Here is a 57,671-nt window from a genome sequence, read left to right on the forward strand (position 1 = left end):
AAAGTTGTCCCTGACGCGCCTCACGAAGTATTGCTGGTTTTGGACGGTTCTACTGGTCAAAATGCATTTGAACAAGCCAAACAGTTTACTTTGGCTACAGAAGTTACCGCTATGGCTATTACCAAACTGGACGGAACAGCCAAGGGAGGTGTTGTAATTGGCATTTCGGATCAGTTCAAGATTCCTGTAAAATATATTGGACTGGGCGAAGGCATCGAAGATATGCAGGTATTCCGTAAAAAAGAATTTGTAGACTCACTATTTGGAGAGACTGAATAATAAATGAAACGTAACACAATAGATATCATCACCTTAGGGTGTTCCAAGAACTTAGTGGATTCAGAAAAGCTGATGCGTCAGCTGGAAGCAAACGGTTATAAAGTAACTCATGATTCCGATAAACCGCAAGGAGAGATTGCGGTTATCAATACGTGTGGTTTTATCGGTGATGCCAAAGAGGAATCGATCAATATGATATTGGAATTTTGTCAGGCCAAAGAGGAAGGAAAGCTCAAGAAACTATATGTGATGGGCTGTCTTTCAGAGAGATATCTAAAAGAATTGGCTTTAGAAATTCCTCAAGTAGATAAATTCTACGGCAAATTTAACTGGAACGAGTTACTAACAGATTTAGGCAAGGCATACAAGTCGGAATTTGCCATTGAACGGACATTAACCACTCCTCATCACTATGCTTATCTGAAAATATCAGAAGGCTGTGACCGTAAATGCTCTTATTGTGCTATTCCTATTATTACAGGACGCCACATCTCACGTCCGATGGAGGAGATTATTGACGAAGTGAAACTGCTTGTGTCCGAAGGGGTAAAGGAATTCCAAATTATTGCTCAGGAATTGACTTATTACGGTGTGGATATATATAAAAGTCAAAAATTGCCCGAACTCATCGAAAGAATCGCTAATGTTCCCGGAGTAGAATGGATACGTTTGCACTATGCATATCCGGCTCATTTTCCGGAAGATTTATTCCGTGTGATGCGCGAGCACGATAATGTATGCAAATATATGGATATCGCCCTGCAACACATCAGCGACAATATGCTGGATAAGATGCGCCGATACGTAAGTAAGGCGGAAACTTACGGATTAATCGAAAGATTCCGTCGGGAAGTACCTGGTATCCATTTACGTACAACATTAATGGTAGGACATCCCGGTGAAACAGAAGAAGATTTTGAAGAATTAAAAGAATTCGTCAAAAAAGTACGATTTGATCGGATGGGAGCCTTTGCCTACTCGGAAGAAGAAGGTACATTTGCAGCAAAAGAATACGAAGATTCCATTCCTCATGAGGTGAAACAACAACGTCTGGATGAATTAATGGCGCTTCAGCAAGAAATAGCAGGTGAATTGAACCAAACGAAAATAGGCAAAGAATTCAAAGTTATTATAGACCGAAAGGAAGGAGACTACTACATAGGCAGAACTCAGTTTGACTCTCCTGAGGTAGATCCTGAAGTCTTGATAAAAGCTGATGACGAGTTCTTAAAAATAGGTGAATTCTATAAAGTGAAAATTACAAATGCTGATGATTTCGATCTATACGCCAGCATTTTATAAGCTTTTTTCCATATAAAGTTTGGATAATGTTTGTTTTTTTACTAATATAGCACCTCAATTAACATTTTAAGCCTTGAATAACAAAGAATTTATATCTGAATTAGCACGTAAACTGGGATATACGAATAAAGATACATCACAATTAGTATCCTCAATCATTGGCGTTATGGCCCAGGAATTGCAAGATGGCAACAACATTGCAATCCAAGGGTTTGGCACGTTTGAGGTTAAGAAAAAGTTGGAAAGAATTTCTATTAATCCGGCTACCCAGCAACGTATGCTGATCCCCCCAAAATTGGTGCTGACTTACAAACCTAGTGTAACCTTAAAAGAAAAATTTAAATAATAGTCTTTGATATATTATCATGAGCGAGAAAGTAACCATACAAGATATCATCGAACTTTTGGCCGAGAAACACAGCATGACTAAAAAAGATGCTGAAATCTTTGTCAAAGGTATGTTTGAGTTAATAGAGGAAGCTCTAGCTACTGAAAAGTATGTAAAGGTAAAAGGACTAGGTACGTTTAAACTCACAGAGGTAGAGAGCCGTGAAAGCGTAAACGTAAATACGGGAGAACGGATTGAGATACAGGGACATACTAAAATCTCTTTTACCCCGGATTCCAGCATGAAAGATTTAATAAATAAACCATTCGCTCATTTTGAAACGGTTATATTGAATGAATGCACTAAATTGGAAGACACCGAGACTGAAATAGAAGGAGAGGAGGGAGATATATTTGATGAAAACATGTCTGAACAAACTGTTGTAACAGAAGAGGTTGAATCCGTAGAAATTGAAAAGGCAGAAGATTCACCAAATAAGAACCTCATCACCACTGCAGATGCTATTCCAGCTATTAAAGAAACAGTTATTGAAGAACCCGCATCTTCTGTTGAAATAGCAGAGGAGGAGGTACGAATCTTGAAACCGGAGATAGTTTCGGAAAAGATTGTTACTGAAGCAGAAAAGGAAGTTGTTGTTGAAACGACTGTCCCCCAAACGGTTTCTCCTTTGGTGGAAACAACAGAAAAAAACGAAATAACAGACACTCCTCAAGAAAAAATTATGACTATTGCCGATGTAGCCATACTGGCTGCTCGTGAAACTTGTGAAGCCGAAGCCTCAGAAGCAATAGTGTCAAAAAAGGTGCCCCCATCAGAAAATACAGTAATAACTCCTGTTCCTTCTGATCTTGAAGAAGAAAAGAAAATAGAGAAGACTACAGAAGTACAAGAAACTTCAGGAGAGAAAAAGAACAAAACTCCTTGGAGAATTATTCTTGTTATCATTTTGGTTGTTTGCACTGCGGGTGGCATATATTGGTATTTGCAATCAGACAAGAATCCAGATTTACAATCACCGGCTGCAATAAAAAATACTCCAAAGCAATTGGAAGAGGATATTCCTGCAATTCCGGTTAATGACTCATTGATGCAAGGCAAAGATACCACAAACACATTGACGAATATCTCTGGAAAAGAAACCATAAGTCAGTCACAACAGGATGTTCCTGTAACAACGATAAAGAGTTCCGATAACACAACAATTAAAAATGTTGCAAAAGAAACTTTAGCTGACACCGTAGAATATGATATAACAGGAACTAAAACCAATTACACATTGCAAGAAGGGGAGAGCTTGGTAAAATTGGCAGTGAAATTCTATGGTACAAAAAAACTATGGCCTTATATCGTGAAACATAATAAAGACATCATTAAAGATGCCGACAAAGTACCCATAGGGACTACTCTGCGTATTCCGGAATTAACTCCTAAAAAATAAAATTTCATATTTTGTCTGCTTTTCAACACAAAGAAAGCGGACAAAATACTAAAAGCAATAAAAAGCGCGTTCAGCTGATATTCGCACGCTGCCAACCTCATCTTTATATTTTAAAATTCTTTAGCCCAATAACCTTTAAAAAGTAGAGATGTACTTTACTTTTTTAATAAAAATTAGTTGCCGCTGTTAATTAATTACCGTAATTTTGGCTGCGTTAAATGAACAAGGCTATTTATAAGCTCGTTATTAGATCAATAAAGAAACAACTAAATAAACAAAATTATGGCTGAAGCAATTGACATTCGCGAACTAAACGAACGAATTGAAAGACAAAGTGCGTTCGTAACCAACTTAATGACTGGTATGGACCAGGTTATTGTAGGTCAGAAACATTTGGTAGAATCATTACTTATCGGTTTACTGTCCGATGGTCATATCCTGTTGGAAGGTGTCCCAGGTCTGGCAAAGACTCTGGCAATCAAAACGCTTGCATCTTTGATTGATGCCAAGTACAGCCGAATTCAGTTTACTCCTGACCTGCTGCCCGCCGACGTTATCGGTACCATGATTTATAGTCAGAAAGACGAACAATTCATAGCAAAGAAAGGCCCGATTTTTGCAAACTTCGTATTGGCCGATGAAATAAACCGTGCTCCGGCTAAAGTACAGAGTGCTTTGCTGGAAGCCATGCAGGAACGTCAGGTCACACTGAGCAAAGAAACCTTTATGTTGCCCGAACCTTTTCTGGTAATGGCTACCCAGAACCCGATTGAACAGGAAGGCACTTATCCGCTGCCCGAAGCCCAGGTAGACCGTTTTATGCTGAAAGTTATTATCGACTACCCGAAATTGGAAGAGGAAAAGAAAATCATCCGCCAGAATATCACCGGAGAAAAAATCGAAGTCCGCCCCATCTTGAAAGCAACAGATATTATGGAGGCCCGCAAAGTGGTACGCCAGGTTTATCTGGATGAAAAGATAGAGCAGTACATCGCTGATATCGTATTTGCCACCCGTTTCCCTGAAAAATATGATTTGAAGGAACTGAAAGACATGATTGGTTTCGGTGGCTCACCGCGTGCATCTATTAATCTGGCATTAGCCGCACGCAGTTATGCGTTCATTAAGCGTCGTGGCTACGTAATTCCCGAAGACGTTCGTGCGGTTGCTCACGATGTGCTTCGCCACCGTATCGGCTTGACTTACGAAGCAGAGGCCATGAATATGTCTTCTGATGAAATTGTAAGCAAAATTTTGAATAAAGTGGAAGTGCCTTGATCAAAAGCGGAAACTGCAATCATTCCCTCGTTCTCTCTATAAGAACATATTGAATTCTGCCAATATATTGAAGGCGGAAGTTTAAGCAAATATAGTAAGTGAGAGTATAAACAGGCTAAGAAGCTGGGGGACAATGATAGAAATTGGGGCTCCCGCGATTATGGGGAACACAGCTTATAGTTGTGAAGAATACTCTTATAATCGTGCGGAGTATCGCTATAGTCGGGGGGGAACCAAACATATTGGTACAAGATATTTTTCTCATCATATAAGAAACAGGAAACCTGTACCTATGAAAGAATAAACAACATAGTACGAACAGTATAGTATGGAAACAAGTGATTTATTAAAACGGGTTCGCCAGATTGAAATCAAGACACGCGGACTTTCGAACAATATCTTTGCCGGACAGTATCACTCTGCATTCAAAGGCAAAGGTATGTCATTCTCGGAAGTACGTGAATATCAGTATGGTGACGATGTCCGTGATATCGACTGGAACGTAACCGCCCGCTACAACAAACCCTTTGTCAAGGTGTTTGAAGAAGAGCGTGAGTTGACGGTTATGCTCTTGATTGATGTTTCGAACAGCTTGGATTTCGGTACGGTGAGGCAGTTGAAGAAGGATATGGTGACCGAGATTGCCGCTACATTGGCATTCTCGGCCATTCAGAACAACGATAAAATCGGAGTTATTTTCTTTTCAGACCGGATTGAGAAATTCATCCCGCCCAAGAAAGGACGTAAACATATTCTTTATATCATCCGCGAACTGCTTGATTTCAAGCCCGAAAGCAAGCGTACGGACATAAAGATGGCTGTGGAATATCTGACCAACGTAATCAAAAAACGCTGCACCACCTTTATGATGAGCGACTTTATAGACGAAAACGACTTCCGTAACGCATTGACCATTGCCAACCGGAAACATGATATCGTTGCCATTCAGGTATATGACCGCCGTATGGCCGACTTGCCCGATGTGGGATTGATGAAAGTGCGCGATGCTGAAACCGGCCACGAACAATGGATTGACACCTCGTCACGAGCCTTGCGCCGCGCACACAATGACTGGTGGAAACAACGCCAGGGAGTGCTGAATGAAACATTTACCAAAAGTAATGTGGACTCTGTATCCATCCGCACCGACCAGGATTACGTGAAATCGTTGCTTAACTTATTTGCTAAACGAAATTAAAGGACATGAATATACTGAATACTAGCAAAAAGTTCTTGAAAGTAGGAGTTTGTGCAGCCATGCTGATGTCAGCCGGACAAGCACAGGCACAGCAGGTTACGGTAGATGCCAGTATCGACTCGCTGCAACTTCTCATTGGGGAACAGGCCAAGGTGAAACTGGAAATCAGCATGGATGCCAAGCAGAAACTGCAACTCCCATTCCTGCGTGATACGCTGGTAAAGGGAGTGGAGATATTGGATATAGCCAAGCCCGATACCCAAATGCTGAACGATGGAAAACGCATGCTGATAAAACAGGAATATACGATAACTTCTTTTGACTCTGCACTTTACTATCTTCCTCCATTCGAGATAATGGTAAACGGAGAGCCTTACCGGTCCAAAGCGCTGGCCGTAAAAGTATATTCCATTCCGGTGGACACGCTGCATCCCGAACAGTTCTTCGGACCGAAAACCGTTCGCGAAGTACCTATCACCTGGGATGATGTATCGGCCATCGTATGGCTTACCTTGCTGATGCTTGCTTTGGGCGGACTGGCTTACTATCTGTTTGTACGCTACAAGGATAACAAGCCTATCATCAAGAAGATCAAGATTGAACCGAAGTTGCCGCCACACCAGCAGGCGCTGAAGGAAATAGAGCGTATCAAAGGAGACAAAACCTTGCGTACAGCCGATCCGAAGGCCTATTATACTGAGTTGACGGATGTACTCCGCACCTATATGGAAGAACGATTCGGTTTTAATGCCATGGAGATGACTTCATCCGAAATTATTGATAAACTACAGGAAATCAACGACAAAGAATCTATCAAGGATTTGATGTATTTGTTCCAGACTGCCGACCTGGTGAAATTCGCCAAGCATTCTCCTTTGATGAATGAAAACGATATGAACCTGGTAAACGCAGTAGATTTTATCAACCATACGAAAGTGGAACCGGACCCGAATGCAAAGCCCGAACCTACGGAAATCACTGTAGAGGAAAAGCGCAGCAAACAGGGAAGAGTGATTCTGCTGGGCAGCATCGGCGTCATTGTTATTGCCATTGTGGTAATTCTGTACAAGGTGCTGAGTGGTATATACAACCTCTGGTTTTAACAAATAAATACTAGAAACAATGATTTTTGCAAATATTGAATATCTATTCCTGCTGGTTCTGCTCATACCTTATATAGTATGGTACGTCATGAAGCGGAAGAAAACCGAGCCTACGCTCCAGGTTTCTACCACACGCATGTACATGAAGGCACCCAAAAGCTGGAAGATTTACTTGCTGCATGCCCCGTTCGTACTCCGCACAGTGGCCATCATCATGGTAATTCTGATCCTGGCACGCCCTCAAACCACAGACAACTGGCAGAATACCGAAATAGAAGGAATCGACATCATGCTGGCAGTGGACGTTTCTACCAGTATGTTGGCCGAAGACTTGAAACCCAACCGACTGGAAGCTGCCAAACAAGTAGCCTCCGAGTTTATCAACGGCCGCCCCAATGATAATATCGGTCTGACCATCTTTGCCGGTGAAAGCTTCACCCAATGTCCGTTGACGGTAGATCACGGGGTGCTGCTGAATCTGTTCAACAGCATCAAAGGCGATATCGCCCAGCGCGGACTGATTGAAGATGGTACTGCCATCGGTATGGGCATTGCCAATGCGGTGACCCGTCTGAAGGACAGCAAGGCGAAATCGAAAGTGATTATTCTGCTGACAGATGGTAGCAACAACCGTGGAGATATTTCTCCGCTGACGGCTGCCGAGATAGCTAAACAGTTCGGTATCAGAATCTACACCATCGGTGTCGGTACAAACGGAACTGCCCCTTATCCGATGCAGACCTATGCGGGAACGCAATATGTGAATGTCCCTGTTGAGATAGACGAAAAGACTTTGACCGAGATTGCAGGTACGACGAACGGAAATTATTTTCGTGCCACCAGCAATTCCAAGTTGAAGGAAGTCTATCAGGAGATTGACAAACTGGAGAAAACAAAGTTGAACGTGAAGGAATTCAGCAAACGCGAAGAAGAATATCAGGTATTCGCCTGGGTTGCTTTCTTCTGCATCTTGCTCGAACTCTTGTTGCGCAACTCAGTATTAAAGAAAATACCTTAAAACAAGAAAGTCATGTTTCGATTTGCAGACCCGAACTTTTTATATTTGCTCATCCTGTTGCCGTTTCTGGTGGCGCTGTATTTGTACTCCAATTACCACCGCCGTCAGAATATCCGCAAATATGGTGATCCGGCATTGCTGAAAGGGCTCATGCCGACTATCTCCAAGTATCGCCCTGACATCAAGTTTTGGCTGACTTTTGCTGCGTTGACATTGGTTATACTGATGTTGGCCCGTCCACAGTTCGGCTCAAAGATGGAAACGGTGAAGCGAAGTGGGGTGGAAGCTGTCATTGCCTTGGATATTTCAAACTCTATGCTGGCAGAAGACGTAACCCCCAGCCGTTTGGACAAATCAAAGAAATTGATTTCCAGACTGGTAGATACATTCAATAATGATAAAGTGGGATTAATTGTTTTTGCAGGTGATGCTTTCACGCAATTGCCCATCACAAGCGATTATGTTTCCGCCAAAATGTTCCTGGAAACCATTAATCCGTCATTGATAACCACACAGGGTACTGATATCGGTGCAGCCATCCGTCTGGCCATGAAGAGTTTTACTCCGCAAGAAGGAGTGGGACGCGCCATTATCGTCATCACCGATGGTGAGAATCATGAGGGTGGGGCGGTAGAAGCAGCCAAAGAAGCGGCCGAAAAAGGTATGCAGGTATTTGTGCTGGGAGTAGGTTCGCCGGATGGTTCTCCTATTCCGGCAGAAGACGGCAGCAATAATTTCCGCCGCGATAAGGATGGAAATGTTATCGTCACCCGCTTGAATGAGCAGATGTGTCAGGAAATAGCCAAGGCAGGTAACGGAATGTATATCCGCGTGGACAATACTAACTCTGCCGAGAAGGTATTGAACAACGAGATTGCCAAACTGTCAAAAGCCGATGTCGAAAGTCAGGTTTATACTGAATTTGATGAACAGTTCCAGGCTTTGGCATGGCTGGTGCTTATCCTGCTAGTGGTAGAAATGCTTATTTTGGAACGGAAAAATCCGCTTTTCAAAAATGTCAGACTATTTAAATAAGGAATGCTTATGTTACAGAAAACCTATATCACTCTGTTGTTCTTGCTAGCGGCAGGCAGTGCTTTTGCCCAGAAGACAGAAAGAGATTATCTGCGCAGCGGAAACAAGCTGTATAACGACAGTTTGTTTATCAAAGCGGAGGTAGACTATCGTAAAGCATTGGAAATGGACCCGAAATCGACAGATGCCATGTTCAATCTGGGAAACTCGCTCCTGATGCAGCAAAAAGCAAAGGAAGCGATGGAACAGTTTGAATCTGCTTCGAAGGTAGAGAAGGACAAGGATAAACTGGCACAGATTTATCATAACATGGGAGTTATCCTTCAGTCGTCCAAGCAATATCCGCAGTGTATAGAGGCCTATAAGGAGTCTCTGCGGAACAATCCGAAAGATGATGAAACTCGTTATAACTTGGCTTTGGCGCAAAAGCTGCTGAAAGACCAGCAACAAAATCAAGACCAGAACCAGGATCAGAATCAAGATCAAAAACAAGATCAGAAGGACGACAAAAAGGATCAGAACAAAGATCAGCAAGAACAGGATAAGAAAGACCAACAAAACCAGAATCAGCAGCAACAGCAGCAGAACAAGGACGAAATGTCTAAAGAAAATGCCCAGCAATTGTTGAACGCTGTGATGCAGGACGAGAAGAATGTGCAGGACAAAGTTAAAAAACAACTGCAAATTCAAGGAAAGAAGTTGGATAAAGACTGGTAATTTCTTAATTTTGGCAAATAAAAAAATAATTAGATAGCAATGAGGAAAGTAATTCTCTTATTCATATTAATAACATCGGTACTCGGAGCATGGGCAGACGGAAATGTGACGTTTACCGCTTCTGCGCCAGATGTAGTAGTAAGTGGGGATCAGTTCCGGTTGACTTATACGGTCAACACTCAGAAAGTCAGAGATTTTCGTGCACCTAACATCAAGGGGTTCGATGTCTTAATGGGACCAAGCCGCTCACAACAGAGTAGTACACAGATTATAAATGGCAATGTTACCTCTACCAGCTCCATTACTTTTACTTATATTTTGATGGCTGATAAAGAAGGAACTTACACCATTCCTGGTGCTACTATTGTGGCAGATGGGCAAAGCAAAACTTCAAATTCCGTACAAATCAAAGTTCTACCGCCTGATCAAGCGAATGGTGTTGGCGGTGGAAACATTAGTGGTGGAAGGGCTTCTTCACGTAGTCAGGCTGCTGGAAGTAAAATAACCAATCAAGATTTGTTTATTACCGCAACAGCAAGTAAGACAACTGTTTATGAACAAGAAGCCATCTTGTTGACATACAAGGTCTATACTTTGGTAAACTTACGCCAACTGCGTGGTGACATGCCTAAACTAACCAACATTTACGTACAAGAAGTGGAACTTCCTCAACAAAAGAAATTCTCACTGGAACATTATAACGGAAGGAACTATAATACCACCGTCTGGAGTCAATATGTTCTTTTCCCCCAGCAATCAGGAAAAATAGAAATTCCGGCTATTACCTTTGAAGGCGTTATAGCTCAACAGGTTGCCTCAGATGATCCTTTTGATGCTTTCTTTAATGGGGGAAGCAACTATGTAGAAGTAAAGAAAAACATTGTTACCCCTAAATTGGCCATCAACGTGAAAGCATTGCCCAATGGCAAACCAGCTGATTTCTCCGGAGGAGTAGGGGAGTTTACTATCAGTTCGTCTATCAGTACAAAAGAACTGAAGACTAATGATGCTGTAACCATAAAGCTAATCATATCTGGTACAGGTAACTTGAAGTTGGTTAATACTCCGGAAGTAGCTTTTCCCAAGGACTTTGAAGTATACGATCCGAAGATTGACAATAAATTTACATTAACTCGTGAAGGTTTGTCAGGCAATAAGGTGATAGAATATTTAGCAATTCCAAGGCATGCCGGTAATTTCACTATTCCGCCTGTCGAATTCTCCTATTTTGACTTAAAAAGCAATAGTTATAAAACAATAAAAACAGAGGTTTATAATCTAAAAGTAGAAAAAGGTGCTGGAAATGCAGATCAAGTAATTGCAGACTTCACAAACAAGGAAGATTTGAAAGTATTGGGGCAAGACATTCGCTACATCAAAATGGGGGAAACGAATCTGACTCGTAAGGGAGATTTCTTTTTCGGTTCAGTAGCATACTATTTATGGTATATCATTCCATTGATTCTCTTCATTGTTTTCGTAATTGTCTATCGTAAGAAAGCTCTTGAAAATGCAAATGTAGCCAAAGTTCGTACTAAAAAAGCGAATAAGGTGGCTACTAAGCGTATGAAAAATGCAGGTAAATTATTAACTGAAAACAAACAAGAAGCATTCTATGATGAAGTGTTGAAAGCACTTTGGGGATACATCAGTGATAAGTTGAATATTCCGGTTTCTCAATTGTCTAAAGATAATATCGAAGACGAATTGACCAAATATGGAGTCGCTCCCGAACTGATAAAGGACTTCATCGGAACATTAAATGAATGTGAGTTTGCCCGTTATGCTCCGGGTAACCAGAATGAAGCTATGGATAAAGTATATTCTTCAGCTGTTGAAGTCATCAGTAAAATGGAGAATAGTATAAAACACTAAATCAAAGGAGATTATAACAATGAAGAAAATATATTTCATTTTGATATTCCTGACAGGTTTCATCACAGCTTACGCACAGAATGGCTCTGATACTGCACAGGTTGCTGTTCAAGTCGAAATGCCACAAGATGCTGCCATACAAGATCTTCTAACAAAAACAGAAGCTGATAGTGCATACATAAGGAACGATTTTGCAACTGCCGTAGAGATATATGAGAGTATATTAAAAAACAAGGGAGAATCTTCCGATATTTATTATAATTTGGGCAACAGTTATTATAAAATGGATAACATAGCCAAAGCTGTCCTCAATTATGAACGCGCCTTGTTGTTAAGTCCGGGAAACAGTGATATTCGTTTCAACTTAGAACTGGCTAGAGGCAAAACAATAGATAAGGTGACTCCTCCTAGTGAAATGTTTTTCATTACTTGGACTCAATCACTTATTAACACAATGAGTGAAAAGGCATGGGCATATACAGGTATTATCATGTTTATACTGATGATATTGGCATTATCTTTATTTGTTTTTGGGAAACAAGTAGTTCTGAAGAAAGTAGGATTTATTTCAGCAATCTTTTTCTTTTTAGTGACTATTTTAGCAAATATATTTGCCTCAGAACAAAAAAATGAGTTAATTAATCATGATAACGCTATTATAATGGCTCCTAGTGTTACAGTCAAAAGTACTCCCAACCAAAGTGGCACAGACTTATTTATTCTTCATGAAGGCAGGAAAGTGATGATTAAAGATAATACCATGAAGGAGTGGAAAGAAATTAAATTGGAAGACGGTAATGTGGGATGGGTACCTACCAGTGTTATTGAAATCATTTAAAACATAGTCAATCAATGGATATACAACAGTACATAGCAGCAGATCAAGAATTACTACTGAATATGAACGGAAGCCAATCTTTGTTTTGGGACGGATTCATGTGGGTAGCGACCAGTACGATTGTATGGGTACCTGTGGCTGCTATGCTGTTATATATCATCATTAAAAACAATAAGATCCAAGAAGCATTATTGACTATTGTTATGATCGCCTTGGTCATAACTTTGGCAGATCAAATAGCTTCCGGTTTCTGTAAACCATTTTTTGCACGTTTCCGCCCAACACAAGATCCCAATATTATGTATATGGTTGATATTGTAAACGGATATAGAGGAGGGCGATTTGGTTTTATATCCAGTCATGCTGCCAACACATTTGCTATTTCTGTATTTTTATCTTTATTAATTAAAAGGAAATCTCTTACTTTTATGCTTCTTTTTTGGGCAATGCTCAATTCCTATTCTAGGATATATTTAGGAGTGCATTATCCAGGAGATATTCTTTTTGGTACTATAGAGGGTTGCCTCACAGGGTATTTGATTTATCTTCTTTATAAGTTCATTCAAAAAAAATTCTTTTATAAACCACGTTGTATCTCTAATCAATATACTGCTAGCGGTTATTTAATTAGTGATATTAATTTATTTTACGTAATTCTTCTTTCTACTTACTTTTTCATCATTATTGCAGGTATAATTGTGACTCATACACTCAATCTGTAATTGACAAATTAACTACTACAAATTTACATGTAGACAAAAATAGCATGAAAATATTTGTTTTATGCATTTTTTTGACTAAGTTTATACCATGATTTAAGAAATTCACTTTTATAACTAAATTTAATACATTATGAGAACAATAACATTTAATGAACTGCGCAGAATCAAAGATTCATTACCTAGTGGAAGCATACACAGAATCGCAGATGAACTCAATATGACCGTAGAAACTGTACGTAACTTTTTTGGTGGACACAATTTCAAGAATGGTAAAAGTGTTGGAATTCATTTGGAACCGGGACCAGATGGTGGACTAGTAATGCTAGACGATACAACTGTTCTTGAAAAAGCCCTTCAAATATTGAGAGAAACTGAAGAAAAAATAACGCAAGAAGCGTAATATAAAATCCCGGTTGAATGCAACATTCAATTGGGATTTTTTGTTTAACTTGAAAATCACTTAAAATATAGAATTATGGAAGATAAATTGGTAACCTTGGCAATCCTCACTTATGCTAAAGCTCAGATTTTAAAGAATGTACTTGAGAATGAGGGAATTGAAGCGTACATTCATAATGTGAATCTTATTCAGCCTGTCATATCTTCTGGGGTAAGATTAAGAATTAAAGAAAGCGATCTGCCACACGCTTTGCAGATTATAGAAAGTTCTGCATGGCTTTCAGAAGATATAGTCAAAGGGAAGGAGAGTTCCTCAGAAAAAAACAAAGAGAAAAGAAAAGTACTTATCCCTGTAGACTTTTCAGACTATTCTCTCAAAGCCTGTCAATTTGGTTTCTCTTTTGCTCATACTATTAATTCAGAAGTTGTGCTTCTACATGCTTATTTTAGTCCTATTTATGTGCCTACGATTCCTTACGGAACTGATAATTTCAATTTCCAGATTGAAAGAGAAGAGTCTGTAAAAAGTATGATAGAAACAGTGCACAAAGAGTTGAACAAACTTTCCGAAACAATCAAAAAGAAAGTTGAATCAGGAGAGTTTCCTAATGTAAAATATACTTGTATTTTACGTGACGGCATTCCAGAAGAAGAAATCTTACGATATGCTAAAGAGCATAATCCTCAGATAATTATAATGGGAACGAGAGGAAGAAGTCAAAAAGATATAGACTTGATTGGCAGCGTTACGGCCGAAGTTATAGAAAGAAGCAAATCCTTTGTATATGCTATTCCAGAACATACAGCATTAAAGACATTCAATGATATTAAAAAGGTGGCCTTTGTGACCAATTTCGACCAAAGAGATCTAATAGCTTTTGACTCCTTGATAAATGCTTTTAAATCGTTCCATTTTGCTGTTTCCTTCGTTCATTTGAGTACAGATAATGATGCATGGAATGAAATTAAACTAGCAGGTATTAAAGATTACTTCCAAGAACAATACTCTCAACTGGAATTACATTATAATGTCGTGAAAGAAGATAACATATTAAGTAATTTGGACAAATATGTAAAAGAAGAAAATATAGACGTGATTTGTATCACAAACTATAAACGAAATATATTTGCCAGATTGTTTAATCCTAGCATAGCAAGAAAAATGATATTCCATGCTGATACACCTATATTAGTAATAAAATAAGAGATTAGTCGAAGGGCACAGGTAAATTAGCGGTATTTGTGTCCTTTGAACTGATAACATGAAGAATGAGAATGATTATCTTTGTTTATAATTAAACATAATACTGATTATACCTGTATTTATAAGCGATAATCTACAAGTAGATTGGGGCTTTCTTTGAAATAATAAAAGGGCTGAAATCTAATCTAATGATTCCAGCCCTTTTATTATTTCAAAGTTGTTGTTGTATTAATATCCCAATTCTTTTTCCAAAGAATCATATTCAGCTCTATTTAACTTCCAATAGATATTCAGCAAATAATTTCCCCACAAAGCTTTATTGTCAGGCTTTAATTCTTTTGCCTTTTCATAATATGGTTTAGCTTTTTCATACAACTCTTTAATCTTACTTTCGTTTTCATTGTATTTAGGATCATCAATAGCTAATTTTGCATTTTCCTCAACAATAATCTGAGCTGGGAAGAAATAACAATCACCAATCTTTGAATATGCTTCAGCAACTAAATCTCCATTATTCGAAATAATCTTGTTAAATGTAACAATTGCATCATCATATTGCTTTTTTTCATACAATAAGATACCTTTTACATAAAGATAGTACGGAGTTTCGCTAGTAGCAAGCAGTTTGTTGATTTGAGCCAGACCTTCATCAACCATACCTTTTTGAATGTAATAATCCATAATATTACCTACAAAATATTCTTGCTTAGGGAACAATTCAGTACCTTCTTTGATTACTTCAAGCCATTTGGCTGAGTCACCACCTTCTTTCTGAGCATATGTTTCAGCCAAGCACATCAACGCTCTATAACCTTCCTCTTTATGATTCTTACCAATGTTACCATATTTGATGACAGCTTGATTATCTTTCAGCATATTAGCAGCTAAAGTCGCATAGCAAGCATATAATGCATTCAATGTATCAGCCTTCAATGCTGCATCATCAGCAAACATAGGTTCGTTTACTACATCAACAAACAATCCAAAATACTTTAAAGCGTCAGCATAATCTCCTTTATTGTAAGCATCGCCACCACCATTAATCAAATTCAAACGTAAAGCCTTCAAAGCATCTGCATTCTTCTTTCTGAATTTCAGTTTCTTTAATTCACCACTTTGAACCTTAGCTTGCTCTATTTCATCGCATTTCAAGTAGAAATCATACATCTTAGCTAAACTGTTATAAAGCTTAGTTGTATCAGCTTGACCTCCAGGTAAATAAAGTTTCATGTTCTCTTCATCATAAATTGCTTTCTGAAAATCTCCGGCTAATTTCCATGTTTCCGGATCATTAGCAGTCTCAGGATTAGTTAAAGCCGGTTCGATAGCTTTTGCAGCTTCTTCAGGTTTGCTTTTCAAGGATTTAGCCTCCTTAACAACACTTACTTGTGCAGACACAAAGCAAGTTGTTAACAATAAAGCCACTGTAAATAATACTTTTCTCATGATTTTGTGGATTTAATAATACAATTTATTTTATTCTTCACTATTTGCTCCGGTAGTTAAATCTGAATTAGTGATATTACCACCCTTTTCTTCAGCTGTATTTTCAGGATCTGCATTTAAATTTTCATCCGTAACCTCTTCTTCTTCAGATGTCACCTTACATACAGAACCAATTTGGTCATTACGTTTCTCCAGATTTATCAATCGTACGCCTTGAGTTGCACGTCCCATAATGCGGACCTCAGCAACTTTCAAACGAATTGTAATGCCAGATTTATTAATAATCATCAAGTCATTCTCATCGGTAACAGACTTGATGGCCACTAACTTACCTGTTTTATCTGTAATATTCAACGTTTTTACACCCTTACCGCCACGATTAGTCTTACGATAATCTTCGATATCAGAACGTTTACCATATCCTTGTTCTGAAACCACCATAATTGACTCCGTTTCAGTGTCTTTTATACAAACCATACCGATAACTTCATCACCGCCATCTTCATCCAAAGTCATACCACGTACCCCCGTAGCCGTACGTCCCATAACACGAACTGTATTTTCATGGAAACGAATTGCACGGCCATTACGGTTAGCAATAATGATTTCATTATCACCATTAGTCATGCGAACTTCAATCACTTTGTCATCCTCACGAATTGTTATCGCATTAACACCATTTTGGCGAGGACGTGAGTATTGTTCCAGCAAAGTTTTTTTAATGACACCATTCTTTGTACAGAACAGTACATAATGACTATTGATAAACTCAGTATCATTAAGATTTTTCACACGTAAATACGCTGTAACGACATCATCAGAATCAATATTCAGCAAATTCTGAATAGCACGTCCTTTGGCATTTTTAGTTCCTTCGGGAATTTCGTAAACTTTCAACCAATAGCACTTACCTTTTTGAGTAAAGAACATCATAGTATTGTGCATTGTAGCCGGATAAATGTGCTCTACAAAGTCTTCATCACGGGTCTCACTTCCCTTTGATCCTACTCCACCCCTGTTTTGGGCACGGAATTCTGAAAGAGGAGTACGTTTGATATATCCCATGTGAGAGATAGTGATAACCATTTGATCATCAGCATAAAAATCTTCTGGATTAAATTCTTCTGAAGAATATACTATTTCAGAACGACGGGCATCTCCGTATTTATCTTTTACCTCTATCAATTCATCTTTGATTACTTTTTTACAAAGTTCGTCATTCGAAAGAATTTCTTCATAATAAGCAATCTGTTTCATGACCTCTTCATACTCTGCGTGAAGCTGGTCCTGCATCAGACCTGTCAATTGTCGCAAACGCATTTCTACAATAGCACGTGCCTGAATTTCACTCAGATTAAAACGTTCTATTAAACCTGCTATGGCATCATTAGGAGTCTTTGCAGCACGAATAATACGGATAACTTCATCAATATTATCAGAAGCTATAATCAATCCTTCAAGAATATGAGCACGTTCCTGTGCCTTCCGCAAATCATACTGAGTACGGCGAATTACCACATCATGGCGATGTTCTACGAAATATCTGATTAAGTCTTTCAGATTCAACATCTTGGGACGTCCATGAACCAAAGCGATATTATTTACGCCAAACGAGGTTTGCAAAGCTGTCATTTTGAATAGTTTATTCAATACGACACTAGCATTTGCATCACGTTTAACATCAATAACGATGCGCATACCTTCGCGGTCGGATTCATCGTTTACATACGAAATACCATCAATCTTCTTATCATTAACTAAAGATGCGATATTTTCAATCAATTCCTTCTTATTCACATTATAAGGAATTTCATTGATTATGATCTTGTCATGAGTAGTATGAGTTTCGATCTCAGCCTTAGCACGCATCACCACTCTGCCACGTCCGGTTTCGTAAGCATCACGCACTCCGCTTATACCATATATATATCCGCCTGTAGGGAAATCGGGAGCTTTTACATATTGCATAAGCCCTTCGATATCAATATCATTATTGTCAATATAAGCAATACATGCATCGATTACTTCAGAAAGATTATGAGTAGGCATATTGGTTGCCATACCTACTGCAATACCGGATGCTCCATTTACCAACAAATTAGGGATTCGTGTCGGCATGACAGTCGGTTCCTGCAATGTATCATCGAAATTATTCTGAAAATCAACAGTTTCCTTATAAAGATCCTGCATCATCTCTTCACCAATTTTCTTTAGCCTTGCTTCCGTATAACGCATGGCAGCGGGGCTGTCACCGTCAACAGAACCGAAGTTACCCTGACCATCCACCAACGGATATCTCATAGCCCAGTCTTGAGCCATTCTGACCAAGGCGCCATACACGGAAGAGTCACCGTGCGGGTGATATTTACCCAAAACTTCACCTACAATTCTTGCTGATTTCTTATAAGCTTTATCGGAGGTATTTCCCAGTTCGATCATACCATATAAGATACGTCTATGAACCGGTTTAAAGCCATCGCGAACATCCGGGAGGGCGCGCGCAACGATTACTGACATTGAATAATCAATGTACGACGACTTCATTTCCTCTTCGATGTTAATCTTTATAATTCTGTCTTGTTCTAGCATTTAAACAAATATTAATTATACATCTTTTTGGTTTACCAAAAACCACGCTAAAGTACTACTTTTATACGACATACGAAACAAAACCCATAAAAAAGTTAAGTCCATTAAATGTTTTTACTTATATAAGTAAAAAGTATCCCTATACCTTATTTAATAGTATATAACGATTATCCCTCCCACTCCTCATTTACTCTTATGAATAGTTTGATGACAACCCTTATTTATACTTAATTTTTAGCTTTTCAAATCATGGCATACATTTTGTTATGATAATATAAGTAAGAAAACAATGATATGCATTATTATTATGTGTATCTTTGCACAGTGGGAAATAAATACTATTTTAGGAGGACGATAAATATATGAACAATCAATTTACACAAAGAGTGTCCGATATCATCACGTATAGTAAGGAAGAGGCCAACAGACTACGGAATTGCTATATTGGTCCCGAACACTTGTTGTTGGGACTGATACGTGAAGGTGGAGGAAAAGCTATCGAGATTTTGTTTAATTTACAAATTAATTTACAGGATATAAAAGATCAGCTGGAAAACATTTTGAAAGAGGATGTGGAAGATGACACTGACTATGACGAGGATATTAACTTTAACGGCCAAGCATCCAAAGTGTTAAAGTTATGTATTTTAGAGGCTAAGTTGATGAGAAACATTGCAGCTGACACTGAACATATTTTATTAGCAATTATGAAGGTCAAGGATAATGCAGCTTTTGATGTATTGGAAAGCAGTGGCGTAACATACGAAAAAATAAAACTCACTTTACAACCGGACACCCATGCAGGTCTGGGCTTCAGTGAAGACGAGGATGAGGATGAAGACGAAGATATACGTCAGAATCCCAGTAGTAATAAATCAAGTGCGGCACAGCAGCAGGCACGCCCGGCACAAAAAAAACCAACCAATGACACTCCTGTACTCGACAATTTTGGCACAGATATGACAAGAGCTGCCGAAGAAGGGAAACTGGATCCTGTAGTTGGCAGGGTGAAGGAAATAGAGCGGCTGGCACAAATATTGAGCCGACGTAAGAAGAACAACCCTATTTTGATTGGCGAACCGGGAGTCGGCAAATCTGCTATTGTCGAGGGGCTTGCCTTGCGGATTGTGGAAAAGAAAGTATCACGCATCTTATTTGATAAACGCGTGATAGCCCTTGATATGACCGCCGTTGTCGCAGGCACTAAATATCGTGGACAATTCGAAGAACGCATTCGTTCCATTTTGAACGAATTGAAGAAGAATCCCAACATCATCCTTTTCATCGATGAGATCCACACCATTGTGGGAGCAGGTTCTGCGGCAGGCTCAATGGATGCCGCCAATATGCTGAAACCCGCATTAGCCAGAGGTGAGATTCAATGTATCGGAGCGACAACACTGAACGAGTACCGCCAAAACATAGAAAAAGACGGTGCACTGGAACGCCGGTTCCAAAAGGTTATTGTAGAGCCGACAACTGTAGAAGAAACACTTCAGATACTAAAAAATATCAAGGATAAATATGAGGATCATCATAATGTGAACTATACAGATGCGGCCCTTGAAGCCTGTGTGAAACTGACAGACCGATACATCACAGACCGTAACTTTCCCGACAAGGCGATAGACGCGTTGGATGAAGCCGGTTCGCGCGTACATCTTACTAATATCACTGTTCCCAAAGAAATTGAAGAACAAGAGAAACTGATTGATGAAATGAAATCTCTTAAAAATGAAGCTGTCAGGTTACAAAATTTCGAACTTGCCGCCAGCTTTCGTGACAAAGAGAAAGAATATACGAACCAGCTTGATATACTGAAAGAAGAATGGGAAAAAAATCTGAAAGAAAATCGGGAAACGGTAGGTGACGAACAAATAGCCGAAGTTGTCTCCATGATGTCAGGCGTGCCTGTACAGAGAATGGCACAAGCTGAAGGAATGAAATTATTAGGAATGAAAAACGATCTGCTTTCTAAAGTTATCGGTCAGGACAAAGCAATCGCCACACTGGTTAAAGCCATTCAAAGAAGCCGTATAGGACTGAAAGATCCTAATAAACCGATTGGCACATTCATGTTTTTAGGTCCGACGGGTGTCGGAAAGACCCATCTTGCCAAGGAGTTAGCGAAACTAATGTTCGGCTCTGCAGATGCACTTATCCGCATTGACATGAGTGAGTATATGGAAAAATTCACCGTATCCCGTCTGGTAGGAGCACCTCCCGGATATGTAGGTTATGAAGAAGGCGGACAACTGACGGAGAAAGTAAGACGCAAACCTTACTCCATCGTATTATTGGATGAAATTGAAAAAGCACATCCTGATGTGTTCAACATATTGTTGCAAGTGATGGATGAAGGCCGGTTAACTGACAGTTATGGCAGAACTGTAGACTTTAAAAATACCATAGTCATCATGACGTCCAATATTGGAACACGCCAACTGAAAGAATTCGGAAAAGGAATCGGATTCGCCGCACAAGTCCGTACAGATGACAAAGAATACTCGCGCAGCGTGATTACAAAGGCCTTGAACAAGTCTTTTGCACCCGAATTCATCAATCGTTTGGACGAAATAATAACTTTCGACCAACTCGGCCTGGATGCACTGACCCAGATTATCGACATTGAACTTAAAGGTCTTTACAGCCGTATGGAAAACATTGGTTACAAGCTTGTTATTGACGAAGATGCCAAAAAGTTTGTAGCCACCAAAGGTTACGATGTACAATTCGGAGCACGCCCATTGAAACGTGCCATCCAAAACAATTTGGAGGACGGAATTTCCGAACTGATACTTGGATCGGAAATGTCGGCTGGTGATACGGTCAAAGTAAACTATGACAAAGAAAAAGACACCCTTGTCATGACTGTGGAAAAGTAAAGAGTCCAAAGTTTCTCAAAAAAGAACAGACAAAATGTCAGATACCACCGTATCTGGCATTTTTTTTGCCCATCAACCAACAAAAAAACGATTTAAACGTATATACATAATAACTTAAAACCATAAATAGTATGCAAAAAGGAAATATTGGGGTAACCACTGAGAACATTTTCCCCATCATTAAAAAGTTCTTATACAGTGATCATGAAATATTCCTCCGTGAATTAGTTTCTAATGCAGTAGATGCCACACAGAAACTGAAAACCCTTGCATCTAAAGGTGAATTCAAAGGAGAAATGGGCGATCTTACCATTAAAGTAAGCTTAGGAAAAGACACCATCACCATCTCCGACCGAGGTATCGGACTTACAGCCGAAGAAATCGACAAATATATCAATCAGATTGCTTTTTCAGGCGCCAACGACTTCCTTGAAAAATATAAAGACGACGCCAATGCCATCATCGGACACTTTGGACTGGGATTCTATTCTGCCTTCATGGTAGCCAAAAAAGTGGAAATCATCACAAAATCCCACCAGGAAGGAGCACAAGCTGTGAAATGGACTTGCGATGGCAGTCCTGAGTTCACTATCGAAAACGTTGAAAAAGAAGACCGCGGATCGGATATCATCCTTTATATAGATGATGACTGCAAGGAATTTCTGGAAGAAGCACGCATCTCTTCATTGTTGACTAAATACTGCCGTTTCCTTCCTATCCCCGTAGCATTCGGCAAAAAGAAAGAATGGAAAGACGGAAAGCAGGTTGAAACCAATGAAGACAATGTGATCAACGAAACCTATCCCTTGTGGACACGCAAACCGGTAGAGCTGAAAGACGAAGATTATAAGAAATTCTATCGGGAATTATATCCCATGGCAGACGAACCTTTGTTCTGGATCCATTTGAATGTGGATTATCCGTTCAATCTGACAGGTATTCTGTACTTCCCGAAAGTGAAGAGCAACATTGAGCTACAGAAAAACAAAATCCAACTTTACTGCAACCAGGTCTATGTCACCGACTCGGTAGAAGGTATCGTTCCGGACTTCCTGACCCTGTTGCACGGAGTGATTGACTCACCGGACATCCCCTTGAACGTATCCCGTTCTTACTTGCAGAGCGATTCCAATGTGAAGAAAATCTCCACTTATATTTCCAAGAAAGTATCAGACCGCCTGCAAGCCATCTTTAAGAATGACCGCAAGGAATTCGAGGAAAAATGGGATGATTTGAAGATTTTCATCAACTATGGCATGTTGACTCAGGAAGATTTCTACGAAAAGGCTAATAAATTCGCTCTGCTGAAAGACACAGATGACAAATATTATACTTACGAAGAATATCAGAGTTTGATCAAAGATAATCAAACAGACAAGGACGGCAACTTGATTTATCTGTATGCTACCCATGCAGACGAACAGTACAGCTACATTGATGCAGCAAAGTGTAAAGGCTACAACGTATTGTTAATGGACGGCCAGCTGGACGTAGCTATGGTAAGTATGCTTGAACAGAAATTTGAAAAGAGCCGTTTCACCCGTGTGGACAGTGACGTGATTGACCGTCTGATTGCTAAAGAAGAGCATAAGGATGCCAATCTGGAAGCCGGCCAGCGTGACATTCTGTCTTCCGTATTCCGCAGCCAGCTGCCACAGATGAAGAAAGTGGAATTCAATGTAGAAGCACAGTCTTTAGGCGAGACAGGAACTCCTATCATGATCACCCAAAGTGAATATATGCGCCGTATGAAAGAAATGGCCAACATCCAGGCAGGTATGAGCTTTTATGGAGAAATGCCGGATATGTTCAACTTGGTTCTGAATGTAGATCATAAACTGGTAAAACAAGTTTTGAATGATGCGGACAACTCTTGCAAGGCAGCTCTTGAACCTATCGAAGCCGAAATGACCAGTCTGAACAAACGCCACGATGAACTTCACAAAGCCCAGGAAGGCAAAAAAGCTGATGAAATACCTCAAGCGGAAAAAGATGAATTAAGTGATGTCGAGAAGAAATTGGCCGATGAAAAGACCAAGAAAGAAGCAGTATTGGGTAAATATGCAGGTGGCAACAAAGTAATCCGCCAGCTGATTGACCTCGCTCTGTTACAAAACAATATGCTGAAAGGTGAAGCATTAACCAATTTTGTAAAACGCAGCATCGAATTGATTTAACCAATCTATCACATTTTGCTATCAAAGGCGTCGGAAAGTTCATTTCCGGCGCTTTTTTATTCCGAAAAACGATTGGAAACGAAGAATTCTTTCTATATTTGGAGCGGTACATACAAAGATCCGACATCCATGAAACATTATCTATATATACTTTTTCTTCTCTTTTTACTGCTTCCTCCCATCAATGCACAGAAAGTGGGGCTGGTACTGAGCGGAGGCGGTGCCAAAGGACTGACCCATATCGGTATTATCCGCGCGTTAGAAGAAAACGGCATCCCCATAGATTACATTGCAGGCACATCCATGGGAGCCATTGTCGGTTCGCTTTATGCCATGGGCTATTCTCCCGATGAAATGGAGGTTTTACTCAAATCCGATGACTTTAAACGCTGGTATTCAGGCAGCGTGGAAGAGAAATACATCTATTATTTCAAGAAAAACCCTCCGACACCCGAATTTATCAACATCCGCATCTCCCTGAAAGACTCGCTGAAAAATGTCAAACCTCAGTTTCTGCCTACCAGCATTGTAGACCCTATCCAAATGAATATCGTATTTCTGCAATTATTCGGTCAGGCAACCGCCGCAAGCAAAGCCAACTTTGACAGTCTGTATGTCCCCTTCCGCTGCATAGCTTCGGATGTGTACAACAAAAGAGCGCTGATACTGAAAAAAGGAGACTTGGGAGATGCTGTGCGTGCCTCCATGAGCTTTCCCGCCATGTTCAAGCCTATCGAAATAGACTCGATACTGGCATACGACGGTGGAATTTATAATAATTTTCCCGTAAATGTGATGCGTGACACCTTCCATCCGGATGTCATTATAGGAAGCGCCGTATCCGCCAATCCGGGCAAACCCAAAGAGGGCGACATTATGGGGCAGCTGGAAAATATGATCATGCAAAAAACAGACTACTCTTTGCCCGATTCTCTCGGCATCCTCATGACTTTTAAATATGACGATGTTAATTTAATGGACTTCCAACGCTTTGACGAGTTGCACGACATAGGTTATAAGCGTACTATAGAAATGATGGACTCCATAAAAAGCCGGATTCATCGAAGAATCAGCCCCAGACAAGTGGAAGTTAAGCGATTGGCGTATAAGAGCAATTTACCGGATTTCCGTTTCAAAAGAGTAAATATAACTGGTGCCAACGAACGGCAAAAGCAATATATACAAAAAGAGTTCCATGAAAACGACTCCGATACCTTCACTATGGAGGATGTCAAACGAGCATATTTCCGCTTGTTGTCCGATAATATTATATCCGAAATCATTCCTCATGCCGTTTATAATGAGAAAGACCGAACCTACGACTTGAACCTCCAGATCAAAATGGAGGCCAATCTCTCCGTCCGTGTCGGTGGTAACGTGTCTTCCAGTGGCTCCAATCAAGTCTATTTTGGTGCTTCCTATCAAAATTTGAACTATTATTCAAAAGAGTTTAATTTTGACGGACAGCTAGGCCGGGTCTACAACAACGTACAACTGGCAGCACGAATTGATCTTCCAACCAAACTGCCCACTTCTTACAAATTCATAGCCTCGATCTCTACCTTCGATTATTTCAAAGAAGCCAAATTCTTTTCCAACAAAGACAATCCGGCTTTCAACAAAAAAAGGGAAGAGTTTGTAAAGTTGAAAGCAGCATTACCATTCCTAAGCCGTAAGAAAGCTGAATTCGGTGTGGGGATAGCCCGTATGGAAGACAGGTATTTTCAAACCAACATCATTGACTTCAGCGAGGCGAAGCATGATAAAAGCACTTATTCTATCTTTGGAGGATCTATCGTATTGGAAGGAAGTACTTTGAATGCCCGTCAGTTTGCTACACAAGGAAGTCGTGAAAAAATGGCTGCCCAAATTTTCACCGGTACAGAACATTTCAGACCGGGTACATCAAAATTGACTAAAGACACGCCGGAGCCTTATAAAAAGGTACAATCCTGGCTTCAGGTTTCATATCAGAACGAAACATATCATAAACTGAATCCTAAGTTTACCTTAGGAGCATATCTGGAGGCTTATTACTCTTCCCGGAACTTCTCCAATAATTATACGGCTACATTAATGCAGGCAGGAGAATTCACTCCGACAGCCCATAGCAAAGTAACCTACAATGAAGCTTTCCGTGCCAACCAATATGCAGGAGCCGGTGTCATGCCCATCTATCAGTTGAGTGAGTCTTTTCAATTGCGCGGGGAGTTTTATGGATTCGTTCCCATCTTTCCTATCAAGAAAGATGAATATGGACAAGCATATTATGGGAAAGCTTTCACAAAATTCGAATATCTTGGAGAAATCTCATTAGTCTTTCAATTATCATTCGGCTCTATCAGCGCTTACGTAAATCACTATAGTTCACCGTCTAACGATTGGAATGTAGGTTTAACACTGGGCTGGCAGCTGTTTAATTCCCGTTTCATCGAATAATTTTTAGAAAAAAGTTTTAGTAAAACGCTTGCATTTTCAAAAAAAGTCCGTATCTTTGCACCCGTTAAAACGAAAGAACAATAAACAATGGCCGCGTAGCTCAACTGAATAGAGTAGCTGACTACGGATCAGCCGGTTACAGGTTTGAATCCTGTCGCGGTCACTACCAAAAGAAGTTTGATTAGTTTTACAATGGCCGCGTAGCTCAACTGAATAGAGTAGCTGACTACGGATCAGCCGGTTACAGGTTTGAATCCTGTCGCGGTCACAGCTAAAAATATTAAACAACGGTCGCGTAGCTCAACTGAATAGAGTAGCTGACTACGGATCAGCCGGTTACAGGTTTGAATCCTGTCGCGATCACAAAAAAGACTATCTGAAAAGATGGTCTTTTTTGTATCCCCCCTCCTCTTCTGGATCAGCCTATTCAGCCACGTCAGATAGCATGATTTGGCACGTACGTCCGCAGGGAGCCATGTATACGTATGTGCAGGCCTATGCATACGTACGTGAAATCATGAATTTTTAAAAACGTCTTGGTCTTTTTACCTGTTATACATAAAGTTGAGAGCATGAGTGCATAAACGCCTCCAACTTCTTAGTGAGAAAGACTGATTTTTAAAGACAATACATTTCAAGGGTTACTAACATACAGATCGACAAGTTAGTAACGTATCGGGTGACACGTTACTAATGTGTCAGACGGAAGATTAGTAATGTATCAGTTGAAAGATATAGGATCTTACAGGGATAACATATAGACCAAAGAATGAACAGGCGAGCATAAAAAAAGACTGGTATCCCTCATATCTGAAACACCAGTCTTATCTAGTTTAAAAGAATTCCTTTATCAGCATTTAATCTTCAATTCATCCAAGATAGCACGCATCTTTTCGAACGTTGTGATACGAGTCGGCACAAGCGGCAAACGCAATTTGTTTTCAATCAGCCCCATTACATTCAACATGGCTTTCACCCCGGCAGGATTGCCGTCTACAAACAACAGACTGAACAATTCCGTAAATTTATGATGAATAGTCAATGCATTTGCAAAATCACCTTGCAATGCCAGACGGGTCATGCGGCTGAACTCACGCGGAAACGCATTGCCAATAACCGAGATAACCCCTACAGCGCCCAAAGTAATCAAAGGAAATGTAATGCCGTCATCACCCGAAATCACATCAAAATTAGCCGGCTTATTCTTGATGATATCATCCATCTGAGTAATATTACCTGAAGCCTCCTTGATCGCGATAATATTCTTGAAGTCGCGGGCCAGACGCAAGGTAGTCTCGGCAGTCATGTTCACACCGGTACGTCCCGGCACGTTATAAAGAACCACGGGAAGATCCGTCGCTTCAGCAATCGCTTTATAGTGTTGGTAAATACCTTCCTGAGAAGGTTTGTTATAATAAGGTACAGCCACAAGTACGGCATCAACTCCTGTCATATCATCATTCTTCAGCGTTTCCACAACAGTACGGGTACAGTTGCTGCTGACTCCCAGCAGAATAGGGATACGTCCATTCACTCTTTCGATTATCAAACGTTTTATCTTGTCTTTTTCTTCTTTGGTCAAAGTCGGGGTCTCAGCCGTGGTTCCCAACACGCACAAAAAATCTGTTCCATTTTGAAGCTGGTAATCAACCAGACGAAGTAACGCTTCATAATCAACGCTATCATCTTCCTTGAAAGGAGTAATCAACGCTACTCCCATGCCTTTTAATCTTGTCTGTATCATAAATGAATTATAAATTCTTATTTAATAGCCTACAAAAGTACGAATATTTTCTATTTTAGCGATAAAAATCACGCGATTTTTACTTTATACTCACTAAAAAGTCATTCTATCATTTGCAGAAACTCCTCTTCGCTTACAATGGCCACACCCAGCTTACGCGCTTTCTCCAGTTTACTAGGGCCCATATTGTCACCCGCCAGAATAAAGCTGGTCTTGGACGAAATACTTCCCACGTTCTTGCCGCCATGTTTTTCAATCAATTCCTTATATTCGTCACGCGAATGATGGGTGAAAACCCCACTGATCACAATAGACTTCCCTGCCAGTTTGTCAGTGTGGTCCGAAATATCTTCTTCATCAGCTTCCAGTCTCACACCTGCCACACGAAGGCGCTCTATCATGTCACGGTTCTTCGGACTGGCAAAGTACAGCAGGATGCTCTGCGCTATTTTTTCTCCGATTTCATCGACATGAATCAAATCATCCAAACTCGCTTCCGCCAAATCATCCATCGATTTAAAGGCTTTCGCCACCTTCTTCGCCACAGTCTCACCCACAAAACGGATGCCCAACGCAAAGAGCACCCTTTCAAACGGCACTTCTTTGGACTGCTCTATACCTTTTATTATATTCTCGGCGGATTTCTCCCCCATACGTTCCAGATTGATAATATCCGATGTTTTTAAAAGATACAGGTCGGCAACATCATGTATCAACCCTTCCTGATAAAACTGATCTACTGTTTCCGGACCAAGCCCATCGATATTCATAGCCTTACGGCTGATAAAATGTTCTATTTTCCCTTTTATCTGTGGGGGACAAGCGACATCATTCGTGCAATAATAGGCTGCTTCACCTTCATAACGCACCAATTTACTGCCGCACTCGGGACAATGAGTGACAAACTTCACTTTGTCACCTATCATAATGCGGGCGTCTTTGTCCACACCTACAATCTTTGGAATAATCTCTCCACCTTTTTCTACATAAACCATATCACCGATATGCAAATCCAGTCCTTCTATGATGTCGGCATTATGGAGCGAAGCACGTTTCACCACGGTTCCGGACAACTGTACGGGATCCAAATTGGCCACCGGAGTCACAGCCCCTGTTCTTCCCACTTGATAAGTTACCTTGTTCAAGCGGGTAAGCGCCTGTTCGGCCTGAAACTTGTATGCGATGGCCCATCGGGGTGATTTTGCCGTAAAGCCCAAATTACGCTGTTGTCGCAGAGAATTCACTTTCAGCACTATTCCGTCCGTAGCGACAGGCAGATTCTTACGCTCCACATCCCAGTATTTGATGAAATCAAAGACTTCCTGCAATGTTTTGCATTTGCGGGTAAGATCGGAAATTTTAAATCCCCATTTTTCCGCTTCTTTCAGATTTTCATAATGACCGTCGCACGGCAAATGATCTCCAAGCAAATAATAAAGGTAGGCATCCAGCTTACGGGAGGCCACAATGGCAGAGTTCTGCAACTTCAATGTTCCTGAAGCCGCGTTGCGGGGATTGGCGAACAACGGTTCCTCGCGGGCTTCACGTTCTTTGTTCAGTTCCTCAAACACCATCCAAGGCATCAGAATCTCTCCCCGGATTTCAAATGATTCGGGATATCCCTTTCCATGCAGCACCAAAGGGATGCTGCGGATGGTCTTCACATTGTCTGTCACATCATCTCCCTGCACACCATCGCCACGCGTCACGGCGCGCACCAGTTTCCCGTTCTCGTAAGTCAGTGAGATGGAAGTTCCATCGTACTTCATTTCACAACAAATCTCAAAATCCTCGTTCAGGGACTTCTTTACCCTGTCGTAGAATTCGGTTACCTCCGCTTCCGAATAGGTGTTGGCCAATGAAAGCATAGGGTATTTATGCAGCACCTGCGTGAAGTTCTTGTTTATATCACTTCCCACACGCATACTGGGGGAGTTCTCATCTCTATGTTCCGGATGTTTTTCTTCCAGATCCTGAAGTTCACGCATCAGCTTGTCAAACTCCTGGTCTGTAATCTCAGGTGCATTCAATACATAATAATTATAGTTATGGCGATGAAGTTCCTCGCGCAATTGGTCTATTCTTTCTATTTCCGTCATATATAAAGGTAGTTTTCCGGCAAAAATAGCTATTTTTTGAATGAAAAACACCTTCCGGCAAAGAGGAATTTGCTACTTTTGCAAAAAATAACCGAATATGAGAATAGACATCATTACCGTTTTACCCGAGATGCTGGAAGGCTTCTTTAACTGCTCCATCATGAGTCGGGCGCAGAAAAAAGGAATTGCAGAAATACATATACACAATCTGCGCGATTACGCATACGACCGTTATCGCAAAGTTGATGATTATCCCTTCGGCGGATTTGCCGGCATGGTGATGAAGATTGAACCGATAGACCGATGCATCTCAGCTTTGAAAGCAGAACGCGAGTATGACGAAGTAATATTTACATCTCCAGACGGAGAACAGTTTAACCAGCCGATGGCCAACTCACTTTCACTGGCGAAGAATTTAATTATTCTATGTGGGCATTTTAAGGGGATAGACTATAGAATACGTGAACATTTCATTACGAAAGAAATCAGTATCGGTGACTATGTTTTGACAGGTGGGGAGTTGGCTGCCGCCGTTATCGCTGATGCAGTAGTCCGTATTATCCCCGGAGTCATTTCTGATGAACAATCGGCTTTGTCCGATTCTTTTCAAGACAATCTGTTAGCCGCTCCTGTATATACCCGCCCTGCAGAGTACAAAGGATGGCAAGTTCCCGATGTGTTGTTATCCGGACACGAAGCCAAGATTAAAGAATGGGAACTTCAGCAGTCCTTAGAAAGGACACAACGGCTAAGACCCGATTTGTTGAAATAAAAAATATAGATAAATAATAAAGAGGTAAGAGCTTTGTGGTGAGCATGGCTTTTACCTCTTTTCTTTTGCTTAAATCTCCCTTAAAGGATGTTTCCTCCTTAAAGGGCACCTATGCTCATCTTCCCTTCCCTTACATACTGACAAAGCTTTTCCAAGCGATTTTCCACCTTGCTTTTTCAAAAATGAACCATTTCATCGAGAAAAATAATTGAAGTTATCATTTTATACCCTTGCCATAAGTTGCAGCAGCAACTATTTTCCGGCTCATTCCATCTGGAGAAGGTTATAAAAAAAGCCCTGCAAGAAAGGCTTCGGTTTATTCATTTCCACTCTTGCAGGGCTATCATTTAAAAGATAAAATTATCAGACTTCCAATGCACCTATTATATCTTTTACAGATGTATATCCATGACGTTCCAGATAGTCATTTATCCCTTCTGAAACTTTGACAGTTATAGCCGGGTCTATAAAGTTGGCAGTACCTATCTGTATTGCGGTGGCACCTGCCAGCATAAACTCCACAGCATCCTTCCAGCCCATGATCCCCCCCAGTCCAATGACAGGAATATTTACCGCTTTAGCAACTTGCCATACCATACGCAATGCTATTGGTTTCACAGCAGCTCCACTCATGCCGCCGGTTATAGTGGAAAGTACAGGCCGACGCTTTTCAGCATCGACAGCCATCCCCAGCAGGGTATTGATCAGAGATACGCTGTCCGCACCGGAAGCCTCGGCTGCACGTGCTATTTCTGTGATATCTGTCACATTGGGAGATAGTTTTACGATCAGTGTCTTTTTATATACATTACGTACCGCTTTTACAACCTCGGAACACCCGCATGCAGAAACCCCGAAGGCCATACCGCCCTGCTTTACATTAGGGCATGAGATATTCAATTCTATAGCGGGAATATGATCCAGCTCGTTGATGATTCCGGCAGTCTTCACATAATCCTCTACAGCAGATCCGGAGACATTAACAATCATATTAGTATGAATATCCTTTATCTGCGGATAGATGTGTTCAACAAAATAATCCACCCCTTTATTCTGTAATCCTACCGCATTAAGCATCCCCATAGGGGTCTCCGCCATACGTGGGTAAGGATTACCCTCACGATGATGGAGGGTAGTCCCTTTTACAATGATGCCACCAATCTTTTCGAGGTCTACAAAGTCCTCATACTCTTTTCCGTATCCAAAGGTACCCGATGCTGTCATAACCGGGTTACAAAGCTTTAAATTGCCGATATTTACGCTTAAATCTGCCATAATAGTTTCTTTATATTAAATACAGGACCCTCTTTACAAACACACAAATGCCCTTCGTCCGTGTTCTCCACACAGCATAAACATGCACCGACACCACAAGCCATCCTATTCTCCAGTGAAACCTCACATTCTATCCCATGAGCTTTGGCGTATTTAGCTACCGAAACCATCATGGGTTTTGGACCGCAGGTGTATATCATGTCAAACCGGTCTGTATGCAGGATGCTATGCTGTGTCACATAGCCTTTCTCGCCCATACTTCCATCTTCTGTCGTTGTATATACCTTGCCTAACCTCTCAAAGTGTTCCAGCTGCAACAGGTCTTTGGATGAACGCGCGCCTAACAGGAAAGCAGGCTCACATCCCATTTTCACCAACTCAGCACCGAGCATCAACATCGGGGCGGTACCCACACCACCGCCAACCAGTAGCGGCTTTACCTTTGTCACGTCCCGGGGCATTGTGAATCCATTGCCGAGAGGCATCACCACATTGACAATATCTCCTTGTTTCACTGTGGCCAGTTTGCGAGTGCCGTCGCCGACTAATTGCACCAGGAACCAAACTTCATTGGTTGCTTTATCCACATAATTAATAGAAATAGGACGGCGGAGAAAAGTAGTATTAGAACCGTCAATACGTATCTCAGCAAACTGACCCGGCAGCATCTCGGGCAGCGGGTTGGCATGAGTTAATTTTATCAGAACATAATTGGCATGCAATTTAATGTTCTGTGTAACCACAAGGTCTAAAATATATTTTTTCATGAAATAAAATTGGGTAAATTCGTTTTCTCTGCAAAGATACACGAATTTACCCAAATCTTATTCTGCCAATCGGCATTTTAGCGGATTCTCGCCCTAATTTTCGGGCTTGAATGTTTCGTATGTCCCATTATCAAAAAATATTCTTATTTCAGTGATTTTCTTGGCAGGTATTTCTACATACTTAATCTCCTCACGCACAATCTCTTTAGAGGGATAAAGTGGTGCTTTAACCTCATTTTCCTTGCGATATTCCGGAGAAGCCGGACCTTCGGGCGTAAATAATGAATTCTCGTCAAACAAAGAAGGCGTATAGTGGATGTTATTGTCCGAGTCAACATCTGTTTCCATTTGTCCTTCACCATAGAGCAACCAGTCTAAACTGATATAGTCACACGCCTTGTGTATTTTCATGACGACTTCCAGGCTAGGATTGTTCCTGCCACTAAGAATATGGGAAAGAGAGGAAGGTGAAATTCCAATCTTCTCTGCAAATTGGGCTGCAGTCATATCTTCTTTTTGGATTATTTGAGCGATTCTTTCCTTCATTTACAAAAGTATAAGACAAAATTTACAGATGCAAAAGTAATTAATATAATTCATAAATGCAAATTTACAATACAGAAATGTATATTTTACAAAAGAAAAACACAAATATCCATTTGAAAATACAGAAGGGTTTACACACGTAAATCATGCCCAAGTACACTATAATTAATACTTTAATAATAATCATATAAAATACTGATTATCTATAATATATAAATAACAAAAACCTCATATTTACAAATAACCACAACTATATAAGCAAACAAAACGCATAAAAGTTATCAACAACTTTATTAACAGTAAATAAAACACTGATTCCCAGCGCATTATTACTACAAAATAAGGTATAAATAATTATTCATACACATTTATATATGTAATATTTACATCCGGCCACTACCCTATTTTCATTTGTAATATTTACATAAATAAACCTGCTGCACCTATAAAATCTCCTATTTTAAGTGAGTTTACAGATGTAACATCACAAAACTAAACTATAATTATTTCTAAAAGTGAATTTTTTCTGTATAACGATCCTCTTGATCCTATGAATATTTTGTTTTTCTATATCTCAGATATTCATATATTCATATATTTTCCATTGGCGAAGATAAAAACTCCCATCATAGTTCTTGGCTCATTCACCTTAGGAATTCATGGATACTGAAACCATGGAATGCAGGATCAAGCAGACAAACATGAATTCAGAATTTAAACTAACGTTATGAACTTACTCAATTAATTGGTCCTCTCTGTTTGTTCACTCCCCATCCGTATTCCTTCACATTTCCATTCTTCTTATTCACTTTACTCCCAAAAGGCCAAATACTGCCGTATTCATGTACAAACGGACATCCCCATTAAAATATACGATTCTAGAAGGGCATAAAACATCCTATCAATCTAGGAATAAGCAAGTTAATGTCGTTTTTCTCATCATACATCTCTTGTCATCTAGAAAAACAGAGAATAAAAGCACAACCAAGACATTAAATAAGGCAATAATAGAAGTATAAATGTAAAATATTATTCTCAATTGGATCATCAACAGGATTCCCTCCAAGAGAAAGAGAAAAAAGAATCCCGACGCTTCAAGAATAAAAGCATCGGGATAACAGAATCTTTGTTTGGCCCATTAACTAATGAAGAATTTTATATACAAGTTCGCGCAGCAGATCTCCATCTCCCAAGGATGGATTGCCCACACCTTTTGATTTGGCATCGCAGTAACGAATTTCACCAATAATTTGCATCACCTTTACTCCGCTATATTTTCTCATAGCAGCCATATAGTCTCTAGACTGCCATGGTGATTTAAGTCCCAGTTGATTGGCAACACCTTGCTCCGACTTGTCAGGAGCATAATATGCAAGCATCAAATTAGCGAAGAAATTGAATAACACAGACAAAGTCATCTGCAAAGGATTTGTTTTGGGATTCTCCTCAAAATATTTTATTATTTGATTAGCCTTGAAAACATCCTTTGCCACTAAGGCGTTCCTAAGCTCGAAATTATTATAATCCTTGCTTATACCAATGTTACGTTCTATCTGCTCAGGAGTAATCCGCTTTTGTCCTCTTGGAAGCGTGATAATTAATTTTTCCAACTCTCCGGCCATACGGCTTAAATCCGCTCCAACAAATTCCGCCATCATTTCTGAAGCCTTCGGCTCTATTTCTACCGATTTACGTTTCAAGTAAGAAGATATAAAACCGGGAAGCTGGGCGTCTTTAATCTTTTTCGATTCGAAAAGGACACCTACTTTCTCTATTTCAGCTGCCAATTTTTTTCTTCTGTCCAATGTGCCATGTTTATGGCACAACACCAGAATTGTAGAGTCCAAAGGTTTCTGAAGATAATAAGTAAGCTCTTCCATATTCTTTATATTCTGAGCTTCTTTTACTATTACAACTTGATATTTGGACATCATGGGATAACGCTTGGCTGCATTGATAACAGTCGCTATATCTGTATCAGCCCCATAAACAATAGTCTGATTGAATTCTTTTTCATTTTCATTTAACACTGTTTGTGCTATATACTCAGATATCCGGTCTATGTAATAAGACTCTTCGCCCATTAGATAATAAACAGGCTTATAGATACGGTTTTTCAGCTCACGAGCTATTTCTTCGTATGTTGTTTCTTTTGCCATATATAGTAAAATTACCAGTCAAATTTTAAGTGTTTGACTGTCTTCTTTTCCTCAATAATCATCTGTAATGAAGCAATACCAATCTCCACATGCTCTTCTACATATTGCTGCGTCACAATACTGTCGCTTTTCTCCGTCTTCACTCCTTCAGGAATCATCGGCTGGTCGGACACCAGAAGTAATGCTCCGGTAGGAATATGATTGTAAAAACCGGTGGTAAACAGCGTGGCAGTTTCCATATCCACACACATGGCACGTGTTTTAAGAAGATACTTTTTAAACTCCTCATCATGCTCCCATATACGGCGGTTGGTAGTATACACCGTTCCGGTCCAATAATCGCGTGCATGGTCACGGATAGCTGATGAAACGGCACGCTGCAACATAAATGCAGGTAATGCAGGTACCTCAGGTGGATAATAATCATTGGATGTTCCTTCTCCACGAATAGCTGCAATGGGCAGAATCAGATCTCCTAACTTATTCTTCTTGTCTATGCCCCCACATTTACCTAAAAACAGACATGCTTTAGGCTGGATGGCCCCTAGCAAATCCATAATGATGGCAGCATTGGGACTTCCCATGCCAAAATTAATAATAGTAATCCCTTCCGCATGTGCCGATGTCATATTGGCATCGCGTCCTAATACCGGCACATTGAATTTGTCGGCAAAAAGTTCCACATATTTATTGAAATTGGTCAGAAGGATATATTCTCCGAAATCATTCAAGCTCCTTTTTGTGTAGCGGGGAAGCCAGTTTGCTACAATTTCCTCTTTTGTTTTCATAATCTTTTGTATTTTTGTATCGGTTATTACCGAGTTACACTTATGCAAATTTACTAAATGTTATCATTAAACTTGCCATCCTACGAAATTAAAATCGCGGAGCGAAATGGAAAAAATGTTATTTTCGACATGCTCCGCAAAAGATATGTCGCTCTTACCCCGGAAGAATGGGTAAGACAGCATTTTGTCCACTATCTGACGGATTATAAAGGATATCCGAAGGGATTGCTGGCCAATGAAATACAACTGGACTTAAACGGAACAAAAAAACGTTGCGACACCGTGCTCTACAACAAAGACCTAAGTGCCAAACTGATTGTGGAATACAAAGCTCCACATATAGAAATCACGCAAACAGTGTTTGATCAGATAACCAGGTATAACATGGTTCTAAAAGTTGATTATCTGATTGTAAGCAATGGATTGAACCATTACTGTTGCCATATTGATTACAATACAAAAACATACCGTTTTCTACCAGATATTCCCCGCTATTCAGAACTATAAATGTATAAAAAAACATTCTAAGCAAGATCTTGTAAGGAGATATTGCTTAGAATGTGATGAAATTCTTTTTCCACAAAGAAAAAGAAACTGTCTCAGGTGATATTATCTCTTGACTGTCTCCAAGTGTTGTTCAGCAATCACCCCAGCCAATTCGGGGTCAATCATGATACGACCACAATATTCACATACGATAATTTTCTTACGCATACGAATATCAAGTTGTTTCTGAGGCGGAATCTTGTTAAAGCAACCACCACATGCGTCACGTTGAACATATACAATACCCAAACCATTGCGAGAATTTTTACGGATACGTTTAAATGCCTGCAACAGACGCGGCTCGATAGTTGTTTCCAATACTTTTGCTTTCTCTCTCAGCTTTTCTTCTTCCTGCTTGGTTTCAGAAACAATTTCTTCTAGTTCGGATTTCTTCGCTTCCAAGTCCTTCTTTCTTTCATCCAATTCCTGATTGCTGTGTTCTATCTCCTCGCTCTTTGCTTTTTCCGCTGCAATATATTCCTTTATGCGTTTTTCACAAAGCTCGATTTCCAATGACTGGAATTCGATCTCCTTTGTCAATACGTCATATTCACGATTATTGCGCACATTATCCTGCTGAGCTTTATATTTTTCAACAGAAGTCTTAGCTGTCTCGATTTCAATTTTCTTAGTTGCAATGTTTGATTTCAGCTCCTCGATATCAGCTTTAATTTTCTCAATACGAGTGCTCAAACCGGCAACTTCATCTTCAAGGTCTTGAACTTCAAGAGGAAGTTCCCCTCTCAAAGTCTTGATCTTATCGATTTCAGACAACATGGTCTGCAACTGGTACAAAGCTTTCAGCTTTTCTTCCACTGTTAATTCGCTCGGGTCTTTCTTTGCTTCTCTAGCCATAGTTTTTTCTTACAAATATTTAATAGGATTTGTATTTACCCGGGTTATCTGGACTTCCAGCTCCGGAAACATTTCCTGTATGATTGAATAAAATATTTCTTTTGTATATTGCTCACTCTCATAATGCCCCATTTCAGCTACCAGAATATTATTCTCATAATTGAAATAATCATGATATTTCACTTCACCCGTGACAAACACATCTGCACCAGCACTTACCGCTTTGGGCAACAGGAATGCTCCGGCTCCGCCGCATAACGCTACTGTCTGTATCAGACGACCGGATAAACGAGTATGCCTCAAACAACCCACTTCGAATATTTTCTTGATGCACCTCAAGAAATCCAGTTCTGTCTCAGGCTCTTCCAATTCTCCAATCACTCCCGAACCTACTTGTTTCCATATATTTTTCAACGGATAAAGATCAAAAACCGGCTCTTCATAAGGATGTGCCGCCAATAATGCTTTTATCACCGCCGTCTTTTTAAAAGCCGGAAGAATCGTTTCTATACGTACTTCGGATTCCTTGTGCAATTCACCTATCTCCCCACAAAACGGACTGGCTCCTCTCTGCGCACGGAAAGTCCCCTCACCTTTCAGATTATAACTGCATGAATCATAATTACCTATACAACCGCAACCGACTTCAAACAATGCTTTTCTCACCCTGTCGGCCTGTGCATCCGGCACAAACGTTACAAGTTTTAATAAACATTCCTCTTTCGGTTCCAAGATGCGCACATTCCTGAGACCTATCTTTTCAGCTATTTTATAATTGACACCTCCGGACGCATTATCCAGATTGGTATGTGCCGAATAAATGACAATATCATTTTTAATGGCTTTCAAGATGCATCGTTCAATGTAGTCCCGACCGATAATAGATTTATATCCTTTAAATATAAGTGGATGATGCGAGACAATCAGGTTGTATCCCAACATGACAGCTTCATCCACAACAGCTTCAGTAACGTCCAGACACAACAAAGCCCCTGTTGCTTCCGCTTCTGTCAGTCCAACTTGCAATCCGGCATTATCAAATCCGTCCTGCAAAGGCAGAGGCGCGAACCTTTCAAGGGCACTTACTATTTCCTTAATTTTCATTCGTTCGCGAAAATTTGATTGCAAAGATAATCAATCCATCCGAATTAAAAAAGCAACCAAGCTATTTTTTATACTTTCTCCACTTTATCATTTTATTTTTCAAAGCATAGCGCTCGTCAACAACACGATCTGTCGGGAAAAAGGTAAGATGAATACGCCATCCATCCGAATGAAATGTAAATTTGCGGGCTGGTATCCCTGTTCCTATCAGAGCTAGTTTATCAATGATAAATGCTTTAATATCTACGGGGAATTCCTCCCCCTCATGCATTATATCCGCAGTGACAAAGAAACCGGGGGTTGGTAATTCTGCTATATATTTCCAAATATACTCATTCATATTTTTTTATTTTACTGACAGGAATGTATAAATGTACTACAAGAGCAAGAATAAGGACTCTATCTCCGTTTGGTATCCTTATGAACCTGTAGCAACCGGCCATAGCTGTCGAATGATTTCCGTGAAGCCAGAAAAATGGTCATCATGAGTGAAAGTATGGACGCCACCACGGTTATAACTACAATCATAATCTGATATTTGATAGCCACATGTGGCGAACTCCCTCCCAATATCTGTCCAATCATGGTTCCCGGTAATGCAACGAGCCCTGTTACCGCCATATTGGCAATGCCCGGACTGAATGCTTTGATTAGAGCCTGACGCACAAATGGGGCTATCGCCTCATTACGCGTGGCGCCATTACCCAGCAGATAATAATAAAGTTGCTGCTCCCGATGCAGTCCAGCATAATAAGTATTCAGTCCTATCACATTCACTCCCAACATATTTCCCATGATTATGCCAAAAACCGGAATAAAATACTGAGCACTGAATATGTTATCCAGCTTTAACACAAAACCAAGAAAATAAAGTCCGACAAGCACCACTGTTACAAAAAAACCGATAGAAATGGGAATCATCAAAATGCTACGTTTCAACCGCGTACGCGTCAAGGCTGTTTCAGCAGCCACTCCAACCATGATAACCACCCATAGAAAATTGATAAACGGATTGTTCCATTCAAACAGAAAACGAAGATAAGCCCCAATCAAAAACAACTGTACAGTCATACGCACCGTCCCTATCAAAACCGGTTTAAGCAAACCCGTCTTGAAGCGCCATAAAAAGTAAACCGGGATAAGCATCAGCAGCAATCCTATTCCCAGACTGCCATAGTCTATATCAATTGTTCCCATCCGTCAGATTATAAAGTAAATACCTTGTCGCACCCGGAAGCAAACTGTTTGTCATGCGAAACAGACAATATAGTCATTCCTTTACTGCATAAGGATTTAAAGAAATTGATCACCCGTAAGCATGATTCCGGATCTAGCGCCGAAGTCGGTTCATCCACAATCAGCAAAGGTTTGTCAAGCAAGGCTGTCACTGCCAGCATGATGCGCTGACGTTGTCCGCCGGACACCTCATTCACCCGTTTATCATAGAGTTCCGCCTCCAATCCTAATGAGATGAAATATTCCATCAGCCGTTCTTTGCTGAATCCTGCCTCACGGTTCGCCTTCAGCTCAAAAGGCATCCGCACCATTTCACTGACCCATTCCGAAGGGAGGGCCAGTTCTTGAGGAACCCATGCTATTTTTTTGCGGATATGATCTACTGTTTTAGGAGTCAGCACCGTTCCATCCACCTTTATGGTTCCTTCACTTAAAGGCACAAAACCTAGTATGGCTTTCAGCAATGAGGTTTTTCCACTGCCCGAACCGCCACAGATACACACACTTTCACCACAACAGACTTGCAAATCAAGTTCCCTGAAAAGAGTCAGATTACCAAAACTGATAGATATATTTTCTATATTAACCATTGCATCAAGATAAAAAAGAGTCGGGAGCATTCACTGCTGCCGACTCCTGTTCTTTTATAAAAAACGAAAAAATTTGTCGAAGTCGTTAATATGCTCTCGCAAAGAGAACACGGCGAGCAGATGGTTTTCCGGTTACCATACACTTGCCCGGAGTCAAGCTCTCTTCATCAGCTTCAAAAGGAAGACAACGAATCGTCGCTTTCGTTTCTTCTTTGATCTGGTCTTCTGTTTCCGGAGTTCCATCCCAATGAGCCAGAATGAAGCCACCTTTCTCTATTTGTTCTTTAAATTCATCGTATGAATCCACCTTCACAATATGTTCATTACGATAATTCAATGCTTTCTGATAAATATTGTTCTGAATATCCTCCAACAATTGTTGTACGTATTCTTCTATTCCATCGCAAGAACGGGTTTCTTTTTCCAATGTATCACGACGCATCACTTCCATGGTATTGTTCTCAAGATCACGGCCACCCATTACCAGACGAACAGGCACACCTTTCAGTTCGTAATCTGCAAACTTGAATCCCGGACGTTTGTTGTCCGCATTGTCATATTTCACAGAAATGCCCATTGCTTTCAACTTATTGACAATGCCTTCCACTTTTGCATCAATCTTCTTCAGCATTTCATCATTCTTATAGATAGGAACGATAACTACCTGGATAGGAGCCAAATGCGGAGGCAATACCAATCCGTTATCATCAGAGTGAGTCATAATCAACGCACCCATCAGGCGGGTAGATACCCCCCAAGAAGTGGCCCAAACATAATCCAGTTTATTGTTCTTGTCGACAAACTGCACATTGAACGCCTTTGCGAAATTCTGTCCCAAGAAGTGAGAAGTACCACATTGCAATGCCTTTCCATCCTGCATCAAGCCTTCGATGGTGTAAGTATCCAATGCACCCGCGAAACGTTCATTAGCCGATTTTACCCCTTTGATTACCGGGACAGCCATATACTTTTCAGCGAAGTCACCATACACATGCAACATTTTCTGTGCTTCCGCTTCTGCTTCCTCGCGGGTCGCATGAGCCGTATGACCTTCCTGCCACAAGAACTCCGCAGTACGCAGGAACAAACGGGTACGCATCTCCCACCGCATAACATTTGCCCACTGGTTACACAAGATAGGCAGGTCACGATAGGAATTAATCCAATTTTTATAGGTACTCCAAATGATGGTTTCGGAGGTAGGACGGATGATCAATTCTTCTTCCAGTCTGGCAGCCGGATCTACGATCACACCTGAACCGTCTTCGGCATTCTTCAGACGGTAGTGAGTAACTACAGCACATTCTTTGGCAAATCCTTCTACGTGCTCAGCTTCACGGCTAAGGTAAGATTTCGGAATAAGCAACGGGAAATAGGCGTTTACATGGCCGGTTTCTTTAAACATATCGTCCAACTGACGCTGCATCTTCTCCCAAATGGCGTATCCGTAAGGTTTGATCACCATACATCCACGCACAGGTGATTGTTCGGCCAAATCGGCCTTTACCACCAAGTCATTATACCACTGAGAATAATTCTCGCTTCTTTTGGTAAGTTCTTTTAATTCTACTGCCATCGCTATATCGTTATTTTTGTTTTTCCTTTTTAAGAGTTTGCAAAATTAGTAAAAAAGCATGGGAAAGTACCAACGATTTTGCAAAAATATAGAGTCGGAAAGTCTAAAAATAACTTATTGATAACGATAATACCACCAATAGGTATCACCGTATTCCCGCCGCATACGGTTTTTCTCTTCCACCGGTGAGGAAAATTCCTTCTGACGGTCAAGGAACTCGTTCAAACGCTGCACCATCAGCGTGTCCTTGATATCTCTCCCATATCCAGGATGAGTCTGTTTATAAAGCACCAATGCCTCACGATAATAACGCGGCAATGTATCTTGTTCGAAACAATATGTATCAACCGCCGATACAAATCTGTCCAGTTTCTTATCCAGCAGCAGTGCGCTCATATAATAATTCAAAGCGGTATGTCCGCCCACTTCATCACGACAGATACGGCCTAAGAAATCCACCGTTTTTTCTGCGATATGTGGCCTTGCGCCAAGATAAGCATACAGGCTGTCGGCATTCAAGCGCAACGTTTCTTGGGAATGAGGTTCAAACAAAAGTCCCTCCGCACCCTGATATTGAGGGTATTCAAACAAGTGCTCCCCCATTGTACCTTCCAAAGACATGGCATGCGCTCTAAGCGCAGTCAATGTATGGGTTGTTTCCAAAGACTTTACTCCCACCATCCGCGCAGCCTCATAACAATGATTACGGATAGCCTGCTCCACAGCCAGTTCATGATGAAAGTTCACATTCGTGTTTCCTATACCTACCGTCATCAGGCATAAAAGTGTCAAGACAGCCAAGTTAGAATTTATCAAAACCAAGATAGAACCTTCTTGGTTCAGCCATGCACGGAACACACGCCGTAAAGTATAGACAACACCTATATATATAAGTAAAAGCACCGGCAGCAGCCAAAGCCACTTATCCTCTATACTTCCTCCGTGGAAAATAGTCCGGTCCACATCCGTCAGCACTCCCAGCAGCAGGCAGGACGGGAAATAGGAAAGTGCCCGCACGGGACCCTTCAATCCCATCAATCCATTGATCCCCCAACGGAATATCAATAAAACCACTGTAATGATAATGGCTCCTGCCAAAGGAGAATAATGCGTTTTCCCTTGGGACAATGAGTAATGCAATGCCCCCACTACATCTTTCTGAAGTACAAAAAGATATACAAGACTAAAAATAGAGAAAAGAAGACCGCACGCAACCGTAAGGATGCGGGCGGCTCTTTTATAGGATAAGCTGTTGTTGCTGCTCATAAATCACTCTTTCACTTTTTTCAATACCACAGCCGAACGGGCAGGCAGATACAGTTTCAGCCATTCCTTCTTATCCCTTTTATAAAGAGGATCGAAATTAGTGAAATGACGTACACTGTCGTCAGCCAGACCATTGCCTCCAAAAACTGTCGCATCCGTATTCAATACCACATCATACGCTCCGACAGGTACCAGGAAACCATAGTCCGTAAATGACTTGGTAGGATTGAAATTAAACACAAAAATCAAATTCTTACGGCGGTAAGCCAGCACCTGGTCACCATCATTATGCCATACCTCAATGACTGGAGTGTCTTGAATATTCTTCACACTTTCAATGAGATGAACCATCGCTGAATCAAAATCGCCCAAGTAATGGTAACACAGGTTCTTATTATCAAACAGCCCCCACTGACGACGGGCATATTTATGCGACCATCCGTTACCTTCACGTGGAAAATCAATCCATTCGGGATGCCCGAATTCATTACCCATAAAGTTCAAATATCCTCCATTGATGGTAGAGGCTGTAAGCAAACGGATCATTTTATGCAATGCGATGCCACGATGAACCGTGTAGTTCTCATCCCCTTTCTGGAAATGCCAATACATATCAGCATCTATCAGGCGGAAAATAATTGTCTTATCACCCACCAACGCCTGGTCATGGCTTTCGGCATACGAAATAGTCTTCTCGTCCTTACGTCTGTTGGTCACTTCCCAGAACATGCTGCTCGGCTTCCAGTCCTCATCAATCTTTTCCTTGATCGTCTTAATCCAATAATCCGGAATGTTCATGGCCATACGGTAATCAAATCCATATCCGCCATCTTGAATCGGTGCCGCCAGTCCGGGCATACCCGAAACTTCTTCCGCAATGGTAATCGCTTTGGAGTTTACCTGATGAATCAACTTGTTGGCCAATGTCAAATAACAAATCGCATTATCATCTTGATTCCCGTTAAAGTAATCTCCATAATTACAGAACGCCTCTCCCAAGCCGTGGCTATAATACAACATAGATGTCACGCCGTCAAAACGGAAACCGTCAAAACGGAATTCATCCATCCAATACTTACAATTGGACAGCAAGAAATGAACCACTTCATTCTTACCATAATCAAAGCATAAGGAATCCCATGCCGGATGTTCACGACGGCTGCCTGGATAGAAGTATTGATTCGGATCACCGGCAAAATTGCCAAGTCCCTCCACTTCATTCTTCACAGCATGAGAATGCACGATGTCCATAATGACGGCAATTCCCATTCTATGAGCCGTATCAATCAATTCCTTCAACTCATCCGGCGTACCGAAACGGGACGACGGAGCGAAGAAACTGGATACATGATACCCGAAACTTCCATAGTAAGGATGTTCCTGGATAGCCATAATCTGAATGCAGTTATATCCGGCCTCTGCTACGCGCGGCAATATTTTTTCACGGAATTCATTATAAGTTCCTACCTTTTCTTCTTCCTGAGCCATACCGATATGGCATTCATAAATCATCAAAGGATCGGTCTTTGCACGGAACACTTTCTTTCTGAACTGGTAGGGATGCTCCGGTTCCCAAACTTGTGCGCTGAATATCTTTGTCTGCTCATCTTGTACCACACGATTTGCCCATGCCGGAATACGCTCACCTTCACCGCCTTTCCAACGGATTTTCAACTTATACAAGTCACCATGCCTTATAGCACTGCTTTGTAATTCCACCTCCCATACACCAGGAGAGTTTTTTACGCGGTACATTCTATAATCGCCATGCTCTTTCCAATCGTTGAAATCTCCGATAAGATATATTTCCTTCGCATTCGGAGCCCATTCACGGAACACCCACCCTCTTCTGGTACGATGCAAGCCGAAATATAAATATCCGGTGGCAAAGTCCGACAAAGTTCCTTTACCTCCGGTCAGTTCCAATTCTTTATCCAATGCATGCTGATGGCGTCCTTCAATAGCCGCCGAATACGGTTCCAGCCAAGGATCGCTTTCTATTATGCCTAATTTAGGAGTGGTATTTTCCATAATATGATTACTTGTAGTTATTCTCTTTTCAAACCAAAACTTTCACGATCACTTTCTTCACACCTTCAGGAGATACGCCCGGAGCATGAGCATCCTGTGGGAAGAAGATGGCAAACATTCCCGGCTTTACAGGAATATAGCTTTCGGCAAGTCCCGGATAGAATGAGATATCCTTATCTGCATCATAGTCAGCTTCGGGGAGGTCCTCACGTGCCGTATAGCCCATCACTTCCACCCCTGACAGAGGAATCTGTATATCAATAAACTGATTGTGAGTTTCTAATTTTGCTTCTTCTTTAGTCTTAGGCTTGGTCTGAGAAAAGTTTACTACCAGATCGTCACCCTGTAATTTTACTTTCCCTAATTCCTGAGCGTTCAAGTCTGTCGTCTTCAGAAATTCCATTGCCTTGGCAAACAAAGGGTTCAATGAAGCGTACTTTTCTAAGTTCTCTAATTTGTCTACTACCATAATTATTTCATTTTAATGGTTAAAATATTGCTTTTATCATTCAAAGTCGTCTATTGTGAAGTTTGTAAAATCGGCAAACCGCTTCAGTTGCCTGAAAACGTCTTCCACCTTGTCCAACAGGTCAGGAGCAAAGAAAAACGTATCAGGCACTATATAAGCACAGGTATAATCCTTGCATTTTAAATAATCTACATATTCAAAATCTTTCGGGAATCCTTTGGGAGCCGTTTTTAAATGATTTTCTCCGATAACAGGAAAATATTGCTTGAATGCAGGGTCTTCCACAATTCCTCTGTATTCATCTATATTGTCATAAACAGACTGGCGGACAGCTTTCAGCACTTTAGGTTCCAGACACCAGCTTCCACCAGCAAGCATACAGTTATCATGCTCTATATGAACATAGTATCCACAATGCTCCGATTTTTTCCCATGAGCGTTGATATAACCGCCCAAGTGTATTTTATAAGGAGTCTTATCGTTAGAGAACCGCGTGTCGCGATAAATACGGTATGTACAGTCCTTAGCCTGAATACCGACAATGCTTTCGTCAAACAATGAAATACGGGCGATGATTGCTGTCAGTAATTCCTCAAACTCTTTTTGAGCTTTCAGATATTCATCCTTATGTTTCTGAAACCACTCCCGATTATTGTTTGCAGCCAGATCTTTTAAAAATTGAAAGATAACAGATACATTCATGTTACATTTGTTCATGTGTTCACTTGACAAACTTACAAAATATATTTGTAACGAACTAGAAAAAAGTGAAGTATTTATTTTTTTCCCAAGATCTTGAGAAACTCATCATGCAGTTTTCCATTGGTAGCCAACACTTCACGGCCGGAATAAAAGTCTCCCCCTCCGCTGTAATCTGTCACTTTTCCACCGGCATTCATCAAGATTATCGAACCTGCCGCGATATCCCACGGGCCCAGCAGTCCTTCTATGCGGGCTTCAAAGCGTCCGGCAGCTACATAGCAAAGTTCTGCCGCAGCCGCTCCCTGCAGACGCATACCTCCCACATTCCCATATAACTCGTGCACAATATGTTCCGCCAATGGCTTATACTTTTGCGAATCGTATGGAAAGCCTAACGCCACAAACGCTTCGTCCATATCAGAGACATCTGATACATGTATTTCTTTGTTGTTCAAATAAGAGGGCGCTCCTTTATAAGTCCAGTAAAGTTCATTGCGGCATACCTCATACACCACGCCAACCAGCAGCTCTTCTTTATTGCGAAGGGCGATACTTACACAATAAGGAGCATTATTATGGATAAAATTGGTTGTTCCGTCCAGCGGGTCCACTAGCCAGCAATAGTTTTCGGTAGTCAGGCTGCCCGAACCTTCTTCGGCGATGAATCCTGCCTCGGGAAGCAGCTCCCGGAGTTGAGCCACAATACGGCGTTCGGACTCTTTATCCACATACGACACATAGTCATGAGCATTTTTCTTTTCCACCTTACTACGGTCAAAACCGCTACGTTCATTACAAAGAAAAGCACCCGTCCGGAGTGCTATTTCACGTACTTTCAACGTTATATTCTCCAAATCCAGCATTGTATTCTTATTTTTGTTCTGCATCCAGCGTTCCAAACTTATAAACACCTTTACGGATTACATTTCCATTCTTGTCAGTCTCCACGAAGGCACCGTGTTTCTTCCCTTGTTTGAAAAATCCGTCATAGCGCACCCCGTTCTTATCTTCAAGCACGCCTTTGCCGTCTTCCTTTCCTTTCACGAAATGGCCCTTATATTTGGTTCCGTCAGCAGTGCGCAAAGTCCCTTCACCATCGGCCATGTTGTCTTTCCATTCACCTTCATAGTCATCACCATTCGCCCAGATGTAGTGCCCTTTACCGCAGCGCTGGTTGTTCACCCACTGCCCTTCATACACAGCGCCGTTGGCCCAAGTGAAGGTTCCGGTCCCGTGCTGTTCGCCGTCCTTGAACTGGCCTACATACTTGTCGCCATTCTTGTGTACATAGATTCCCTGCCCCGTGCGTTCACCGTTCACGTAGTCACCTTCGTAACGGTCACCACTGTTAAAGTAATAAATGCCTTTGCCGTGCTGCACATCATCCTTCCAGTCGCCCACATATTTGTCGCCGTTGACATAATGAAATGTCCCCTTTCCGTCACGTGCGTCATCTTTCCACTCACCTTCATATTTGGACTGGTCGGGCCATACCATAACACCCTGTCCGTTTTTCTTGTCTTCTTTCCATTCGCCCTCATATTTGGCTCCTGCTTTCCAAGTATAAGTGCCCTTTCCACTACGTTTGTCCTGAAACCAGTTACCTATATAAACATCTCCGTTATAATAATACATAGTGCCTTCACCCTGCTGATAGTCGGCAAACCACATACCTTCATACCGGTTATTATTCATAAAATAATAGGTTCCGCTGCCGTGTTGCTGGTCCTGGAACCATTGTCCCACATACTTTTCTCCATCGTGAAACGTATATGTCCCGTTCCCCTCGCGTTTACCTTTTATATATTCCCCTTCGTAGGTATTTCCGTTCTTGTAGGTTGTCTTTCCCTTACCGTTTGGTTTTCTACCTTTCAGTTCTCCGGTATATTCGCCCCCATCCTTAAATGTATAATTTCCGATTTTTATCTGAGCGGTGGCCCATGTGCTGACCGAGGCCAAAAGCAATAATATATATACGTATTTCTTCATTGGTTCGTTACTTCTAATAGATAAGATTTACGCCAAAGATACGATTTTCTATCTTTGGGCGTGATAGGTTATTACACTTTTTTACCCGCAATGACCTCTATTAAGTTTTCTTTGCAGAAATACTTTTGAGCCAATATGCGTATTTCTTCTCTGGTAATTCCCCGGATAGCATCCAGCGAACGGATAAAGAAGCATTCGTCCAGTCCTGCCGTTTCTATATAAATCCAGGCATCAGACAAAGAAAAAGGCCCCTCATACGACCGGCATAAATCGCCCAGCATATAGTTCTTCACCATCTCCAACTCTTCTTGAGGGACAAGATCATTACACAGTTTGTCCATCTCCCGATAAACTTCTGTTATAATAGAATCCACATATTCATTAGCCGCCTCGGTACTGACAGCCAGTATTCCTGTTCCCGGATAGGACACGATACCCGCGCCGATGCCGTATGTATATCCCTTGTCTTCACGGATATTGGACATCAGACGGCTTCCGAAATAACCGCCAAACAAAGTGACCATGACACGCGTCTTTAAAAAATCCGGATGATGACGATCCATTACGAAACATCCCATTTTCAAGGAACTTTGAAGCGCATCCTCACGTTCTATAAAGATACGCTTTTCTTTAGCGGTAACCGGAGAAACAAGCGTTGTAACCGCTTTCTCCGTCACTTCCCCCCATTGTCCGCTTCCCAAGCTATCTTCTATGCAACGAATTATTTCCGATGTCACCTTTCCCGAAATATATACCGAGCAATTGCCAGAGTGATAGTATTTCTGATAAAACGAGCGGAGCACCTCCGGAGTGATCCGGTCATAATCTTCCGCCACAGCATAGCGCCCGAAAGGATGCTCCGGACCGAATAAAGCCTTGTTTAACTGTTTTCGAGCAATCATCTCCACCCGGGTGCTGTTCACCAGAAATTGCTGTTTGTTTGTATCGGCCACAACAGAAAGCTCCTTTGCCGGAAATGCCGGCGCCTTTATCATTTCAGAGATGACAGCCAGCGTACGAGCAAAATATTTATTCAATGAATAAAGTGTAATGAATCCATAATTTACGGAAGAAGACAATTCAAGCCACGCTCCGTAATAATCCAATCGTTCCGCTATTTGCGCAGAAGTGAGATTCCCCGCTCCTTCACGTAGCATCCTGTTGGTGAACATGGCCTGCAATGGCTGTTCCTGATTCCATTGTCCGCCCCCTATCAAAAGATCAAAACGTACAACATCCTCGTTTCCCGCATGAATGATATTCAGAGGCATCCCGTTCTTCATCGTCCTCCTGTCGGGACGGGTTATACTGAATTCGCTTAGTTGGCGGATGGGCGGTGGGGTGGTTCTGTCCAGCATTTACTCCCCCTCCCTCTGTTTTAGAAATACTTCGGCACGTGCCAGATCCTGAGGCGTATCAATGCCTATCGTCTCCACTTCACTGATTCCCACCTTTATAATATAACCATTTTCCAGCCAGCGAAGCTGCTCCAACGATTCAGCCAGCTCCAGCGAAGATTGTGGAAGTGAAGTTATTTCTTTCAGCACATCGGCCCGATAAGCATACAGCCCGATATGTTTATAATAGGTATGCCCTTTCAGCCAGTTGGCCTTTTCCACATTACGCTGGAAAGGAATGATGGAACGGCTGAAATACAAAGCGTCCATATTCTTACCGACGACCACTTTAGGGGAGTTTACATTTTCCAAGGTTTCGAACCCGTCATTGAAAGTGAAAGGTTTCACCAATGTCGCGATCTGTGTGACGGGGTTTTCAAAACAAGCTTTTACGGCTTCAAGCTGTGACTTTTGAATAAAAGGTTCATCGCCCTGGATGTTCACAATCACATCATATCCTTGTCCCACTTTTGTATAAGCCTCATAACAACGGTCTGTACCGCTTTTATGATGGACAGAGGTCATGACAACCTTGCCTCCAAAAGCTTTTACCGCAGCTTCAATACGCTCATCGTCCGTCGCCACGTATGCTTCATCCAATATGCCGACCACTTGTTCATAGACCCTCTGAATCACAGGCTTACCTCCCAAGACGGCCAAAGGTTTGGCAGGAAAACGTGTGGAAGCATATCTAGCTGGAATAATTCCAATAAATTTCATGGTATCATTTCTTTTATATATTCATGCAAAAGTAACAAAAACATTTCATACATTTGCACCATTAATGCAATTAAATGTTATGGACGAACACCATTGTCTGCTTTGTATGGGCTCTAACACAAACCGTCACGCGCAACTATCAGTCGCACGGGAGGCGTTGCGCGCCACATTTCCCGACATTCATTTCGGCGAGATGATGGAAACGGAAGCTGTCGGCAGCGGATTCCACTCCCCTTTCAGCAATCAACTGGCCAAATTCAGCACAACGCTTTCGCCCGATTCTGTCCATTATTTATTTAAGGAGCTGGAGCGACGCTGCGGACGGATTCCTGAAGACAAGGACCAAGGAGTAGTAAAACTGGATATCGACCTGCTGGTCTTTGACAAGAAGATATTGAAACCTGAAGATATGGAAAGAGAATATATCCGCCGCGGAATGTCTGTTTTTTTTTAGAACTTATACCTCATTATATTAGTCTTCATTCACCGTGAGGACAACCTGTCCCCATCCGCCCCTGCGGTGAACGATAGTGTTACAGAGAGTGCCATTCGGACGGATGGGATTGTTCCCTAATTTCTGGTTTGTGGAAGAAAAAGGTAAAGAATATCATCAGTATATAGAACACAGGAAATAAGAAAATGTAGAAATCATATTAAGCAGATTAAGAAAATGAAAAGGTTATTCATTCTCACAACCTTTCTTCTCAGCATCAGTCCCATTTGTTTGAATGCACAGGAACTCACGCTGGAAAAGTGTCAGCAGCAAGCCCGGGCGCATTATCCGCTGATTAAACGGTACGGGCTGATTGAAAAGACGAAAGAATACAACATCTCCAACATCGACAAGGGTTATCTGCCACAGGTTTCATTGTCCGCCAAAGCCAGTTATCAATCGAATGACCGCAGCTCTTGTTCCACCCGGTTGGTGCAGAAAGTGGGCGCTTCCGAATATTTTCATCTGATAGATATTTTAAACAGCTATCAGGAAGCGATGCAATGCATTGAGAAAGGAGACGTCGATCTTATTTTGGAGATTCCGCCACACTTTGAACGCGACTTGCTGAAGAATGGCATGGCGAAGGTACTGATTTCATCCAACACCGTAAACGGAACGAAAGGAACGCTGGGAAGTTTCTATCTTAGTAATATACTATGCCTCCGGAATCCAAACGTCCCATTCCGGCTCTATTTCTCCCTTCCCGGTAATAAATATAGATACCCAAGGACGTTTCAACCCCTATTTGGATTATAAGGTATTTATGGTTCCGGCATTGATGGCGCAATTGCTGATGATGCTATGCGGATTTCTGCCTGCTCTTAATATTGTGAGTGAAAAAGAATTCGGAACCATCGAGCAGATCAATGTAGTTACAAAAAGAATTCATAACAAATAAATCGGAACATTTGCTTGTTTATCATTGTTAATATCAGTAGCTTAGCAGTCTATTGCTAACCTGATTTTAAATCTCTAAAAGAAAAAGTTATGAAATTCTTTATTGACACAGCCAACCTGGAACAAATCCGTGAGGCAAACGCATTGGGCGTACTGGATGGTGTAACCACTAATCCCTCTTTAATGGCCAAAGAAGGCATTAAAGGAGTTGAAAACCAACATAAACATTACATCGAGATATGTAATATTATGGATGGAGATGTCAGCGCCGAAGTCATTGCCACCAATTACGAAGAAATGATTAAAGAGGGTGAGGAACTAGCCGCCCTTCATCCACACATCGTAGTAAAAGTTCCTTGTATTGAGGACGGAATCAAAGCTATCAAATATTTCAACAACAAAGGAATCCGCACTAATTGCACACTGGTTTTCTCTGCCGGACAGGCATTACTTGCAGCAAAAGCGGGGGCTACCTATGTATCCCCGTTCGTCGGCAGACTGGACGATATTTGCAGTGACGGCGTAGGACTGGTTGCACAAATTGTGGAATTGTACCAAACGTATGATTACAAGACACAGGTTCTTGCAGCCTCCATCAGAAACACCTTACATATATTACAATGCGCGAAAGTGGGAGCAGATGTAGTAACCTGCCCGTTATCCGCCATTAAAGGTCTGTTGAATCATCCTTTGACAAACATAGGCTTGGAAAAGTTCCTTTCTGATTACAAGAAGGTAAACGAATAATGAAAACATCCCCCCGTCGGTGTGAAGGCGGGGACCTATCCTTCCGTACCATGCACTGCAAGGACTTATTTGAACTTCAAGTATCCTATACGGGTATATTTGACTCCTTTACTCTCATACAGAGAAAGGACCTTAGCCGATTTTAAATACAGGCTTTCATGGGGAGCGAGCTTTTTGGTGTAGCAGCTCAATCTGTCCGGCGAGACGCTGGCAGCAGCCGCCTTTATAACAAAAGTGTAACGGTTGCCGTCAGCATCAGCGGCAAGCACATTCTGGTCTACATAATATCCGGTTGTTTTGTAAGTGTCCAGCTGCAATCTTGTCCCCAAGACTTCCAGCCGCAGATCGGTCAGCCTTTCCCCCGGAGAACCTATGAAACGGCTTCCGGCCGGTAAATGATATTTCCGGATGACTGTTTCATAATGCACAGTGGCAAAAGCCTTTGCCAGCATGGCCAACTTCTTGTCTCTAGGATTCCGGGCTTCAAACTTATGTGCCAGCCAAAGCACATAGTTAGGGTCAATGTAATAGACTTCCGCCAATCTTTTTCCACGATATTTTCCAAATGCGACAATATCATCGGACATTCCATAATAGGACTCAAAGAACGTATTATCCTTTATTTTCAGCAGAACATTACAGTTCTGCAAATACTGAAAGGCACGCTCCGCCGCATCATCAAAAGTAACAGCCAGCGATTGAATAAATAAAGGAGCATAGGTATCATCCGGGAATATACGCCACAAAGCGTAATATGATCGGTAAGGGGTAGAAACACTGATTGCATAAAATCCCACATCTTCTCTACGGCCTTTATTGAAGTTATCTATTTTTTGGAAAACTCTCTCGGCCATAACATCAGTTATCTGATACAAAGTCACATCTCTATCCATAATTACCTCCTGTCTTTATTAAGGTAAAGATTTTCTTTCTGTAAATATAGCATTTTTCTATGAAACGGCAAGTGTTTTCACCATTTTTACATAAATTATTTTCCATAATACCATGTATAGAAACAACCATTTATAAAAGTACAGCAATAAAAAAGTCTGTTTGCTTTCCTTCGCAAACAGACTTTTTTATTTATAGATTTTCCAATTACTCAAATATATTATCCAAGCCTCCGGTCTCTTCTACCGAGATTTCATCTATCAAGGTATCTTTGCAAGGATCAAAGTCATCGGGTATATTGAATTTCTCATCCTGAGAATATCCCAAGCTCTTGTCTTTATAGACTTTCTGCATATAAAGTCCCCAGATGGGAAGTGCCATGGCAGCTCCCTGCCCGTCTACCATCGTGTCAAAATGAATATCACGTTCTTCACCGCCTACCCACACGCCGGACACCAATGAGGGAGTGAATCCCATGAACCAGCCGTCTGAGTTACGGTTAGTGGTGCCCGTCTTACCTCCCATATCGGCAGTGATACCATACAGGCGGCGTACACGCCCACCGGTACCCTCATTGACCACAGCCCTCAGCATGACCAGCATCTTATAGGCACTGGTTTCGCTAATCACCTCATCCATCTGCGGAGTAAAGTTCGCCAATATATTTCCTTCATTATCCTCAATACGGGTCACAAATACCGGTGCTGTACGGATACCCCGGTTGGCAAATGCCGAATAGGCGCTGACCATCTCTCCTACAGAGATTTCACAAGGCCCTAGACAGAGCGAGACTACAGGATCTATCTGTTTGTTCTGTACACCGAATGAATGAATCAGACGAACCAACGCATATGGACTAAGTTTTCCCATCAGATAAGCCGTTACCCAGTTGTCGGAATTAGCCAGCCCCCATTTAATCGTTACCATTTCTCCATACCGCTTCTTGCTGGCGTTACGTGGCGACCATGGACGACCATTCTCATCTATCAATGTCTGTTCGACATGGCGAACCTGATCACAAGGTGAAAAACCGTTTTCCATAGCCAGTGTATAAACATAAGGCTTTACAGTAGAACCAATTTGGCGGCGGCCGACCATCGCCATATCATATTGAAAATAATTATAGTTAGGTCCACCTACATACGCCTTCACATGACCAGTTAAGGGATCCATAGACATAAATCCTGCTCTAAGGAAGAATTTATAATATTTCAAGGAATCCATCGGAGTCATAATAGTATCCTTTTCGCCCTCGTATGAAAATACAGACATTTCGTATTTAGTATTGAACGCCTTCTTTATTTCCGCTTCCGAGCATCCGGCTTCTTTCATGATACGATAGCGGTCAGTCTGCTTCATGGCCCTGGTCATGATGGAATTCACCTCCTCCTCTGTCAATTGGTTCGTAAACGGAGCAGTTTTCTTCTTCCGCTTTTCCTTGAAGAAACGGGGTTGGAGGTATTGTGCCACATGTTCATACACTGCTTCTTCCGCATACTTCTGCATACGTGAGTCGATAGTGGTATAAATCTTCAAACCATCTGTATAGATATTATAGTTAGTACCGTCTTTCTTCTTATTCTTGGCACACCATCCGAAGAGCGGATTGGTCTTCCACGCCAATGAATCCTCGTAATACTTCTGCATCTGCCATCCACGATATTCACTCTTCTTCGGCTCCTTGGCAGTCATTACGCCACGCAGATATTCACGGAAGTAAGTTGCCAGCCCTTCTTTATGATCCACACGACGATATTTCAAAACCAGAGGCAATGCCTTTAATGAATCGGCTTCCGCATCAGTCAAGTAACCAGCCTTCCGCATCTGGTCGAGCACTACATTACGCCGTCCACGTGAACGTTCATTGAAACGTTTCGGATTGTAAAGTGACGGATTCTTGCACATACCTACCAAAGTAGCCGCTTCCTCAACGCTCAAATCTTTCGGCTCCTTCGAGAAGTAAGTATTGGCAGCAGTTTTGATACCGACTGCATTATTCAGAAAATCGAACTTATTAAGATACATGGTCAGAATCTCTTCTTTTGTATAATAGCGTTCCAACTGAACAGCTATCACCCATTCAATGGGTTTCTGTAGCAGACGTTCCATCACATTATCCGCCGTAGGCGAATAGAACTGTTTTGCCAACTGTTGGGTTATGGTACTACCACCACCGGCATTCTTCTGCATCATCACCCCCCGTTTCACCAAAGCACGGACAAAAGCACGTGCATCAATACCGGAATGTTCCGCAAAGCGTTCATCCTCGGTGGCAATCAGCGCACGGATCAGATTCGATGATAGCTGATCATATCCTACGAATACACGATTCTCCTTACTAAGCGACCAAGTACCCAACATCTTGCCATCATCGGATATAATCTCGGTTGCAAACTTCAAATTCGGATTTTCCAATTCCTCAACAGGCGGTACATATCCAATTCTTCCTTTCGCTATCGCGGTGAATACGAGTGTTATAACTAACAGTACGCCGACAACAAGAGCCCAAAGCACGTATATAAATTTCTTCCTCATGACGTTTTCTTGTAATTAATGGTACAAAAGTAAGGAAAAACTTTGAAATAGAATGTGTTTCTAACAAAGTTCAACGAAATATCTTTTAATTCTTCGCTCATTTATTTTTTTTTCATACCTTTACACTCCGTATAAGATTGTAATCATAAATACAAACCCAATATGGAAAATAGAAGTTTAGTCACTATTGCCGAACACTCGAAGGAGAAAATCCTCTACCTTCTGGAGATGGCAAAAGAGTTTGAAAAGAAGCCTAACCGTAAAATTCTGGACGGCAAAGTTGTCGCCACTCTTTTCTTTGAACCCTCCACCCGTACACGACTTAGTTTTGAAACAGCAGCAAACAGACTGGGAGCCCGCGTTATCGGATTCACAGATCCCAAAGTAACCAGTTCTTCAAAAGGGGAAACATTGAAAGATACCATCATGATGGTAAGCAATTACGCCGACATCATCGTAATGCGCCATTTTTTGGAAGGTGCCGCAAGGTATGCCAGTGAAGTCGCCCCAGTGCCTATAGTCAATGCCGGAGACGGAGCCAACCAGCATCCTTCACAAACCATGCTAGACCTCTACTCCATATATAAGACACAGGGAACGCTTGAAAATCTGAATATCTATCTAGTAGGTGATTTGAAGTACGGACGGACTGTTCATTCCTTGCTGATGGCCATGCGCCACTTCAACCCCACTTTCCATTTCATCGCTCCGGAAGAATTGAAAATGCCCGAAGAATATAAAATATACTGCAAGGAACACCATATTAAATACAAAGAATATACAGATTTCAACGAAGAAACCATTGCCGACGCTGACATTCTTTACATGACCCGCGTACAACGCGAACGTTTCACCGACTTGATGGAATATGAACGTGTGAAAGATGTATATATATTAAGGAATAAGATGCTGGAACATACCCGGCCCAATCTGCGTATCTTGCACCCTCTGCCCCGCGTCAACGAAATAGCATACGATGTGGACGAGAATCCAAAAGCTTACTACTTCCAGCAGGCACAAAATGGACTTTATGCGCGCCAAGCCATCCTTTGTGATGTCTTGGGCATAACCTTGGACGATGTTATAAAAGATGCAAAAAAGTAAAAAAAGAATGAAGATGAGCGATAACAAACAAGCATTGCAGGTAGCTGCATTGAAAAACGGCACTGTCATAGACCATATA

49 protein-coding genes, 3 tRNA genes and 1 pseudogene (2 of these 53 running past the window's edge) are annotated in these 57,671 nt (G+C 41.3%); 28 read left to right on the top strand and 25 right to left on the bottom strand.

The features are described 5' to 3' along the window. The 15 genes from ftsY to ACYQ0C_RS10555 form a co-directional block, all read left to right on the top strand. Window positions 1–279, top strand: the 3' end of a protein-coding gene (gene ftsY / locus ACYQ0C_RS10485; RefSeq protein WP_016277521.1) for a signal recognition particle-docking protein FtsY. The gene continues 681 nt to the left of window position 1, outside the view; the window shows 279 of its 960 coding nt (coding positions 682–960); its start codon lies off the left edge, out of view; the stop codon is at window positions 277–279. Between the two features lie 3 nt (window positions 280–282). Beyond that, window positions 283–1,581, top strand: coding sequence for a 30S ribosomal protein S12 methylthiotransferase RimO (gene rimO, locus ACYQ0C_RS10490; protein ID WP_016277522.1), 1,299 nt, complete (start codon window positions 283–285; stop codon window positions 1,579–1,581). A 73-nt stretch (window positions 1,582–1,654) separates the two neighbouring features. Beyond that, window positions 1,655–1,927 (top strand): HU family DNA-binding protein, encoded by a 273-nt coding sequence (locus ACYQ0C_RS10495; protein ID WP_016277523.1) that lies wholly within the window; start codon window positions 1,655–1,657, stop codon window positions 1,925–1,927. Window positions 1,928–1,946: 19 nt separating this feature from the next. Then, entirely contained in the window at window positions 1,947–3,368 is a 1,422-nt protein-coding gene (locus tag ACYQ0C_RS10500; RefSeq protein WP_016277524.1) for an HU family DNA-binding protein, read from the top strand. Window positions 3,369–3,650: 282 nt separating this feature from the next. Further along, a complete protein-coding gene (locus ACYQ0C_RS10505) occupies window positions 3,651–4,646 on the top strand; it encodes an AAA family ATPase (protein WP_005841303.1) in 996 nt (331 codons plus the stop codon). Between the two features lie 328 nt (window positions 4,647–4,974). Beyond that, window positions 4,975–5,844: a DUF58 domain-containing protein gene (locus tag ACYQ0C_RS10510; protein WP_016277527.1), complete on the top strand. Its 870-nt coding sequence runs from the start codon at window positions 4,975–4,977 to the stop codon at window positions 5,842–5,844. Between the two features lie 5 nt (window positions 5,845–5,849). Next, window positions 5,850–6,947 (top strand): BatD family protein, encoded by a 1,098-nt coding sequence (locus tag ACYQ0C_RS10515; RefSeq protein ID WP_016277528.1) that lies wholly within the window; start codon window positions 5,850–5,852, stop codon window positions 6,945–6,947. Window positions 6,948–6,966: 19 nt separating this feature from the next. Continuing rightward, entirely contained in the window at window positions 6,967–7,965 is a 999-nt protein-coding gene (locus ACYQ0C_RS10520) for a vWA domain-containing protein (RefSeq protein WP_016277529.1), read from the top strand. A 12-nt stretch (window positions 7,966–7,977) separates the two neighbouring features. Then, window positions 7,978–9,000 (top strand): VWA domain-containing protein, encoded by a 1,023-nt coding sequence (locus ACYQ0C_RS10525; RefSeq protein WP_016277530.1) that lies wholly within the window; start codon window positions 7,978–7,980, stop codon window positions 8,998–9,000. Window positions 9,001–9,009: 9 nt separating this feature from the next. After that, complete coding sequence (locus ACYQ0C_RS10530; protein WP_016277531.1) at window positions 9,010–9,717, top strand: tetratricopeptide repeat protein; 708 nt, start codon at window positions 9,010–9,012, stop codon at window positions 9,715–9,717. Between the two features lie 39 nt (window positions 9,718–9,756). After that, window positions 9,757–11,592 carry a BatD family protein gene (locus ACYQ0C_RS10535; protein ID WP_016277532.1) on the top strand — a complete coding sequence of 612 codons (1,836 nt, stop codon included), beginning with the start codon at window positions 9,757–9,759 and terminating at the stop codon, window positions 11,590–11,592. Window positions 11,593–11,611: 19 nt separating this feature from the next. Continuing rightward, window positions 11,612–12,430, top strand: coding sequence for a tetratricopeptide repeat protein (locus ACYQ0C_RS10540; RefSeq protein WP_016277533.1), 819 nt, complete (start codon window positions 11,612–11,614; stop codon window positions 12,428–12,430). A 14-nt stretch (window positions 12,431–12,444) separates the two neighbouring features. Then, window positions 12,445–13,152: a phosphatase PAP2 family protein gene (locus ACYQ0C_RS10545; protein WP_016277534.1), complete on the top strand. Its 708-nt coding sequence runs from the start codon at window positions 12,445–12,447 to the stop codon at window positions 13,150–13,152. A gap of 130 nt (window positions 13,153–13,282) precedes the next feature. Then, complete coding sequence (locus ACYQ0C_RS10550; RefSeq protein WP_016277535.1) at window positions 13,283–13,552, top strand: hypothetical protein; 270 nt, start codon at window positions 13,283–13,285, stop codon at window positions 13,550–13,552. A gap of 75 nt (window positions 13,553–13,627) precedes the next feature. Continuing rightward, window positions 13,628–14,755, top strand: coding sequence for a universal stress protein (locus tag ACYQ0C_RS10555; protein WP_016277536.1), 1,128 nt, complete (start codon window positions 13,628–13,630; stop codon window positions 14,753–14,755). Window positions 14,756–14,983: 228 nt separating this feature from the next. On the opposite strand, the gene ACYQ0C_RS10560 is transcribed toward ACYQ0C_RS10555, so the two are convergent. Both ACYQ0C_RS10560 and gyrA read right to left on the bottom strand, forming a co-directional pair. After that, window positions 14,984–16,201, bottom strand: coding sequence for a tetratricopeptide repeat protein (locus tag ACYQ0C_RS10560; protein WP_016277537.1), 1,218 nt, complete (start codon window positions 16,199–16,201; stop codon window positions 14,984–14,986). Window positions 16,202–16,231: 30 nt separating this feature from the next. Then, complete coding sequence (gyrA, locus tag ACYQ0C_RS10565; RefSeq protein ID WP_016277538.1) at window positions 16,232–18,790, bottom strand: DNA gyrase subunit A; 2,559 nt, start codon at window positions 18,788–18,790, stop codon at window positions 16,232–16,234. Between the two features lie 362 nt (window positions 18,791–19,152). Here gyrA and ACYQ0C_RS10570 point away from each other — a divergent pair, with 362 nt between their 5' ends. From ACYQ0C_RS10570 to ACYQ0C_RS10595, 6 genes are all read left to right on the top strand, one after another. Then, on the top strand, window positions 19,153–21,675 hold the full coding sequence (locus tag ACYQ0C_RS10570; protein ID WP_016277539.1) for an ATP-dependent Clp protease ATP-binding subunit: 2,523 nt from the start codon (window positions 19,153–19,155) through the stop codon (window positions 21,673–21,675). 131 nt (window positions 21,676–21,806) lie between these two features. Beyond that, window positions 21,807–23,852, top strand: coding sequence for a molecular chaperone HtpG (gene htpG, locus ACYQ0C_RS10575; protein ID WP_016277540.1), 2,046 nt, complete (start codon window positions 21,807–21,809; stop codon window positions 23,850–23,852). A gap of 129 nt (window positions 23,853–23,981) precedes the next feature. Further along, a complete protein-coding gene (locus tag ACYQ0C_RS10580; RefSeq protein WP_032942044.1) occupies window positions 23,982–26,291 on the top strand; it encodes a patatin-like phospholipase family protein in 2,310 nt (769 codons plus the stop codon). 89 nt (window positions 26,292–26,380) lie between these two features. Continuing rightward, a tRNA-Arg gene (locus ACYQ0C_RS10585) sits at window positions 26,381–26,454 on the top strand. Window positions 26,455–26,485: 31 nt separating this feature from the next. Next, window positions 26,486–26,559: transfer RNA gene (locus tag ACYQ0C_RS10590), tRNA-Arg, on the top strand. 21 nt (window positions 26,560–26,580) lie between these two features. Beyond that, window positions 26,581–26,654 (top strand) — tRNA-Arg (locus ACYQ0C_RS10595). A 487-nt stretch (window positions 26,655–27,141) separates the two neighbouring features. Here ACYQ0C_RS10595 and dapA read toward each other — a convergent pair. Both dapA and ligA read right to left on the bottom strand, forming a co-directional pair. After that, entirely contained in the window at window positions 27,142–28,035 is an 894-nt protein-coding gene (gene dapA / locus ACYQ0C_RS10600; RefSeq protein ID WP_016277542.1) for a 4-hydroxy-tetrahydrodipicolinate synthase, read from the bottom strand. A 101-nt stretch (window positions 28,036–28,136) separates the two neighbouring features. After that, entirely contained in the window at window positions 28,137–30,134 is a 1,998-nt protein-coding gene (gene ligA / locus ACYQ0C_RS10605; RefSeq protein WP_016277543.1) for an NAD-dependent DNA ligase LigA, read from the bottom strand. A gap of 97 nt (window positions 30,135–30,231) precedes the next feature. Between ligA and trmD the strand changes: the two genes are divergently transcribed. Continuing rightward, entirely contained in the window at window positions 30,232–30,906 is a 675-nt protein-coding gene (trmD, locus tag ACYQ0C_RS10610; RefSeq protein WP_016277544.1) for a tRNA (guanosine(37)-N1)-methyltransferase TrmD, read from the top strand. Window positions 30,907–31,269: 363 nt separating this feature from the next. On the opposite strand, the gene ACYQ0C_RS10615 is transcribed toward trmD, so the two are convergent. The 5 genes from ACYQ0C_RS10615 to ACYQ0C_RS10635 all read right to left on the bottom strand — a co-directional run bounded on the left by ACYQ0C_RS10615 (window position 31,270) and on the right by ACYQ0C_RS10635 (window position 36,441). Further along, the gene (locus tag ACYQ0C_RS10615) at window positions 31,270–32,181 is read right to left on the bottom strand and encodes a dihydroorotate dehydrogenase (protein WP_025019494.1); all 912 of its coding nucleotides are present in this window, start codon (window positions 32,179–32,181) and stop codon (window positions 31,270–31,272) included. Continuing rightward, entirely contained in the window at window positions 32,169–32,948 is a 780-nt protein-coding gene (locus ACYQ0C_RS10620; protein ID WP_025077039.1) for a dihydroorotate dehydrogenase electron transfer subunit, read from the bottom strand. Before ACYQ0C_RS10620 ends, ACYQ0C_RS10615 begins: the two co-directional genes overlap by 13 nt. 93 nt (window positions 32,949–33,041) lie before the next feature. Beyond that, window positions 33,042–33,455, bottom strand: coding sequence for a helix-turn-helix domain-containing protein (locus ACYQ0C_RS10625; protein WP_016277547.1), 414 nt, complete (start codon window positions 33,453–33,455; stop codon window positions 33,042–33,044). 1,181 nt (window positions 33,456–34,636) lie between these two features. Continuing rightward, entirely contained in the window at window positions 34,637–35,653 is a 1,017-nt protein-coding gene (gene holA / locus ACYQ0C_RS10630; protein WP_016277549.1) for a DNA polymerase III subunit delta, read from the bottom strand. Between the two features lie 11 nt (window positions 35,654–35,664). Further along, window positions 35,665–36,441 carry an AMP nucleosidase gene (locus ACYQ0C_RS10635; protein ID WP_016277550.1) on the bottom strand — a complete coding sequence of 259 codons (777 nt, stop codon included), beginning with the start codon at window positions 36,439–36,441 and terminating at the stop codon, window positions 35,665–35,667. A 57-nt stretch (window positions 36,442–36,498) separates the two neighbouring features. Here ACYQ0C_RS10635 and ACYQ0C_RS10640 point away from each other — a divergent pair, with 57 nt between their 5' ends. Next, a complete protein-coding gene (locus tag ACYQ0C_RS10640; RefSeq protein ID WP_016277551.1) occupies window positions 36,499–36,948 on the top strand; it encodes a type I restriction enzyme HsdR N-terminal domain-containing protein in 450 nt (149 codons plus the stop codon). A gap of 102 nt (window positions 36,949–37,050) precedes the next feature. Here ACYQ0C_RS10640 and ACYQ0C_RS10645 read toward each other — a convergent pair whose 3' ends face one another. The 14 genes from ACYQ0C_RS10645 to kdsB all read right to left on the bottom strand — a co-directional run bounded on the left by ACYQ0C_RS10645 (window position 37,051) and on the right by kdsB (window position 50,922). After that, window positions 37,051–37,842 carry a zinc ribbon domain-containing protein gene (locus ACYQ0C_RS10645; protein WP_016277552.1) on the bottom strand — a complete coding sequence of 264 codons (792 nt, stop codon included), beginning with the start codon at window positions 37,840–37,842 and terminating at the stop codon, window positions 37,051–37,053. Between the two features lie 9 nt (window positions 37,843–37,851). Continuing rightward, a complete protein-coding gene (locus ACYQ0C_RS10650; RefSeq protein WP_016277553.1) occupies window positions 37,852–38,946 on the bottom strand; it encodes a Nif3-like dinuclear metal center hexameric protein in 1,095 nt (364 codons plus the stop codon). Window positions 38,947–39,007: 61 nt separating this feature from the next. Further along, window positions 39,008–39,286 (bottom strand): hypothetical protein, encoded by a 279-nt coding sequence (locus ACYQ0C_RS10655; protein WP_016277554.1) that lies wholly within the window; start codon window positions 39,284–39,286, stop codon window positions 39,008–39,010. A 59-nt stretch (window positions 39,287–39,345) separates the two neighbouring features. After that, window positions 39,346–40,143, bottom strand: a complete 798-nt coding sequence (locus tag ACYQ0C_RS10660; protein WP_016277555.1) for an ABC transporter permease — start codon at window positions 40,141–40,143, stop codon at window positions 39,346–39,348. A gap of 8 nt (window positions 40,144–40,151) precedes the next feature. Beyond that, window positions 40,152–40,772 carry an ABC transporter ATP-binding protein gene (locus tag ACYQ0C_RS10665; RefSeq protein WP_025076882.1) on the bottom strand — a complete coding sequence of 207 codons (621 nt, stop codon included), beginning with the start codon at window positions 40,770–40,772 and terminating at the stop codon, window positions 40,152–40,154. 85 nt (window positions 40,773–40,857) lie between these two features. Continuing rightward, complete coding sequence (proS, locus tag ACYQ0C_RS10670) at window positions 40,858–42,348, bottom strand: proline--tRNA ligase (protein WP_016277557.1); 1,491 nt, start codon at window positions 42,346–42,348, stop codon at window positions 40,858–40,860. 114 nt (window positions 42,349–42,462) lie between these two features. After that, complete coding sequence (locus ACYQ0C_RS10675; protein ID WP_016277558.1) at window positions 42,463–43,614, bottom strand: DUF6057 family protein; 1,152 nt, start codon at window positions 43,612–43,614, stop codon at window positions 42,463–42,465. A gap of 3 nt (window positions 43,615–43,617) precedes the next feature. Next, window positions 43,618–45,645 carry an alpha amylase C-terminal domain-containing protein gene (locus tag ACYQ0C_RS10680; RefSeq protein ID WP_016277559.1) on the bottom strand — a complete coding sequence of 676 codons (2,028 nt, stop codon included), beginning with the start codon at window positions 45,643–45,645 and terminating at the stop codon, window positions 43,618–43,620. A 28-nt stretch (window positions 45,646–45,673) separates the two neighbouring features. Beyond that, window positions 45,674–46,114, bottom strand: a complete 441-nt coding sequence (locus ACYQ0C_RS10685) for a NanQ anomerase/TabA/YiaL family protein (RefSeq protein ID WP_016277560.1) — start codon at window positions 46,112–46,114, stop codon at window positions 45,674–45,676. A gap of 36 nt (window positions 46,115–46,150) precedes the next feature. After that, on the bottom strand, window positions 46,151–46,816 hold the full coding sequence (locus ACYQ0C_RS10690) for a DUF2461 domain-containing protein (protein WP_016277561.1): 666 nt from the start codon (window positions 46,814–46,816) through the stop codon (window positions 46,151–46,153). A gap of 74 nt (window positions 46,817–46,890) precedes the next feature. Next, a complete protein-coding gene (locus ACYQ0C_RS10695; protein ID WP_025076881.1) occupies window positions 46,891–47,679 on the bottom strand; it encodes an inositol monophosphatase family protein in 789 nt (262 codons plus the stop codon). Window positions 47,680–47,686: 7 nt separating this feature from the next. Then, window positions 47,687–48,805: a hypothetical protein gene (locus ACYQ0C_RS10700; RefSeq protein WP_016277563.1), complete on the bottom strand. Its 1,119-nt coding sequence runs from the start codon at window positions 48,803–48,805 to the stop codon at window positions 47,687–47,689. 71 nt (window positions 48,806–48,876) lie between these two features. Then, window positions 48,877–50,163 (bottom strand): M16 family metallopeptidase, encoded by a 1,287-nt coding sequence (locus ACYQ0C_RS10705; RefSeq protein WP_016277564.1) that lies wholly within the window; start codon window positions 50,161–50,163, stop codon window positions 48,877–48,879. Next, window positions 50,164–50,922 carry a 3-deoxy-manno-octulosonate cytidylyltransferase gene (gene kdsB, locus ACYQ0C_RS10710; RefSeq protein ID WP_016277565.1) on the bottom strand — a complete coding sequence of 253 codons (759 nt, stop codon included), beginning with the start codon at window positions 50,920–50,922 and terminating at the stop codon, window positions 50,164–50,166. A 79-nt stretch (window positions 50,923–51,001) separates the two neighbouring features. Between kdsB and ACYQ0C_RS10715 the strand changes: the two genes are divergently transcribed. From ACYQ0C_RS10715 to fsa, 3 genes and pseudogenes are all read left to right on the top strand, one after another. Beyond that, a complete protein-coding gene (locus tag ACYQ0C_RS10715) occupies window positions 51,002–51,376 on the top strand; it encodes a 2-amino-4-hydroxy-6-hydroxymethyldihydropteridine diphosphokinase (protein ID WP_016277566.1) in 375 nt (124 codons plus the stop codon). A gap of 216 nt (window positions 51,377–51,592) precedes the next feature. Next, window positions 51,593–52,289 (top strand): annotated as a pseudogene (locus ACYQ0C_RS10720) (ABC transporter permease); the annotation flags it as partial. Window positions 52,290–52,405: 116 nt separating this feature from the next. Further along, window positions 52,406–53,062, top strand: a complete 657-nt coding sequence (gene fsa, locus ACYQ0C_RS10725; RefSeq protein WP_016277568.1) for a fructose-6-phosphate aldolase — start codon at window positions 52,406–52,408, stop codon at window positions 53,060–53,062. A 65-nt stretch (window positions 53,063–53,127) separates the two neighbouring features. Here the strand turns inward: fsa and ACYQ0C_RS10730 are convergent, their stop codons facing one another. Continuing rightward, window positions 53,128–53,955 (bottom strand): exodeoxyribonuclease X C-terminal domain-containing protein, encoded by an 828-nt coding sequence (locus ACYQ0C_RS10730; protein ID WP_016277569.1) that lies wholly within the window; start codon window positions 53,953–53,955, stop codon window positions 53,128–53,130. A gap of 205 nt (window positions 53,956–54,160) precedes the next feature. After that, window positions 54,161–56,488: a transglycosylase domain-containing protein gene (locus ACYQ0C_RS10735; RefSeq protein WP_016277570.1), complete on the bottom strand. Its 2,328-nt coding sequence runs from the start codon at window positions 56,486–56,488 to the stop codon at window positions 54,161–54,163. A gap of 162 nt (window positions 56,489–56,650) precedes the next feature. Here ACYQ0C_RS10735 and pyrB point away from each other — a divergent pair, with 162 nt between their 5' ends. Continuing rightward, the gene (gene pyrB / locus ACYQ0C_RS10740; RefSeq protein WP_016277571.1) at window positions 56,651–57,592 is read left to right on the top strand and encodes an aspartate carbamoyltransferase; all 942 of its coding nucleotides are present in this window, start codon (window positions 56,651–56,653) and stop codon (window positions 57,590–57,592) included. 7 nt (window positions 57,593–57,599) lie between these two features. Continuing rightward, window positions 57,600–57,671: the start of an aspartate carbamoyltransferase regulatory subunit gene (pyrI, locus tag ACYQ0C_RS10745; protein WP_025019503.1), read on the top strand. The gene runs 396 nt beyond the window's last position; only the first 72 of its 468 coding nucleotides appear in the window; the start codon lies at window positions 57,600–57,602; the stop codon falls past the right edge of the window.

This window comes from Phocaeicola sartorii JCM 17136 = DSM 21941 (genome assembly GCF_054653615.1).

Excerpts from the sequence above, each read along its gene's own strand:
- ACYQ0C_RS10660 (WP_016277555.1), bottom strand. The coding sequence starts at position 40,143 with ATGGGAACAATTGATATAGACTATGGCAGTCTGGGAATAGGATTGCTG.
- ligA (WP_016277543.1), bottom strand. The coding sequence starts at position 30,134 with ATGACGGAAATAGAAAGAATAGACCAATTGCGCGAGGAACTTCATCGC.
- ACYQ0C_RS10645 (WP_016277552.1), bottom strand. The coding sequence starts at position 37,842 with ATGGCTAGAGAAGCAAAGAAAGACCCGAGCGAATTAACAGTGGAAGAA.
- ACYQ0C_RS10625 (WP_016277547.1), bottom strand. The coding sequence starts at position 33,455 with ATGACTGCAGCCCAATTTGCAGAGAAGATTGGAATTTCACCTTCCTCT.
- ACYQ0C_RS10735 (WP_016277570.1), bottom strand. The coding sequence starts at position 56,488 with ATGAGGAAGAAATTTATATACGTGCTTTGGGCTCTTGTTGTCGGCGTA.
- gyrA (WP_016277538.1), bottom strand. The coding sequence starts at position 18,790 with ATGCTAGAACAAGACAGAATTATAAAGATTAACATCGAAGAGGAAATG.
- ACYQ0C_RS10665 (WP_025076882.1), bottom strand. The coding sequence starts at position 40,772 with ATGGTTAATATAGAAAATATATCTATCAGTTTTGGTAATCTGACTCTT.
- trmD (WP_016277544.1), top strand. The coding sequence starts at position 30,232 with ATGAGAATAGACATCATTACCGTTTTACCCGAGATGCTGGAAGGCTTC.
- ACYQ0C_RS10715 (WP_016277566.1), top strand. The coding sequence starts at position 51,002 with ATGGACGAACACCATTGTCTGCTTTGTATGGGCTCTAACACAAACCGT.
- ACYQ0C_RS10650 (WP_016277553.1), bottom strand. The coding sequence starts at position 38,946 with ATGAAAATTAAGGAAATAGTAAGTGCCCTTGAAAGGTTCGCGCCTCTG.
- ACYQ0C_RS10515 (WP_016277528.1), top strand. The coding sequence starts at position 5,850 with ATGAATATACTGAATACTAGCAAAAAGTTCTTGAAAGTAGGAGTTTGT.
- ACYQ0C_RS10675 (WP_016277558.1), bottom strand. The coding sequence starts at position 43,614 with ATGAGCAGCAACAACAGCTTATCCTATAAAAGAGCCGCCCGCATCCTT.
- ACYQ0C_RS10555 (WP_016277536.1), top strand. The coding sequence starts at position 13,628 with ATGGAAGATAAATTGGTAACCTTGGCAATCCTCACTTATGCTAAAGCT.
- ACYQ0C_RS10655 (WP_016277554.1), bottom strand. The coding sequence starts at position 39,286 with ATGAATGAGTATATTTGGAAATATATAGCAGAATTACCAACCCCCGGT.
- ACYQ0C_RS10680 (WP_016277559.1), bottom strand. The coding sequence starts at position 45,645 with ATGGAAAATACCACTCCTAAATTAGGCATAATAGAAAGCGATCCTTGG.
- ACYQ0C_RS10530 (WP_016277531.1), top strand. The coding sequence starts at position 9,010 with ATGTTACAGAAAACCTATATCACTCTGTTGTTCTTGCTAGCGGCAGGC.
- fsa (WP_016277568.1), top strand. The coding sequence starts at position 52,406 with ATGAAATTCTTTATTGACACAGCCAACCTGGAACAAATCCGTGAGGCA.
- kdsB (WP_016277565.1), bottom strand. The coding sequence starts at position 50,922 with ATGAAATTTATTGGAATTATTCCAGCTAGATATGCTTCCACACGTTTT.
- ACYQ0C_RS10560 (WP_016277537.1), bottom strand. The coding sequence starts at position 16,201 with ATGAGAAAAGTATTATTTACAGTGGCTTTATTGTTAACAACTTGCTTT.
- ACYQ0C_RS10500 (WP_016277524.1), top strand. The coding sequence starts at position 1,947 with ATGAGCGAGAAAGTAACCATACAAGATATCATCGAACTTTTGGCCGAG.
- htpG (WP_016277540.1), top strand. The coding sequence starts at position 21,807 with ATGCAAAAAGGAAATATTGGGGTAACCACTGAGAACATTTTCCCCATC.
- ACYQ0C_RS10545 (WP_016277534.1), top strand. The coding sequence starts at position 12,445 with ATGGATATACAACAGTACATAGCAGCAGATCAAGAATTACTACTGAAT.
- ACYQ0C_RS10535 (WP_016277532.1), top strand. The coding sequence starts at position 9,757 with ATGAGGAAAGTAATTCTCTTATTCATATTAATAACATCGGTACTCGGA.
- ACYQ0C_RS10540 (WP_016277533.1), top strand. The coding sequence starts at position 11,612 with ATGAAGAAAATATATTTCATTTTGATATTCCTGACAGGTTTCATCACA.
- ACYQ0C_RS10705 (WP_016277564.1), bottom strand. The coding sequence starts at position 50,163 with ATGCTGGACAGAACCACCCCACCGCCCATCCGCCAACTAAGCGAATTC.
- ACYQ0C_RS10550 (WP_016277535.1), top strand. The coding sequence starts at position 13,283 with ATGAGAACAATAACATTTAATGAACTGCGCAGAATCAAAGATTCATTA.
- pyrB (WP_016277571.1), top strand. The coding sequence starts at position 56,651 with ATGGAAAATAGAAGTTTAGTCACTATTGCCGAACACTCGAAGGAGAAA.
- ACYQ0C_RS10620 (WP_025077039.1), bottom strand. The coding sequence starts at position 32,948 with ATGAAAAAATATATTTTAGACCTTGTGGTTACACAGAACATTAAATTG.
- ACYQ0C_RS10520 (WP_016277529.1), top strand. The coding sequence starts at position 6,967 with ATGATTTTTGCAAATATTGAATATCTATTCCTGCTGGTTCTGCTCATA.
- ACYQ0C_RS10690 (WP_016277561.1), bottom strand. The coding sequence starts at position 46,816 with ATGAATGTATCTGTTATCTTTCAATTTTTAAAAGATCTGGCTGCAAAC.
- ACYQ0C_RS10695 (WP_025076881.1), bottom strand. The coding sequence starts at position 47,679 with ATGCTGGATTTGGAGAATATAACGTTGAAAGTACGTGAAATAGCACTC.
- rimO (WP_016277522.1), top strand. The coding sequence starts at position 283 with ATGAAACGTAACACAATAGATATCATCACCTTAGGGTGTTCCAAGAAC.
- ACYQ0C_RS10700 (WP_016277563.1), bottom strand. The coding sequence starts at position 48,805 with ATGAAGAAATACGTATATATATTATTGCTTTTGGCCTCGGTCAGCACA.
- ACYQ0C_RS10510 (WP_016277527.1), top strand. The coding sequence starts at position 4,975 with ATGGAAACAAGTGATTTATTAAAACGGGTTCGCCAGATTGAAATCAAG.
- ACYQ0C_RS10505 (WP_005841303.1), top strand. The coding sequence starts at position 3,651 with ATGGCTGAAGCAATTGACATTCGCGAACTAAACGAACGAATTGAAAGA.
- ACYQ0C_RS10615 (WP_025019494.1), bottom strand. The coding sequence starts at position 32,181 with ATGGCAGATTTAAGCGTAAATATCGGCAATTTAAAGCTTTGTAACCCG.
- proS (WP_016277557.1), bottom strand. The coding sequence starts at position 42,348 with ATGGCAGTAGAATTAAAAGAACTTACCAAAAGAAGCGAGAATTATTCT.
- ACYQ0C_RS10635 (WP_016277550.1), bottom strand. The coding sequence starts at position 36,441 with ATGAAAACAAAAGAGGAAATTGTAGCAAACTGGCTTCCCCGCTACACA.
- ACYQ0C_RS10685 (WP_016277560.1), bottom strand. The coding sequence starts at position 46,114 with ATGGTAGTAGACAAATTAGAGAACTTAGAAAAGTACGCTTCATTGAAC.
- ACYQ0C_RS10580 (WP_032942044.1), top strand. The coding sequence starts at position 23,982 with ATGAAACATTATCTATATATACTTTTTCTTCTCTTTTTACTGCTTCCT.
- ACYQ0C_RS10730 (WP_016277569.1), bottom strand. The coding sequence starts at position 53,955 with ATGGATAGAGATGTGACTTTGTATCAGATAACTGATGTTATGGCCGAG.
- holA (WP_016277549.1), bottom strand. The coding sequence starts at position 35,653 with ATGGCAAAAGAAACAACATACGAAGAAATAGCTCGTGAGCTGAAAAAC.
- dapA (WP_016277542.1), bottom strand. The coding sequence starts at position 28,035 with ATGATACAGACAAGATTAAAAGGCATGGGAGTAGCGTTGATTACTCCT.
- ACYQ0C_RS10570 (WP_016277539.1), top strand. The coding sequence starts at position 19,153 with ATGAACAATCAATTTACACAAAGAGTGTCCGATATCATCACGTATAGT.
- ACYQ0C_RS10640 (WP_016277551.1), top strand. The coding sequence starts at position 36,499 with ATGTTATCATTAAACTTGCCATCCTACGAAATTAAAATCGCGGAGCGA.
- ACYQ0C_RS10525 (WP_016277530.1), top strand. The coding sequence starts at position 7,978 with ATGTTTCGATTTGCAGACCCGAACTTTTTATATTTGCTCATCCTGTTG.